This window comes from Streptomyces sp. LE64 (genome assembly GCF_052606915.1).
In genome coordinates, this window is record NZ_CP199708.1 from 3,594,171 (window position 1) to 3,649,671 (window position 55,501).

Consider the following 55,501-nt stretch of genomic DNA (forward strand, 5'->3'; position numbering starts at 1 on the left):
ATCAGGTCGATCACGTGCGTCTCCGAAGGGTGTCTGCGTCTGTGCGGGCCGGGTGGGTCACGGTGCGACCGGTCGCTGGACGTAGCCAGAACAGTCGGGTTCCACCTGGCAGTCGGGGTAGAAGGTCGTCCACTGGCCGGGGACGTCGAAGGTGCCGCGGGCGAACCAGGTGACGTTCCGGCCCCGCTGGTACCGCAGTCCGCCCTGCTCGACGAGCGGGCGGGTCTCCAGGAGGCGGGCGAGGTCGGCGGCCCGGAAGCCGTACTCCCGGCGCCACATGTCGACGATCTCCGCCGAGGAGCAGCCCGCGCACGGAGCGGTGGTGAAGCCGCCCGGGTCGCCCTCGAACTGGACGTGGCGGGCCAGCCGGCGGTAGTCGCCGGTGCAGGCGGCTTCGTGGATCGGGGCGACCGCCTTCCGCCAGGCGGCCCGGACGGTGGGGGCGAGGCCGTTGAGGTTGGGCCCGGCGCAGCGCGGGGGGAGTTCCAGGGGCGGTCGGGGTGCGGAAGGGGCGGAAGGGGAGGGCTTCGCCCGGGGCGGGGTGGTGTGCTGGTCGGAGGGCAGCAGGAGCACCGTCGCGGTGCCGGCGGTCAGGAGGGCGACGGCGAGCCAGCCCAGCGGCGCGCGGCGGTCGGTCACGCCTCGCACCTCGGGGTGGCGGGGAGGCTCTGGCAGAGGGAGAAGTCCCCCTGGAGGGAGAAGACGCGGGGGTAGTCGGCCGTGCCCTGTTCCTGGTCGCCCTTGAAGGCGGTCAGCCGGAAGGGGCGACCCAGATCGTCGACGGTCGTGGTCTTCCGCTGTCCGCCCAGCATGTAGGTGACCTTGAGCCGGAAGGCCACGTAGTGGCGGTCGGCCGTGGCGCGCACGAAGACGACCTGCTGTTTGGTGTCCCGCAGGGTGATGGTCCGCTGGGCGAAGAAGGGTTTTCCGCCGACCAACTCATTCGTCTTGTCGTCGAATGCGGCGTCACGGGCGACGGGGAGCGGACGGTCCATGTCGAAGATCATGTTCATGGTGGGGCTGCCGGCCTCAGAGGGCACGCTGAAGAGCGTGCCGGACCACGGTGCGCTGCGCTCCACGATTTCGGGGGTGATGTCGATGACGTTCACCTGTTGGTTCCGGTGCGCGGTGAGGACGAGCCGGAGCGTGAGTTTGTCGACGTGGACCGCTTCCGCCTCCTGCATGGCGTTCTCGAATTCCGGTGAGGCCGCCATGCCCGGTCGGCCGAGTGCGTCCAGCATCCGTCGGTTCGGACGGTACTCGGTCCGGGTGGCCTTGGTCCGACCCTCGTCGTCGAGGTAGACGGGCATCACGGCCGACGACACGTCCGGGCCGCTGCGCAACTCGTCCCTCAGCGCCGGCACGTTGACGAAGTCACCGGGGAGCTTGGTGCCCACGATGGTGAGGAACGCTCCGAGGGCCACGCCCAGCGCCCCCGTCAGCCAGGTGTGGTCGCGGAAGGTGCGTCGGAGGAGGCCGGCGGGTGGTTCGGGTTCGGCGGGCTTGCGCAACTGTTGGGCACGCGCCACCCGTTCGGTCTCCCGGCCGCGTTGTCGCAGCCGGGAGATGCGCTTTCCCGGGCCCGTTCTCCTGGGCACTGTCCGTCGCCCTCCCCCGCCGTTCGCGTTCCGTGCTTCCGCCTCCGCGCGGACCGCGCCCGAGCCGCGCGGAGGCGGATCGGCGGCCCCGGGCGGGGCAGTCTAGGCGCGGAGCGGCGGGCGGGGGAGGGGTGGCGGACGATGCCTGCCGGGTGTCCACCGTGACTAGTCGGGCGCGGACGGTCGGTGCTAGGCGGCCTTCAACGCCGCTATCTCTCCGGTTCGTTGGGTGAGCGCGGTGACCGGGCGGGCCCCCGCGTGGCGGCGCAGGACGCCGCGCAGGGTGCGGAAGTGGTCGTCGGCGCGGGCGCTGCTGACGTGTTCGTAGTCGTCGAGGAACCGGCCCCAACTGTGGCAGGCCGCGTCCACGTGGCCCAGGGCGAGTTGGCGGCCGGCGAGCACCGCGTAGGCATGGGCGCGGCCCTGGCGTTCCTGGGTGGGCTGGTGCTTGATCGACTGTTGGAGCACCCGGACGCTGCCCTGGAGGTCCCGTTCCTCGTGCAGGACGTGGGCCATGTGGAACAGCCAGGCCGTGCGGTCGTAGCCGCCGACCGCCTCGCGTCGGTCGTCCGCCCGGGACAGGGCGTTCTCCGCCTCCCGGAGCCGGTCGTGCGCCTGTCGACGGTCACCCACCATCGCCGCGGCGTGGGCCTGCTGGCCGCGGAGGAACGCGACCAGCCGGGGGGCCGCGGAGGGAGCGGCCTCGGCCGCCGAGTCGGCGAGTTCCAGCGCCTTGCGTCCGTGCCCGAGGTGGGACGCCTGGAGGGACATGCCGCGGAGCGTCCGACAGTAGGTGACCTGGTCCTCCGCCTCCCGGGCGAGGCTCAGGGCCTGTACGTAGTACTGCTGACCCATGCCGTGGGCCTTCTCGTACATGGCCATCCACCCGGTGAGGTAGGCCAGGTCGGCCGCCGCGGCGAGCATGTCCTTGCGGACCGGCTCGTCAGCCCGGGCCTTGAGCCAGGGGCCAACGGTGTTGACGAGGAACGCGGAGGCCATCGGCATGGCGTGGGCGGCGCCCAATTCGTCGAGGATGTCCGCGATCCGGGTGGTCATCGTCCGCACCGACCAGACCTGCGAGGCCCCGATGCGCACGGTGCGCTGCCCGGGTCGCCAGGTGGCGGTGGGGCGGGGAGCGGCGTGCGCGGGGGCGGCGAACGCGGGCAGGGTGAGCGCGGCGGAGAACACCGAGGCCGCGAGGACGCCCCGGCGGGACGGGTCCATGGTGGCCCGGCCCAGTTCGATCAGTTCCTCCACCGAGTCCCCGGTGGAGCCCGGCTCGCCGGTCGGCGAGGTGCGTGCGGCCGGTGCCAGGCCCGCCTCGGCGTGGGTCACCGGGCGTCCCAGGCGGGCGGACAACGCTTCCACGATCAGTGCTCTGACCTGCGGCCTCGGTGAGGTACCGGCGATCCAGTGCGCGACCGCGGTGCGGTCGTAGGTCAGACGTAAACCGGCCTGCGGCCCGAGCCGGTTCACTTGCTGTGCGAGTTGCGTCCGCGTCCATCCGGCCTCGTCGAGTAGCCGGGCGAGGTTCGGGTTAGGAGTGCGTTTTCTCGTGGCCATGACCTCAACTCCCCGTGCCGATCTGGGTTGTTCACGGTATTCACGGTCCCACTGGTCTCCAAAGGTACCGGTGAACACCACCCAGACGGTTATCTCTTGCACGGACATTGAAGGCCATCCAGAGCCATCCAGCAGCATCCATTGACAACCAGCGACATCCATCGACACAGAGCGAACCAGTCCATCGGGAGAATTCAGGGTGAGCGGCACCAGAACGATCGACCTCAGGAACGAATGTGCGACAGGGGGCGCGGGCGGGGGTCCGAGGGCGACGGGTGCGGCGGCTCAGGCGGGTTGTGCCGTGAGTTACCTGCGCGCCTCGCCCCCCGGCACCCTCACCGAACGGGACCGGGCCCGCCCCGGGCAGGTCCGCCGCATCGTCCGGGCGCAACTGCGCCACTGGGGGCTGGAGGACCTCGTCGAGCCGGCCCAACTGGTGGTCAGCGAACTGGTCACCAACGCCTTCCAGCACGCCCGCGGCGACGAGGTCGGCATCCGGTTGGGCCGTAGCGGGCGCACGGTGCGCATAGAGGTGCGCACCGGGCCGGTGCACGAGGTCGCCCCGTACGCCCGACCCGGTTCCCGGCCCGGCCCGGAGGCGCGGGGAGTCCCGTCCGGTACGGCGGCGCACGCCCCCCGCGCCGGCGCCCGGCCCGTGCCGCGTCCTGGCCCTCGCGCCGCGCACGCCCCGCGTGACGGCTTCGACCGGAGCATGCCGGGGGGACGGAGCTCCGTGCCCCCGGAGCCGATACCGCAGGACCCGCTGTCGGAGCGGGGACGCGGTCTGGACCTGGTGGAGGCGCTCGTCGACGACTGGGGGGTCCAGGCCGGGGGAGCGGTGGTCTGGTGCACCCTGTCCTCCCCCTCCCCCTCCCCCTCCCCCTCGCCCTCGCCCTCTCCCTCGTAGTCGTCTCCGTCCCGCCCCGGGGGCGCCGGATGGCGGGGCTGAGCCCGTGCGGTGACCCGGGCACGGCGCGCGTCCGCCGTGCCCGTCACCGTGCGTGGCCCGCCGCGTACCCTGGGGGTCCCCGCCTCCGTCCACGATCCGGCGAGGCGTGCACTCCGCCGAATTCAGGCGAAAACCTGTCGGAACGTGAGTGCATTGGCCAGACTGGTGGGTCGGAGCACCGGACGGCCGGGCGGGGAAAGGTTCGGGGCCGTGCGGTGGTGGCGCGCAGGAGAGTTAGGGGACGGGCTCGGTGGGGCGGCGTTCGGGTGGGCTGATCGGGGCGTGGGCCGAGGCTCAGCGGCAGCAGCAGCGGCAGTACGAGGAGGCCCGGCGGCAGGAGGCCAGACGACAACGGGAGTACGAGCGGGACCAGCGGGCCCGGGAACGCGACCTGGCGCGGATGCACCGGGAACAGCAGGCCGCGTACCGCAGGCAGCGGGAGGCGGACGCACTGCGCCGCACCGAGGAGATCGAGGCCCGGGTCGCGGAGTTGTCCGGGCTGTTGGCCGCCGGTTGCGGGGCACCGGCGTTCCGGGTGGCGGCGCTGCGGCGCGAGGCCGCGGTGGCGGAGTTCGCGCCGGGGCCGCTGGCCGTCCCGGTGCCGGTGCCGGACCCGCGGGCCTACGTCGCCCACGGCGGGGGCTGGGGGCCGGGGGCGCGGGCGCGGGCCCAGCAGGAGGCGCAGGACCGGTACCGGCAGGACTGGGAGACGGCCCGGCTCGCCGAGGAGCGCCGGCTGCGCGAACTCGCGGACTACCGGCACCGCTACGAGCAGTGGGCCGCCGGCCAGTTGGCCGAGGTGCGCGCCCACAACGAGGGCGTGGGGACGATGGCCGTCGCCCTGCGCGCCGGGGATCCCGACACGGTGGTGGAGTACTTCTCCGCCGCCCTGTACGCCAATTCGGTCTGGCCGGAGGGCTTTCCGCGGCAGGTGACGGCGGCCTTCGACCCGGGGCCCCGGCAACTCGTGCTGAGCTGGGAACTGCCCGCGCTGGAGGTCGTTCCGGAGAGCAGGTCCGCCCGGTACATGATCAACGCGGACCAGGTGAAGGAGAGTCCGCGTCCGGTCACCCAGCGACGCTCCCTGTACCGGGAGGTGCTCGCGCAGAGCGTGCTGCTGGCCCTGCGGGACGTGTTCGCCGCCGATGAGTACCAGGTGTTGGAATCCGTCGCGCTCAACGGCTTCGTGGACGACTACGACCCGGCGACCGGCCGGCGGGCCGAGATCGTGGTGGCCTCCGTGGTCGCGGAGCGGGCCGTGTTCGGCGGGCTGCGGCTGGAGCTGGTGAACGCCGTGGACTGCCTGGGCGACGCCCTGGGCGGCACCCTGTCGACCAAGCCGGACCAGCGGGCCGCGGTGCGGCCGGTGCGGACCCCGGAGCAGGTGGGCGTGGACGTGGTCAGCCACGGCGGGGGCGCCGAACCGGACCTGTTGGAGATGGACCCGCTGGAGTTCGAGGACCTGGTGGCGGAACTGTTCCGGGCCCGGGGCATGCAGGCCGTCACCACCCAGCGCTCGGGCGACGGCGGGGTGGACGTGGACGCCGTCGACCCCGACCCGATCAGCGGCGGCAAGATCGTCGTCCAGGTCAAGCGCTACCGCAACACCGTCCCGCCGAGCGCGGTGCGGGACCTGTACGGCACGGTGCAGGACCAGGGGGCCAACAAGGGCGTCCTGGTGACCACCTCGGGCTTCGGCCCCGGTTCGTACACCTTCGCCAACGGCAAGCCGCTGACCCTGGTGTCCGGCCCCGAACTCGTCGACCTGCTGCACATGCACGGACTGCTGGGGCGCCTCGGCGGCGGCCCCGCCCCGAGCACCGTCCCGGCGGCGCCCGCCTCGGCGGCGACCCTGGTGCTGCCGGTGGACCCGCCCGCCGGCGCCCCAGCCGAGGGGGCGGCGGGCGAGGAGTACAACGTGCTCGGCATGGACTGGTCGGGTGCGGTCGCCCTGGACGTGTGCGCCCTGGTCTGCCGGGGCGGCCGGGTGCTGGGCGACGACTGGTTCGTGTTCTTCAACAACCCCGGCACCCCGGACGGTGCGGTGCGGATGCTCGGCGGCTTCGCCGGCGACCGGGCCGCGGTGCGGGTCGCCTTCGACGCGCTGCCCGCCGGGGCCGACCGACTGGTGCTGGTGGCCGCCGTGGACCCGGAGGTCAACCCGGACGCCGACCTGGCCGGGTTCACCGGTGCCGGCATCCGGCTGCGGGACGCCGACGGCGCCGAACTCGACCGGTTGGAGGTCTCCGACGGCCGTCCCGCCGAGACGGCCCTGGTCCTCGGCTCGTTCCGGCGCCGGGCGGGCGGCGACTGGGACTTCGTGGTCGGCGGCAAGGGGTACGAGGGCGGGCTGGAGGAGCTGGTGGGGGACTTCGGCATCGACGTGGAGTGAGCCGCGGCGGCCCGGGCGCCCGGTACCCGCCGAACGGAGGGCACCGCCCGAAATTCGGGGGCGCCCCGCGCGGGACGCTCCCTAGGATCGGCCGGATGACCGAGAAGGCCCAGCCGCGTCCCCCGTTCGAGATCCCCGCAGAACTGATCGCCAGCCAGCACCGGTACAAGCGGGAGGCGGGTCGGGCGTTCATCGCCGACCTGCCCCGGCGCGCCGCCGAGTTCGTCGAGCGCTGGGAGCTGAGCATCACCGGCCCGGCCATGCACGGGATGGCGTCCCTGGTGCTGCCGGTGGACCGGGCCGACGGGACGCCCGCGGTGCTGAAGATGCAGGTGGCGGACGAGGAGAGCGAGCACCAGGGGCTCGCCCTGCGGCTGTGGGACGGCCGGGGGTGCGTCCGGCTCCTCGAAGAGGACGGGCGGACCACCACCCAACTGCTGGAGCGCGCCGACGGGGGGCGTTCGCTGGACGACGTGGCGGACTCCCGGGCCGCGGTCGCGGTGATCGGTGACCTGCTGGCCCGGCTGACCGCGGTCCCCGGCCCGGCGGGGATGCGCCACCTCGCGGACATCGCCGCGGACATGCTCGCGGCGCTGCCCGCCGCCCTGGAGGGGATCGACGACCCCGGGGCCCGGCGGGTGCTGGACGCCTGCGGGGAGGCGGTGCGGGAAGTGCTGCCCGAGCCGGGGGACCGGCTGCTCCACTGGGACCTGCACTTCGACAACGTCCTCGCCGCCACGCGGGAGCCCTGGCTCGCCATCGACCCGAACCCGCTGGTCGGGGACCCGGGCTTCGACCTGATGCCGGCCCTCGACAACCGCTACGAGGACGGCGAGACGCTGTGGCGCTTCGACCACCTCACCGAACGGCTGGGCCTGGACCGGGCCCGTGCGGCCCGCTGGACGCTGGCCCGGGTGCTCCAGAACTCGCTCTGGGACGTCGAGGACGGCGAGCCCCTCCAGGACGTCCAGCTGCGGATCGCCGAGCGGCTGCTCTCCCACCGGCTCGGCTGAGCGCCGGATCGTCCCGCCCTTCGGGAGCACTGGACCGCTGTCCGATACACGGGGTTTACTGCCGGCATGATTCGTACCGCCGCCCCCGACGACGTGCCCGCCGTCCACGCCATGGTCCGCGAGCTGGCCGACTACGAGAAGGCGCTGCACGAGGTGCGGGCCACCGAGGAGCAACTGCACGAGGCGCTGTTCGGGGAGCGGCCCGCCGCGTACGCGCACCTGGCCGTGGACGACGCGAGCGGGGAACCGGTGGGTTTCGCCCTGTGGTTCCTGAACTTCTCCACCTGGCGCGGGGTGCACGGCATCTACCTGGAGGACCTGTACGTCCGCCCCGAGCGGCGCGGCGGCGGCCACGGCAAGGCCCTGCTGACCGAACTCGCCCGGATCTGCGTGGCCCGCGGCTACGAGCGACTCGAATGGTCCGTCCTCGACTGGAACCGGCCCTCGATCGACTTCTACCGTGCGCTGGGCGCCCGCCCCCAGGACGAGTGGACCGTGTACCGACTGACGGACGAGGCGCTGGCCGCGTTGGGCGCGCCGGTCCCGGCCCCCTAGCCCGCGCGCCCGGGCCCGGCCGTGGGCCCGACCCCTGGGGAAGGCCGCCGTGGGTACGGGCCCCTCGCCCTCAGTCCGTCGTCCGCCGGTAGGTGCTGGTGACCACGCCCTTGGGGGTGGTGGCGGTGCCGGCGAGGGCCAGGGTGCGCAGGCCGCCGTCGGCGGGGAAGATGCTCTTGCCGCCGCCGAGCAGCACCGGCATCGTCATCAGCCGGAGTTCGTCGACGAGGTCCTCCGCGAGCAGGGTGCGCACCAGGGCGGGGCTGCCCATCACCAGCAGGTCGCCGCCCTCGACACCGGCCAGGGCGCGCAGTCGGGACACGGCCTCGTCGCCGGGGACCAGGGTGGTGTTCCAGGTGAGGTCCTCGGTGGTCAGGGTGCGGGAGACCACGTACTTGGGCAGGGCGTTCATCCGGTCGGAGAAGGGGTCGCCGGACCGCTCGGGCCAGGCACCGGCCATCACCTTCCAGGTGCGGCGCCCGAAGAGCAGCGCCTCGGCGGAGGACAGGGCGCCGTCGATGAAGCCGCCGAGGACCTCCGGGTCGAAGAAGGGGGCGGTCCAACCGCCGTGCGTGAAGCCGCCGTCGGTGTCCTCGTCCGGGCCGCCGGGCGCCTGGACGACTCCGTCGAGGCTGATGAACTCGCTGATCACGATGCGCACGGGACTCGCTCCTCTTCGATCACTTGATGTTGGCGACAGGACAGACCGCGGCGCGGCCCAGAACTCATCGCCCCGTGCCGTAGGAAATCACGAGGCCCACCGCGGTCAGGTGGCGGTCTCGCCCAGGGGCTGCCCGGCCGGGGTCGGTTGGCGCTGCGGACGTCCCGTCACCATCGTCCCGGCGATCACCGCGGCCAGCAGCATGATGCCCACGGCCCACCAGATGGCGACCGTGTAGCCGTGCACCACGCCCACGTTGGTGAGCCGGGCCACCGCCGCCGGGTCCCGGGCCTCCGCCGGGGTCAGCCGGGAGGCCACGTACGCGGTCGCGGAGCTGGTGGCGATGGTGTTGAGCAGTGCCGTCCCGATGGAGCCGCCCACCTGCTGGGAGGTGTTCACGGTGGCCGAGGTGACCCCGGCGTCCCGCGGGGCGACGCCCTGCGTGGCGGTGGCCATCACCGGCATGAACGTGGTGCCCATGCCCAGCCCGAGCAGCAGTTCCGCGGGGAGCACGTGCGTCGCGTACTCGGCGTGCACGGTCAGTTGGGTCAGGATCGTCAACCCGGCCGCCGCGACGATCAGCCCCGGCACCATCAGGGTCCGCGGGGGCACGTGCTGCATCAGCCGCGCCGAGACCTGGGTCGAGCCGATGATGATGGCCGCGGTCATCGGCAGGAACGCCAGCCCGGCCTTCAGCGGCGAGTACCCGAGCACGGTCTGGAGGTAGTAGGTGAGGAACAGGAAGGTGCCGAACAGCCCGATGGTGACCAGTGCCATGGTCAGGAAGCAGCCGGCCCGGTTCCGCTCCCGGATCACGTGCAGCGGCAGCAGGGGGTGCGGGGCGCGGCCCTGCCACCACACGAAGACGGCGAGCAGGGCGACCCCGCCCAGCAGCAGCCCCAGCACCAGCGGATCGCCCCAGCCGCGCGGCTCGGCCTCGTTGAACCCGTAGACGATCGCCACCAGCCCGCCGCAGCCCAGCACCACCCCGGGCACGTCGAGGCGGGAGTCCCGGTGTCCGGGGCGGTCGTGCAGCAGCAACAGGGCCCCGAGCACGGCGATCGCGGCGATGGGCACGTTCACGTACAGGCACCAGCGCCAGGACAGGAACTCGGTGAGCACCCCGCCCATGATCAGCCCGATCGCGGCCCCGCCGCCGGCGATCGCCCCGTACACCCCGAACGCCCGGGCCCGTTCCTTCGGGTCGATGAACGAGGTGGTCAAGAGGGAGAGCGCGGAGGGCGCGAGCAAGGCGGCGAACACGCCCTGGAGCGCCCGCGCCCCGAACAGCATGCCCGAACTTGCGGCGGCCCCGCCGAGCCCGGAGGCCGCGGCGAAGCCGATCAGGCCGATGACGAAGGTGCGCTTGCGCCCCACCCGGTCGGCGACCCGCCCGCCCAGCAGCAGCAGACCGCCGAAGGCCAGGGTGTACGCGGTGATCACCCACTGCCGGTCCGCGTTGGAGATGTCGAGGTCGCGCTGGGCGGACGGCAGGGCGATGTTCACGATCGTCGCGTCGAGGACCACCATGAGTTGGGCGAGCGCGATGACGACCAGCCCCCACCACCGGTGCCGGTCCGGGGCGCCCTCCGTCGCCGGTTCGCCTGCCGGGGCACCGCTCGGGGACGTACTCACCCTGTCAGAACACCACGGAACCCCCCGACCCGCATCCGCGGACTCCGGGCCCCGGCCGGTCCGGGGTCAGGGTTCCAGGACGACCTTGCCGACGGTGAGCCGGCCCTCCAGCTCCCGGTGGGCGCGGGCCGCCTCGGCGAGCGGGTACCGGGTCACGGCCGGTACCAGCGACCCCCGGGCGGCCAGCGACAGGGACCGCAGCTCCAGGGTGCGCAGCGGGTTCTCGCCGCCCGCCCGCTCCAGCATCACCGGCCCGAGCACCTCCCGGGAGCTGATCCCCCGCTCCTTCAGATACGTCTCGTGCGGCCGGTGGGGCCCCGCGTCGAGGGGGTCGGCGTGGCCGAACCAACCGAAGACGACATGGGTGCCCCCCGGGGCGAGCAGGTGCACGGCGGCCCGTGCGGTGTCCCCGCCGACCCCGTCGTAGACGATCGTCGCCCCGCGCGGGGTGCCGGGGCGCCCGGCGCCGGCGTCCAGGAACGCCCGCACGGTCCCCGCCCAGCTCGGTTCGCGGTAGTCGACGGCGAGGTCGGCGCCCGCCGCCCGGACCCGGGCGACCTTGGCCGCCCCGCCGGCCAGCCCCACGACCACCGCGCCCGCGTTCCTGGCGTGCTGCACGAGCAGGGTGCCCAGCCCGCCGGCCGCCGCGGGGACGACCACCACGTCGTCCGGGCCGGGCTCGGCGAACTGGACGATGCCCATCGCGGTGCGGCCGGTGCCGATCATGGCGACCGCGGCGGCGGCGTCCAAGCCCTCGGGCACCTCGTGCAACCGCTCGGCGGGCACCGCGATCCGCTCGGCGTACCCGCCCGGGTTCATCCCGATGTGGGCCACCACCCGTCGCCCCGCCCAGACGGGGTCGGCGCCGGGGCCCACCGCGCTGACGGTGCCCGCGACCTCGCGCCCCGGGACGGTGGGCAGCACGGCCGGCCCCGGCCCGGGGCCGGCGACGCCCTGCCGCAACACCGTGTCCAAGACGTGCACCCCGGCGGCGGCGACCTCGATCAGGACCTCGCCGGCCGCCGGAACGGGGTCCGGGACCTCCTCGAACAGCAGGTTCTCGGCGGGACCGAAGGCGTGCAGACGGATGGCGCGCATGGCGGACGACTCCTCGTGACCGGGGACGCGCCCCCGGGGGCCCGGGAGCGACGGTACGGCCCCACCCTGCGACCTCGACCAATCTTGAGGTCAAGGGGTGCCGACGTCGGCGGGCCGGTGCGCCAGGAAGCTGGCGATCCGCCAGGCCGACCCCGCCGGCGGTTCCTGGAGCAGCCGGGCGCCGACCACGAACCCGGCCCCCTCCAGCAACTCCCCGAGCCGGTCGGCGGGGGGCCGGTGGGAGTCGTACGACACCGGGCGGTCGCCGTAGGCGCGGGTCGGCCGCAGCCGTTCACCGGCGCCCACGTGGCCGGCCAGGTGCGCCGTCACCTCGCCCGGACCGCAGCCCAGGTCCGCGACCGGCCCCCGGTCGCCGACCCGCACCAGCTCCGCGAACGCGGCGAGCACCGCACGCGAGAGGGGTCCAGGGCGGTCGGGTCGGGGACGCGCTCGGCGTCGGCGGCGGCCACGGTGTCGTACGGTTCCCGCACCGCTGTCAGATGGGAGGGCTCGGCCATGCGAGGACCCTACGGACGCCGCCCGCGGCCCGCCCCCACCGCACGGCGGGTCCTACGCCCCGGGTAGCCCCGGAGCCGTCGACTCCGGTCCGTGGCCGGCGAGGTGGAGCAGGAGGGCGCACTCGTCCTCGGCCACCACGAACACCTGCTGCCCCCAGTGGGCGCCGAGCCGCTGCGCGACCTCGACCAGTCGACGGCGTTCCGGCGGCGAGTACGCGGGGAACCGGACCCGGCCCCGCTCGGCGATCACGTTGCCGAGCTCGTGGAACAACACCGCCCGCGTGCGCTGCTCCTCCTCCTCGGTCAGGGGTGTCGGGCCCCCTTCCACCGGTCGCAACCGGACGTTGTACAGGTCCCGTACCACTGCGCCGCCCACCGTTCGTCGAGTCCGTGCCGGAGGGACCATCCAAGCAGCGAACGGCCGCTGCCGCAGGGTGTTCGACCGCCCGCGACGGGTGCCGGCACCCGTCGCGGGCGGCGTCGATGTCAGTGGCGGGGTGCACGATGGACGGCATGACGCGCGACGCGGTGGTGAAGCCGGCCCGACGACCCCGGCTCGGGCAACCGGTGCTGGTGCCGTTCACCGGCACGGAGTGGGAACCGGACGGCGACTACGACGGGGTGGAGTTCACCGACCTCGACTGCACCCGCTGGGACGCCGGCGGGGCGCAGTTCCTCGAATGCCGGCTCGGGGGCCTCGTCCTGGACGAGACCCGGCTGCACCGGGCCCGGTTGATCGATTCGGTGCTCACCGCTCCCCGCGGCGTCGGCACCGACCTGGCCGGGGCCACCCTGCGGGACACCGAGGTGGTGGACGCCCGGCTCGGCGGGGTGCAGTTGTACGGGGCGGGCCTGGAGCGGGTGGTGATCCGCGGCGGCAAGATCGACTACCTGAACCTGCGCCAGGCCCGGCTGCGGGACGTGGTCTTCGAGTCGGTGGTGCTGGTCGAGCCGGACTTCGCGGGCGCGGTCTGGGAGCGGGTGGAGTTCCATGACTGCACGGTCAGGGAGGCCGACTTCCAGGCGGCCCGGATGATCGACGTGGACCTGCGGGGCGCCAGTGGGCTGGAGGACGCGCGCGGCATCGGCGGACTCCGCGGCGCCGTCATCAGTCCCGCCCAACTCCTCGACCTCTCCTGGCGGTTCGCCGCCGAGTTGGGGGTGCGGGTGACGGGGTGAGCGGGGTGCCGGTGCGGCCTGGCGGGTTCTCGTCCACGGTCACCCGTCCGGGTGCATATTCGGTGGACAGGCCGCCGGGTCGGCGGTGAGCGTGGACGGCATGCAGACGGAACGGACGACGCACCTGTGGGACGCTGACGCGGCACGCGACTACGACACCCCCGGAACCGGGATGTTCGCACCGGAGGTCCTCGGGCCGACCGTGGCACGCCTGGCCGGGCTCGCGGGGGAGGGGGCGGCACTCGAATTCGCCGTCGGCACCGGGCGGGTGGCCGTCCCGCTCGCCGAGCGCGGGGTGCCCGTCCACGGCATCGAGTCGTCCCCGGCGATGGTGGAGCGACTGCGCGCCAAGGTCGACGCGGCGACCGTCCCGGTGGCCGTCGGCGACATGGCGACCACCGTGGTGCCCGGCGAGTTCACCCTGGTCTACCTCGTCTACAACACGATCTCCAACCTGCTCACCCAGGCCGAACAGGTCGAGTGCTTCCGCAACGCCGCCCGCCACCTGCGGCCCGGCGGCCGGTTCGTGGTCGAGCTCGGCGTGCCCGAACTGCGACGGCTGCCCCCGGGCCGGGACGCCACGGTCTGGGGGGTCGAGCCCGGCTACCTCGGCCTGGACACCTACGACACCGTCCACCAACTGCTCGTGTCCCACCACTTCCGCTTCGACGAGACCCGGCGGGCACGACTGTTCCGCACCCCCCACCGCTACGTCTGGCCCGCCGAGCTCGACCTCATGGCCCAACTGGCCGGCTTCGCGCTGGAGGACCGGCACGCTGACTGGGCCGGCGCCGAGTTCACCGCCGACTCCCCCTCCCACGTCTCCGTCTACCGGCTCCCGCCCACCCCGTGACCGGACGCCCGGCCGCCCCTGGCGGCCGGGCGATGCCGTCCTCCTTGCCGGGGCCACCGGGGCGCGACGGTGCCGGTCGCACGGGCTAGCGGTCGGCCCCGGAGCCGAGGGCCCCCACGATCAGCCCGGTCAACGCCGTGACCGCTTCGCCGTCGGTCGTCCGCGCCCGGTTCAGCTCGTCGGCGATCGCCTCGGCCGCCCCCAGCAGGCCGACGCACCGGAGCCGGAGGGCTCGGGGTGCGAGGTCGGAGTACGGCGACAGCGCGGTGGCCATCAGGTCCGCGTAGCCGTCGCTCGACTCGTGCTGGACCGACCCCAGTTCCGGGCTTCCCTTCAGCGCGGCGGAAACGGCGATGAGTTCCGGCATGTCGGTGGCGCAGGCGAAGTAGGCGGTGCTGATGACCCGGGCGACCGCGCCGGCGCCGGGCGCGGCGTCCCGCAGTGCCCGTGTGATCGCGGCCCGGTGGCGTTCGTCGAGTCGGCGGTGGAGCGCGAGCAGCAGGCCGGGGCGGGTGGCGAAGTGGTCGTAGGCGATCGGCCGGCTCACCCCGGCCTCCTCCGCGAGGGTGACCAGCGTCAGGCCGTCGGCACCCCGGGCGCGCACGATCGCCACGGCGGCGTCGAGCAGTTGCTCCCGCCTGGCCGGCTTGGACAGGCGGGTCGGTGTGGTGGCCATGGTCCTCCCTTGCGTTCTCGTCCCACGTTAAGCTACAAAACGTAGGCTACAAAATGTAGCTTCATGTGGATGCGAGGGGGACCCGCAGTGGGACGGCCGGAATCGGTACTGATCTTGGGTGGTACGGGCCAGGCGGGCACGGGGGCCGCCGCCCTCCTGCGGCAGTGGCACCCGGACCTGCCGCTGACGATCGCGGGTCGCGACGTCGAGCGCGCACAGGAGGTGGCCGATGCCCTCGGCGCCGCGACGGCCACGGGCATCGATCTGCGGCGCGGCGATCTCGGCCTCCCGGCCGACCGCCCCCACTCGGCGGTGGTCGCCGCGCTCTGGGACGACCAGTTGCACGGGCTGCGCTACGCGCAGCGCCGCGGGCTGCCGTACCTCAGCATCTCCAGCGGCCTGACGGACATCGCGCCGGAGGTCGTAGCGGGCGCCCAACGGGCCCACGCCGCGCCGATCCTGGTGGCCAGCCACTACTGCGCCGGTGCGGTCGTCCTCGCGGCACTGCACTCGGCCCGGCGGTTCGACCGGATCGACACCGTCCGCATCGGCACCGTACTGGACGAACTGGACACCGGCGGGCCCGCGGGGACGGCGGATCTAGCGCGGTGGTCCACCGCCACCACGGCGGGCCTGGTGCGCCGGGACGGCGTCTTCACCTGGGTCTCCGACCCCGACGCACGGACGCACGTGCGCAGCACCGACGGCGTCGACCTGCCCGGCCGGCACATCGCCGTCCTCGACGTACCGAGCCTCGCCCTCGCGACGGACGCGCTCCACGTCCGCTTCGCCTTCGCGGTCGGCGAATCCGCAGGCCGACGCCGCGGCGGCCCCGCGTCCTTCGAGGCCCGGATCGACCTCGAAGGAACGGACCGGGCGGGCGCACCGATCAGCACGAGCCGCTACCTGGTCCACCCGGCAGGGCAGCGCCCGCTGACCGCGACCGGCATCGCCCTCGGCGTCGAGCGGTTGCTCGGGCTGCGCGGCGAAGCCGTCGCACCGGGCCTCCACACCCCCGAAGCACTGATCGACCCGGCCTACGCGGTCGAGCGGATGGCGGAGACCGGCGCCGTCCTCGTCGGCCCGCCCGGCGACGACTGAGCCCCGCCCCGGAGGAACCGCACCCCTTGCGTTCCCCCTGCCGGCGGAGCGCTCAGGGCAGTCGCGGGAAACGGGACTGGAGGGTCCACACCGCCGGGTTGTCGGCCAGGTCCTCGTGCAGGTCGACCAGGTCGGCCACCAGGTCGTGGAGGAAGTCCCGCGCCTCCCGGCGCAACTCGGAGTGCGCGAAGGACAGCGGCTTCTCGCCCACCGGGCGCCACTCGGCCTCGATCTCCACCCACCCGAAGCGCCGCTCGAACAACAGCCGGTCCGTCGACTCCGTGAAGTCCAGCTCCGCGTACTGCGGCTGCGCCGACCGGGACCCCAGCGGGTCCCGGTCCAGGCGCTCGACGATGTCGCACAGCGCCCAGGCGAAGTCCAGCACCGGCACCCACCCCCAGGCGGTGGCCAGCTCCCGGTCCTCCTCGGTGTCCGCGAGGTACACGTCCCCGCAGAACAGGTCGTACCGCAGCGCCCGCACGTCCGCCCGCCGGTAGTCGGTCTGCGGGGGGTCGGGGAAGCGGGGGGAGAGGGCGTAGCCGATGTCGAGCACCCCTCATGGTCCCACGGCCGCCACCGCTGCCCGGCCCGGGCCGGCGGCCCTCAGGGGCGGCGGCGCACCACCGGGCCGGTGCCCCCGAGTGCCCGGCAGCCCGTACGCCGATCCGAGCCAGGGGCCCAGCTCGCCCGCGGCCCGCACGGGGTCGGCGCCCGGCAGCGCCGCCCGGCGGCCGTGCCCACCCCGCCCGGTCCCGTGCCGACAGGGGAAGCGTCCCCGCGCCCGTCGTCCGTCCCCCTCGCCGTCGACTGCCGCGGTGGTCCCTCGGCCCCGGGCGAGGGTCAACGGCCGGCGGCGGCTCCGCTCCTCCGGTCCGCGGGGGAGGGCCGGTGCCGCCGGGGGAGCCCTACGCCAGCAGCCGCCGCTCGGTGGCGACCGCCACCGCGCCGGCCCGGGTGTCGACCCCCAACTTGTCGTAGATGCGGCCCAGATGGGTCTTCACGGTGGCCTCGCTGATGAACAGGGCCCGGGCGATCTCCCGGTTGCCCAGGCCGCGCGCCAACTGGCCGAGGATGTCCCGTTCGCGGTCCGTCAGCGAGGGGCGCGGGCTGCGCATCCGCTCCATGACCCGGCTGGCGACCGGCGCCGACAGCGCGGTGCGGCCCTGCGCGGCGGCCCGGATCGCGGCGAACAGCTCCTCGGGGCGCTCCGCCTTGAGCAGGTAGCCGGTGGCCCCCGCCTCGATCGCCCGGGTGATGTCCGCGTCGGTGTCGTACGTGGTGAGGACGAGCACCCGGCCGCCGGCCGCGGAGATCCGGCGGGTGGCCTCCACCCCGTCGATGCCCTCGCCGAGTTGGAGGTCCATGAGGACCAGGTCCGGGGCCAGCTTCGCCGCCATCGTCACCGCCTCGTCCCCGCCGCCGGCCTCGCCGACCACGTCGAAGTCGGGCTCGCTGCCGAGCAGGGCGAGCAACCCGGCCCGGACCACCGCGTGGTCGTCGCAGAGCAGCAGCCGCACCGGGCCGGTGCCGGCTTCGACGCCGGGGGCCCCGGGCGGTGCCGAGGGCTCGGGCGGTGCGGAACGGGCACGGTTGCGGGGGGTCATCGGGGCTCCGGTGCGACGGGGGCGGGCAGGGGGATCGACACGGTCAGGACCGTGCCCTCGGACGGGGCCGACTCGATGCTGAGGGTGCCGCCCAGCGCACGCGCCCGGGCCCGGATGGCGGGCAGTCCGTGCCCGCGCACCCCCGTGCCGGCCGCGGGCACCTCCTCGGGGACGAAGCCCCGCCCGTCGTCCGCGACGTCCAGCACGATCTCGTCGTCCAGGCAGGTCAGGGTGAGCGCCGCGGCCGTGGCTCCGGCGTGCTCGCGGACGTTGGCCAGCGCGCCCTGGGCGATGCGCAGCAGCGCCGCCTCGGTGCGTTCGGGCAGGGCGGTCGGAGTGCCCTCCACGTGGAACCGGACCGGGAGTTCGGCGCGCGACTCGCGGGCCGCGACCCGGCGCAGCGCCGCCACCAGCCCGCCGCCCTCGGCGAGGTCGGCGGGGGCGAGGTCGTGGACGAAGCGGCGGGCGTCGGCCAGGCTGCGTTCGGCGATGGCTGCGGCGGTGCGCACATGGGCCCGCGCCTTCGCCGGGTCGCCGTCCCACACCCGGTCGGCGGCCTGGAGCAGCATCCGTTGGCTGGACAGGCCCTGGGCCAGGCTGTCGTGGATCTCCAAGGCGAGCCGCTGCCGCTCGGCCAGGGTGCCCTCGCGGCGTTCGGTGGCGGCGAGTTCGCGACGGGTGCGGATCAGGTCGTCGATCAGGTCGCGCTGCCGGGCCGCCTGGCGCTGCATGTGCACGAACCCGGCGGTGGCGATGGCCGCCACCGCCGGCGGGGCGAGCAGCAGGTTCGGGTCGAAGCTGTCCGCGAGCCGCCACTGCGCGGCGACGACGAACGCGGTGAGCACGGCGATCAGCACCAGCGCGGGGCGGGCCGGCAGGGTGCGCAGCCCGGTGTAGAAGAGGGGCACCGCGCACCAGGCGAAGCTCGGCGCGAGCACCACCAGGACCACCCACACGGTGACGACCAGCCCGAGCCACGGCACCACCGAGGTGCGCGCCCGCCCGCCGGTCCCGCGCGCGGCACCGGCGGGGGAGGCGCTGCCGAGGGCCGGGCCGAGGACGTACAGCAGGGCGAGCGCGACGGACAGGGCGATGATCCACGGGGTGCGGGGCTCGCCGGGGTGGCGCAGCAGGAACCGGGCCAGGGAGGCGCCCAGCAGCAGGAAGAAGGCCGTGTGCATCACGGCGGCCAGCCAGCGGGCGTCCGGATCGGCGACCGCGGCGGCCGGGGGCGGGGTGGCCCCCGGGCGCGGTGCGCCCCGGTGGACCGGTTCGGTTTCCGGCATACCTCCCATTGTGACCCGGTGCCCCGGCGCCGGGGTCATCCGATCGGTCGACCCCGGGGTCGACCGTCCCGCGCCGTCGAGGTGTCCGGTACGCCGACGGGAACGGCCCCGGTCCGGCCCCAGGATCGAAGCAGAGCCGGTCGCCACCGCACCGGCCGGCCCGACCCGGACCACCGGAACCGGTCGCCCCCGCCGAAGGACAGGACCCGTCACCATGAACCACCCGCTCGACACCCCCGAGACCACCACCGACGCCGCCGCCCCGCGCCACCGGGCCAAGGGCCGCCTCTCGCGCCGGGCCGGGATCGGCGCCGGGGTCGTGGCCCTGGCCGCGCTGGGCGCCGGCACCTTCGGCGCCGTGTCGGCGAGCGCCGAGTCCCCGGCCGCGTCCAGCCGCTCCACCGTCACCTCGGACGCCTCCAACCGGCACCTCCAGCAGACCACGCACCTCACCGTGGACGCCGCGACCCGCGCCGCCCAGGCCGCCCTGGACGCCGCCGAGCGGGAGAACCAGCGGGTGACCGTCGCCGTGGTGGACCGCAACGGCAACACCCTCGTCACCCTGCGCGGCAACGGCGCCGGCCCGCAGTCGTACGAGTCGGCGGAGAAGAAGGCGTACACCGCCGTCTCCTGGAACGCGCCCACCTCCGAGCTGGTCAAGCGGCTGGCGCAGACCCCGAACCTGAAGGACATCCCCGGCACCCTGTTCCTCGGCGGCGGCGCGCCGGTCACCGTGAAGGGCGCCCCGGTCGCGGGCATCGGCGTCGCGGGCGCCCCGTCCGGCGACCTGGACGAGAAGTTCGCCAAGGCCGGCGTGGCCGCGCTGAACCGCTGACCGCCGCCCGCCCGGACACCCCGGCCCCCCTTCCGTCCCCCTCGGCGGGACCGGGGGCCGGGGCCTCGGCACGACGGGCGGGGCGGCCGCGCGGTGCCTAGGATCGCCCCGTGGACCCCGCCCGCCGGAACCGGCCCGGCCGCCCCCGCCCGGGCCCCCTCGCCACCTGCTGCTGCGCGCTCCTGCTGCTGGCCGGCTGCACCCTCCCCGCAACGGGGTCGGCGACCCGCCCCGATGCCCGGGACACCGGGGCCGCGGGGGCGGGCGACCCGTACTTCCCGCTGCTCGGCAACGGCGGCTACGACGTCGCCCACTACGACCTCGACCTCACCTACCGGCCCGAGGACCGGCACCTCACCGGCACCGCCACCGTCACCGCCCGGGCCACCCGGGACCTCGCCGCCTTCCACCTGGACCTGCTGGGCATGACGGTCGAAGCGGTCACCGTCGACGGCGAGCCCGCCGCCGTCCGGCGGGAGGGCCAGGAGTTGACCGTCCGGCCGCGCACCGCCCTGGTCCGCGGCGAGGAGTTCCGCACCACGGTGCGCTACGCGGGTCGGCCCCGGAGCGTCACCGACCCGGACGGTTCCCGGGAGGGCTGGCTGCCCACCGCGGACGGGGCGATCGCGTTGGGCCAGCCCACCGGGTCCATGACCTGGTTCCCCGGCAACCACACCCCCGCCGACAAGGCCGCCTACGACATCGTCGTCACCGTCCCCGAGGACCTGACCGCGGTGAGCGTCGGGGCACTGCGCTCCACCCGGACCGCGGACGGCCGCACCACCTTCCACTGGCACAGCCCGGAGCCGCTCGCCAGCTACACCGCGACCGTGGGCGTGGGCCGCTACGAGGTCACCGAGTCCGTGCTGCGCGCCCAGCCGCGCACCGAGGCGGACGGCGCCGGCGGGGCCCGCCGGACCCTGCCCCTGCACACGGCCGTCGACCCGCGGGAGGCGGCGGCGGCCCGCGGGGTGCTCGCCCGGGTGCCCGAGGTCATCGCCTGGGGCGAGCGCACCTTCGGCCCGTACCCGTTCTCCGCCGCGGGCTCGATCGTGGAGCGCGGCGGCGACGCCGGCTACGCCCTGGAGACCCACACCCGCCCGGTCTACCCGGGGGCGCCGGACGTCCTCCTCGTCGTCCACGAACTGGCCCACCAGTGGTACGGCAACTCGGTGACCCCGCGCACCTGGCGGGACATGTGGCTGAACGAGGGCTTCGCCACCTACGCCGAGTGGCTGTGGGACGAGGAGCACGGCGGGCGGAGCGCGCAGAGCGTCGCCGAGGCCCTGTACCGGGGCGACTACTACGACGAGGGGGTCGAGCCGGGCGCGAACGAGGCGGTGTGGGCCTTCCCGCCCGCCGACCCGCCGGGTGCCGCGGACATCTCGCAGGCGCCGGTGTACCAGCGGGGCGCGCTGGTGCTGCACCGGGTGCGCCGCACCATCGGCGACGACGCCTTCCGCGCGCTGTTGCGCGACTGGCCCGCCCGCCACCGGCACGGCAACGCGGACACCGCCGCCTTCACCGCCCACGTCGAACGCGCCGCCCCCGAGCACCGCGCGGCCCTGCGCCGGGTGTGGGACGGATGGCTGTACGGCGAGGGCAAGCCGCCGCGGCCCTGACCGGCCGGAGGCCCGCCCCGGCCGGCGGCGGCCGGGGACCGTCCCGGGCGGCCGGGACCCGCGGACGCACGACGGCCGGGCCCCGCAACCGGTGGCTGCGGGGCCCGGCCGTCGTACGGCTGCTCAGACGTTGACGCCGAAGTCCTGGGCGATGCCCACCAGACCGGAGGCGTAGCCCTGGCCCACCGCGCGGAACTTCCACTCGGCGCCGTGGCGGTACAGCTCGCCGAAGACCATGGCGGTCTCGGTGGCGGCGTCCTCGCTGAGGTCGTAGCGGGCGATCTCGGTGCCGCCGGCCTGGTTGACGATGCGGATGTAGGCGTTCCGCACCTGGCCGAAGTTCTGGCTGCGGGACTCGGCGTCGTAGATCGAGACCGGGAAGACGATCTTGTCGATGTCGGCCGGCAGCGCGGCCAGGTTGACGTTGATCGCCTCGTCGTCGCCGGCGCCCTCACCGGTGCGGTTGTCACCGGTGTGGACGATGGTCTGGTCCGGGGTCTGCTTGTTGTTGAAGAAGACGAAGTGCGCGTCCGAGTAGACCCGACCCTGGTTGTTCACGGCGATGGCCGAGGCGTCGAGGTCGAAGTCGGTGCCGGTGGTCGTGCGGACGTCCCAGCCGAGGCCCACCGTGACGGCGGTCAGGCCCGGTGCCTCCTTGGTGAGCGAGACGTTGCCGCCCTTGGACAGGCTTACAGCCATGGGGATGTCCCTTTCCTCGTGAAGTGTCGGGTTTCGTACTCTGGACGAAACTACCGTCATCCCTAGCAACGCCGCGCGGGTGCCCCCGGGTTCCTGACACCCCTCCTTATCTTCTCCGCGCCTTGCGCCCCGACGGTCTCACCGGCCGCCCGGGACACCCGTGCCTCCACCGGAACGGACGCACCGGCCGGGGGAGTGGGCGGGACGGGCGCCCGGCAGCGGGAAACGGGGGTGACGGCCGGCCGTCCGGGCGGGACCATGGACGGCATGTCCGGTCCTCATGTCATCCGCGGTTCGGTCCTCCTGCCGGAGGCCGAGCTGATGTGGCGGTTCTCCAGGTCCTCCGGGCCCGGCGGCCAGCACGTCAACACCACCGACTCACAGGTGGAGCTGCGCTTCGACCTGGCGCGGACCACCGCCCTGCCCCCGGTGTGGAAGGAACGCGCCCTGGCCCGGTTGGCCGACCGCCTGGTCGACGGGGTCGTCACCGTACGGGCCTCCGAGCACCGTTCCCAGTGGCGCAACCGCGAGACGGCGGCGGTCCGGTTGGCCGGGCTGCTGGCCGAGGCGACCGCCCCGCCGCCCAAGCCGCGCAAGGCCACCCGGATCCCACGGGGCATCAACGAGCGGAGGCTGCGGGAGAAGAAGGCCCGCGCCGAGACGAAGCGGGGCCGCTCGGGCCGCGACTGGGGCTGAGCCGGGCGGTGGCGGGGCCGAGCTTCCGGCACGGGCGCCCGGGTCCCCTCAGCGGCGGTCCTGGTCGAGGTACTCCTCGACCTCCTCGGGGAGGCCGCCGCCGTCGCGGACGGTGAGCAGCCGGGGTCCCTCCTCGGGGCCCTCGACGGCCAGGGCCGCCTCGGGGTCCAAGCCCTCGACCGCGTGCAGGGTCCAGGCGCCCGGGTCCTCGGTGCCGGTGCCGCGGCCGGTGTCCTCGCAGGGGGCCGAGGACCCGGTTCCCACCACGGGGCCCACCCCGGCCCGCAGCGGCCCCGCGTCCTCGTAGACGCGCGCATCGAACCGCACCCGCAGCGGGCACGCGGGGGCGGGCAGATGGGCGGTCCCGGACGGTTCCGCCCGCTGCGCGTCGGAAGTCGACGCACTCCCGCTGCATCCGGCGGACAATGCGGTGAGGGTGATCGCCCCTAATGCCGTGCCGATGTGCGCCCTGTTCTTCCGTGCCGGCCGACCGGCTGTCGAGGAATTGTCCATACGGATATCGAAGGCCATTCGGGCGACCCGCGCCAGAGCCTCGCGAAAGAAATTCCCGACGGTCGACGTCCTTATCCGTTCGGGTGTGCGCGATACGGAGGGGCCGTCTTTCGGGGGGCGGTCAGAGGCCCGCCGGCCGGGGCGAGTTCGACCCCAACAAGGCTGTGGAGCAAGGCTGTTCGTCCCGTTCCGGGAGCCCGGCGCCGGCCCGGCCGTCGACCTCGAAGGCTCGCGGGACGACCTCGCGGGCGGGCAGCGGCGGGTATGTCGCCCGTGTTTCACGTCCGGCGCGGAGGCCGAGAGCCGGCATGACGTGCATTTCTCTTCCCCGGCGCCCGGTGCGGAAGGCCCGCTGGCTGGAATTCAGACTTTCGCGCAGGGAAAACTGCAAGATCCGGCCATGTGCGGAAGAGTGGGACGCTTTCGCGGAATGCCGTATTCCATCCGTTTCCGCCGGTCGAGGGCCCCGTCCCGGCTCAGCCCAGTCGGCGGTAGCGGCCCCGGAAGTAGGCCAGGGGCTCCCCGTTCGGGCTCGGGAGGTCGGCGGTGAGGACGCGGCCGATGACGAGGGTGTGGTCGCCGGCGGTGACGCGCTGCTCCGTCCTGCACTCCAGGGTCACCAGCGCGCCCCCGACCAGGGGAGCCCCGGACGCCTCGCCCCGCACGTAGGGGATGTCCTCGAAGAGCAGTCGGTCGCTGATGCGGCCCCGCATGGCGAACCTGCCCGCTATGTGCCGCTGGCTCTCCGCCAGCAGGGACACCGCCCAGTTCGGCTGCTCGGCGAGCAGGTCGTCCATGCGGGAGCCCTCGCGCAGGCTGATGAGCACCAGCGGCGGTTCGAGCGACACCGAGAGGAACGCGGTCGCGGTCATGCCGACGTCCTCGCCGCGGGGGCCCTCGGGCGAGAGCGGCGGCTCGTGCGCGGTCACCAGGACGACCCCCGCGGCCAGCCGGGACAGTGCGGCGCGGAACTCGTCGTGGGTCACTCCCCCAGGATGCCCGGCCGGGGCGGTGGCGGGGGAGGACGGCGCGGTGGAGGAGGTGTTCAGCACCCCGCCACGCTAGCCGTATGGCGCATTTCGGCACATCGGCCCAGCGATCGACGATGGTCCTAGGTCCTTCGGACGGGTTTCGTCGCTGCGCGGGCGGCCAGCGGGGTACCGTCTGCGTACCCCACGAAGGGAAGCGGATGTGTATACCCAATGCCGTATGTATCCAAAACCCTTATCTGCGATTTCCGGGAGCATATTCGGAAGTGCCGAGTGCGCCCCCTCCCCCTCCGAACGGCTCCCCCGGGCTCCCCACGAAACGCCCGTCAAATGGGGCCTCTACGGCCTCGCGCTTTGCCCTCAGCAAACGAAGCGCGCGCTTGTCTATGCGCGTCAATCGGCATATTCGGCTGATGTGATATGAGTCACACGGCCGATTATTTGCTGACCCTGTGTACCGGGCGGACAGCTCACTGTGATTCAGTGACGGGGACGCCGTGCTCAGGTGTACTCGGGTGCACCCGGCCGAAGAGAGAACCTGGAGTAGCCGCAGACGTCTCGGGGAGGGCGAGCATGGACACCGAGTCGGAGCCGTACGTCCGCCTGGCGACCCTGCGACAGCTGCACCAGGTCATGGCCGACATGAACACGGCCCGCAGCCTCGCCGACACCGTCCAGACCGTCGCCAACGGCGTCGTCACCGGACTGAACTACGAGCTGGCCGCGGTGAACCTGGTCCGCCCGGACGGCGACCTCGTGGTGGCCGCCTTCGCCGGCAACGCCGACGCCGAAGCCATGATCACCGGTCGGGTCGGCTCCCGCGCCGCCTGGGACCGCCGGCTCGGCATGGGCGAGCGCTGGGGCAGCCTCATCTTCATCCCGCACAACGAGGGCTGGGTGCTCGACGAGGACGACGTCCCGCAGTGGTACACCGACGGCCCCGAGCCCCGCTTCGAGGACGAGTGGCACCCCGCCGACCGCCTCCTCGCCCCCCTCTACGCCAACGGCGGCCTCCCCGGCGAACTGATCGGCGTGCTCTCCGTGGACCGTCCGCGCAACGGGCGGCTACCCGGCGCATGGGGGCGCGAGGCGCTCCAGATGTACGCCTTCCAGGCCGCCATTGCGATAAGCAACGCCCGACTGCGAGCAAACATGCAGCGCGCGCTCGTCCGGCTCGAACGCGAGCAGCAGGCGCTGCGCGCCAGCGAGGAGTCCTTCCGCCAGGCGTTCGAGTACGCGCCCAGCGGCATGGCCATCGCCGAGATGGGCGGCGACCAGCACGGCCGCATCCTGCGCACCAACGACGCGCTGTGCCGGTTGCTCGGCCGGCCGGCCGCCGCGATGCGCCGCTACTCCTTCTCCGACCTGGTGCACCCCGAGGACATCGGGACGCTGCTGCGGACCTCCGCCGAGGGCGGCCGCGCCGAGCTGCGGCTCGCCCGCCGCGACGGCACCTACCTCTGGGTCTCCCTGCGCAACTCCGTCGTCGCGGACGCCGCGGACGGCCCGCGCTTCCTGCTCACGCACGTGGAGGACATCGAGGAACGCAAGCGCCGCGAGCTGCAACTCGCGCACCGGGCCAGCCACGACGCCCTCACCGGGCTGCCCAACGCCGCGGAGCTGCGGTCCCGGCTGTCCTCCCGGCTCTGCCGCCGCCCCCAGGGCAGCGCCAGTTCCCGGGCCGCGGCCGGGGAGTCCGTGGACGCGGCGTACGGCGGTCCCGGAGTGCAGGACTTCGACCAGGCGGAGGCGCTCGCCGAGCGGGCCGCCCGCGCCGCCGAACGGTTCGAGACCCCGGCCGGCGAACCCGTGGTGGGCTACGACCACGTGCACGTCGTCGCCCCCGAGGGCGGCCGGGACGACGGGACCAAGGGCCTCGCCGTCCTCTTCTGCGACCTCGACGGCTTCAAGTCGATCAACGACCGGTTCGGCCACCACACCGGCGACGCCGTCCTCATCGAGGTGGCCCGCCGGCTCACCAGCGGGGTCCGCGACGGCGACACCGTGGCCCGCCTCGGCGGCGACGAGTTCGTCGTCCTCGCGGACGGCCTCGGCAGCGCGGACGCCCAGGACCTCGCGGTGCGGCTGCGCAACGCGATCATCCCGCCCATCCGCGTGGACGGGCGGGGCGTACGGGTCGGCGCCAGCTTCGGCATCGGCTGGGCGCGCTGCGGGATGACCGCGGAAGAGGTGCTGAAGTCCGCGGACCAACTGATGTACGTGGAGAAGCGGGCCCGGGCGAAGCAACAACGCCGCGCGGGCTGACACGGGTCTCCCCGGGTGCGTGCGTTCCGTCCGGCCAGGACGCACGCCCCGCGGGGGCGGCCTGGCGAAACCATTCTGCGCGCGTAGGCGTCGGTGCGGGTATGACACGACGACTGTTCCCGGCGGTCCGGCTCCGGCTCCCCGACCCCGTCGGTCTGCGCGCCCTGGCGCGCTCCCGGCGCGCCCAGCGGTGGCTGGTGCAGGCGGCCATGGTCGCCTCGGTCGTCGGCCTGGCACCGGTCACCTGGATGCACCTGGCCGCCGAGGACGCGGTCACCACGGTCGCCGAGGTGCCGCGGCAGGAGGTGGCGGTGGTGTTCGGGGCCGGGCTGCGGGAGGGCGAGCCGTCGCCGTACCTGGCGCACCGGCTGGACGCGGCGGCGGAGCTGTACCACGCGGGCAAGGTCCGGGTGGTCCTGGTGACCGGGGACAACGGGCGGGTGGAGTACGACGAGCCCGACGCCATGCGGACGTACCTGACCGGGCGCGGGGTGCCCGACGGGCACGTCGTCAGCGACTACGCCGGCTTCGACACCTGGGACTCCTGCGTCCGGGCGAAGAAGGTGTTCGGCGTGGACCGGGCGGTGCTGGTGACCCAGGACTTCCACATCCGCCGGGCGGTGACGCTCTGCCGTTCCGCGGGGGTCGAGTCGCACGGCATCGGGGTGAGCGAGCCGCTCGACGCCAGTTGGTACGGGGGCAAGGCCCGGGAGGTCCTCGCCGCGGGCAAGGGCGCGCTGGACGTGCTGCTCGACCCGGCCCCGCGCTTCCTGGGGGCGCAGGAGGAGGGCGTCCGGGAAGCGCTGGTCACGGCCGTTCCGTGAGTCGGGCCGCGGCTCAGTCGAGGACGCGTCCGCCGTGGTAGTGGAGTTCGTAGGCGCGCACGCCGTCGGCGGTGCGGATGTGTTCGACGCCGCGGAAGCGGGTCACCGTGCCGGTGGTCTCGTCGACGTAGGTGTAGGGGCCGGTGGTGTGGGTGTGTCCGCCGAGGAAGCGGCCCTCGGCGTAGAGGGCGGACAGCGCGGCGGTGATGACCTCCCCGGCCGCCGCGGCGTCGATGTCCTCGGTGAGTACGGTGCCGTAGTAGTTCATGCCCCAGACCGCGCGTCCGGCGAGGTGCACGGTCTCCTGCCCCAGGAAGTCGGTGCCGCCGAAGTAGCTGTCCCGGTAGACCAGGTCGCCCTCGCGGTACTCCAGGTCGTGGGATCCGGCCCGGGACGGGTCGGTGCGCCCGCCGCCCGTGACGTAGGTGGCGGCCTTGGCCCGGACGACGAACGCTTCGAGTGCGGCCGGGTCGAGCGGTGCGGTAGTGGTGTCCATGGCAGTGGTGTAACACGCGGGTCCGACAGTGCCCGGAGGGTGCCACGGGCCGTGGAACGGGGGGTATGCCTGCTTCGTCACCCTTTACCATGGAAGTTTCCGGTGCGGTGCGGAGGTGGGGGGAACCGTCACTCAATGGGATGAGTCGGAACGGGTAGGCTCGCCCGCATCACGCGTGCACTGGACCATGCTGAGGAGTGACCCAGGGATGACCGCCGGAGACAACGGCAGCAAGCCCGCGGACGACGACCCGTTCGGCTATCTGTACGCCGACGGGCAGGCGGCCGGGGCCACCCCGCCCAGTGGTGGCGGAGGCTACGGCTACCCGGGCCCCCGCTCCTCGTACCACCAGGTGCGTCCGGTGGGCGAGCGCCAGTACAAGGGACCGCAGCAGCAGTACGCCCAGCAGCCCCCCGCCCACGGCCAGGTCCCGCCGCAGCAACCGCCGTACGGTCAGCCGCCGTACGGCCAGCAGCAGGTGCCGCCCGGCCCGCCGGCGGCACACGGGGGTCCGGGGGGCGGCCGGGGGCGCGGGCCGAACACCCGGGGCATCCTCATCGGCGCGATCGCGGTCCTGGCGGCCGTGGTGGTCGGCATCGGCGTGGTCGTGCTGAACGGCAAGGACGACGACAAGACCCCGGCCAGTGCGGACAGCACCCCCTCGGCGCCCGCCCAGGGCGGTGACGAGGGCGAGGAGGACAAGGCCCCGAAGGGCGACGGCGACGAGAAGACGCCGGAGCCCGGCGAGCTCCCCCGGCTCGACGCCAAGGCGCTGAAGCAGGAGGGGGGCGTCACCACCTCCAGCGACGTGTCGGGGGCGAAGGCCGCCGGCGGGGTGTACGTCACCGGCTTCAACCAGGTCGGCGCGGCGGTCACCTGGACCCTGGACGACATCGCGGAGCCCGGCAAGTACACCGTGTTCGTGGGCTACACGGTGCCCGGCAAGGACGCGAACGCCACCATCACCGTCAACGGCACCGCCCAGAGCAGGCCGTTCAGCCTGAAGAACTACGCGAACGCCGCCGAGGGCGACCGGGCGAAGGGCTGGACCGAGTCCTACGGCTACGTGGAGCTCAACAAGGGCACCAACACCGTCAAGTTGTCCTGCGAGGAGGGCAACCAGTGCGACGCCGACCTGGACCGGGTCTGGCTCGCCAAGGGGTGGGTCACCAGGGGCTGAACCCCGACCCGTGCGCGCCGGCGGCGATCCGTCGCCCGCCCCCGCGGTGGCGGGCGCGTTCCGCGGAAGGGTCGGCCCGGGGTGCTTGTCGGGAATGTCGGTGCCGGTGAACGGAACGGCCGTCCGTGACTACGGGTTCGACGTAGAAGGATCGTCTGTTCGACGGATAGTCTGGCGTGAATCAGTGCTGCCCGCAGCCGCCCGGCACCGGGTGGGGCGGCCATCGGATCGGCGCGGCCGGCGTCCGTGCGAGGGCGGGGAGTCCGGGCGTCAACGGAGGATTCACACGACCGTGGACACGCAAGGCCGTGACAGGGCGGACGGCATCGACCCCGCGGACCAGTGGGTGAAGAACCCGCGGACCGGTGAGTACGAACTGCGCCTGCCCTCGGACCCCGCACCGCCGGACGATGCCTCCGGCGGCGCCTCCCCGGCCGGGGGAAGGGCCCGTCCGCGGCCCCGCAGGGAGGGTCGTCCGGTGCCCGCCCAACGCAGCCGACGGACCGTCAGTTCCCCTGCCGGGAAGCGAGTTGACGACACCTCGCGGGCGGGTCGGCGCAAGCGGAAGAACGCCGGGGGCAGGAATTCGGGCACCCGGAAGGCCCTGTTGTGGACGGGCGGCGTCACGGCCTTCGTAGTGGTCGTCGCGGGCGTCGGCGGCTATCTCGTCTACGAGCGGCTCAACGGCAACATCGACGCGCTGGACGTCGGGGACGCCGCCGAGGGCGGCAGTTTGAAGGACGGCCCGCTCAACATCCTGCTGTTGGGCACCGACAAGCGCAGCGGCAAGGGGAACACGGGGTACGGGGACCGGAAGAACTCCTCCGGCCATGCCGACACCACCCTCTTGCTCCATGTGTCCGAGGACCGCAGCAATGCCACGGCGGTGAGCATTCCGCGGGATTTGAAGGTCGACATTCCGGACTGTCCGACGAAGCAGTCGGACGGGACCGAGAAGGTGATTCCCGGGGTCCTCGACCGGAGGTTCAACGAGAGCTTCGGAGTGGCCGGCCGCGATCCGGGGTGCACCATGCGCACCGTCAAGGAGATCGCCGGAGTGCCGATCCACCACTTCATGATGGCGGACTTCAACGCGGTGAAGGAGTTGACCCGGGCGATCGGCGGCGTGGACGTCTGCCTGGCGAAGCCCATCAAGGACGACGAGTCGAAGCTGGACCTGTCCACGGGGCCGCACACCGTCCAGGGCGAGCAGGCGCTCGCCTTCGTCCGCAACCGGCACGGCCTCGGCAACGAGAGCGACCTCGACCGCATCAAGATGCAGCAGCAGTTCGTCGCCTCGATGATCCGCAAGATGAAGGACGAGGTCCTCGGCGACGCCAAGCGGATGTTCGACCTGGCGGACGCGGCGACCAAGGCCCTCACCGTGAACAAGGAGATCGGCGACGTCCCGAAGCTGACCGAACTGGCCCGGGAGATCGGCAAGATCAACGTCAAGAACATCACCTTCACCACGGTCCCGGTGCGGGACAACCCCGCCGAGATCGTCAAGGCGACCGTCGTCCTCGACGAGACCAGGGCGCCCCAGATGTTCAGCATGCTCCAGAACGACGTCTCCTTCACCGAGGTGAAGCGGAAGAAGAAGGCGGCCAAGAGCAAGCAGGACGCCCTCCTCAAGGGCCCCCGGGCGCCCGCCGACCAGGTCCGGGTGGACGTGTTCAACGGCAGCGACACCCGGGGCGCCGCCCAGCGCACCCTCGACTGGTTGCAGAACACCAAGGGCGTCGCGAAGTCGACGAACCGGAGCAACGCCCCGCAGAAGCAGCCGAAGACCACCCTGGCCTTCGGGGCGAACCAGCTGGAGCAGGCCAGGACCCTCGCCGACTACATGGGCCTGCCCGCCGCGGGGCTGCGGCCCGGCACCGCGGACGCCGACCCGATGGAGCCCATGGCCCTGGTGCTGGGCGCCGACTTCAAGGGCGCGGGCGTGCCGATCACCGGGCCGACGAAGGCCCCCGAGGGCGTGCAGCGGGTGGAGGCCGACAAGAAGGTCTGCGCCCGGTGAGCCCCGGGCCGGTGCTCAGACCGGCTCGGCGGTGACCCGGACCCGGTCCAGGTACGCGGTGTAGGCGGCGGCGTCGAACTCGCCCGCGACCGGGGCCCGTACCGTCGCCGCCGACAGGGCGACCGCACGGGTCAGCCGGACCGGCCAGGGGACGCCGTCGACCAGGGCCGAGAGCAGCCCGGCGACCGCCGAGTCGCCGGCCCCGGTCGGGTTGCCCTTCACCAGACCCGGCGGCACCGCCCGCCAGCGGCCCTCCGGGGTGACCGCCAGCAGCCCCTGCGGGCCGAGCGAGGCGATCACCGCCCGGGCACCCCGGCGGCGGACCTCCCGCACGGCCTGCTCCGGGTCGTGGGAGCCGGTCAGTTCGGCGAGTTCCTCGGCGTTCGGCTTCACCAGGTCCGGGCGGGCGGCCACCCCGCGGCGCAGCGGTTCCCCGCTGGTGTCCAGCAGCACCGGTACGCCCGCGGAGCGGGCGGTGCGCACCAGTCGGGCGTAGGCGCCGACCGGCACGCCGGGCGGCAGGCTGCCACAGAGCGCCACCGCCGCGGCCCCGGGCACCAGCGCGTCGTAGCGGTCGAGGAGGGCGTTCCACTCGGCGGCGGAGACCAGCGGCCCGGGTTCGTTGAGCTGGGTGGTGTCGCCGGTCACGGCGTCGACGACGGCGATGGTGCGGCGGGTGGCCCCGGCGGTCGGCACCAGGGCGTCGGTGATCAGTCCGCCCTCGTCCAGGGCGACCAGCCCGGCGCGCATCGCCCGGCCGGTCTCGCCGCCGGTGAACCCGGTCACCGTCACCCGGTGGCCGAGCGCGGCCAGCACCCGGGCCACGTTCAGGCCCTTGCCGCCGGGCCGCTCGATGACCTCGCGCACCCGGTGCGAGGCGTGCGGGCGCAGGGACGGCACCCGGTACGTCAGGTCGAGCGCGGTGTTCAGCGTGACCGTCAGGATCACCGTGGGCCTCCCCCGGAAGGCGGGTGCCCGAGGTCCCCCGGGCCGGGGCCGGTCGGACGGTCCGACCGGGTACAGACCTGATCATGCCAAACGGGCGGCGGCCGGCACAGACCGCTCCGCCGACCGCCGCCCCGCTCTCCCGCGCCCGCGGGGGAGGTCAGCCCAGGGCCGGCTCCACGATCCACTCGCCGCGGCGCATCACGCCCTTGAGGGCGAACTCCTCGTCGAGGACGACCAGGTCGGCGTACTTGCCGGGCTCCAGGGAGCCCACCTCGTGGTCGACGCCCAGCAGCACGGCCGGGTTGGCGGAGATCGCCCGGACCACGTCCTCCACGGGCAAGCCGTCGACGGTCACCGCACGCTGGAAGGCCCGGTCCAGGGTGAGCGTGGAGCCGGCGATGGAGCCGCCCTCCACCAGACGGGCCACCCCGTCCTTCACCTCCACGGCCAGCGGGCCGAGCCGGTACTCGCCGTCGCCGAACCCGGCCGCGTCCATCGCGTCGGTGATGAACGCCACCCGGGCGGCGCCCGCGTGGTGGAACGCCAGCTCCAGCGCCGCCGGGTGCAGGTGCGTGCCGTCGTTGATCAGCTCGACGGTGACCCGGGGGTCGGCGAGCAGCGCGGCGATCGGCCCGGGGGCCCGGTGCCCGAGCCCCGGCATCGCGTTGAACAGGTGGGTCGCGACGGTCGCCCCCGCGTCGATCGCCTCCACGGTCTGCTCGAAGGTGGCGTCGGTGTGGCCGATCGCGGCGATCACCCCGTGCTCCACCAGCAGCCGCACCGAGTCGAGGCCGCCGGGCAGTTCGGTGGCGAGGGTGACCATCTTGGCCCGCCCGCGCGCCGCGTCCAGCAGCTTGCGGACCTCCGCCGGGTCCGGGTCGCGCAGCAGGTCCTCGGCGTGGGCGCCCTTGCGGCAGGGCGAGATGAACGGGCCCTCGAAGTGGACGCCCGCGATCTCGCCCTGCTCGGCGAGTTCGGAGAGCAGTCCCGCCTGCTGGGCGAGGGCGTCCATGTCGCCGGTCACGGTGGAGGCCACGAGGGTGGTGGTGCCGTGCAGCCGGTGGGTGTGCACGGCGTGCAGGATCTCGTCCGCGGTGCCGTTGGCGAACGAGGTGCCGCCGCCGCCGTGGTTGTGCATGTCCACGAACCCGGGGACCACCCAGTGGCCGGTCAGGTCGAGGGCGGGCGCGGGGGCGGCGCCGGGGCGCGCGGGGACGATCCGGTCACCGTCGACGGTCACCTCACCGCCGTCCACGATCCCGGTGGGCAGCACCACCCGGGCGCCGGCGAGCACGTTGCTGGGGGCCATCAGGCGGGAACCTCCGAGGAGTCAGCGGTTCCGGATCCTCGTGATCCGGAACGGGATGCCTTGCCTTTCTTCGTGACCGCCTTGCCGCCCTTGCCGGTGCCCTCGCCCTTGCCGCTGGCCTTGCCCTCGCCCTTGCCCGCCGCGCCGCTCTTGCCGGGCCGGCCCTCCGCCTTGGTGGGCTTGGCGGCCCGGGCCCCGGTGCCCCGGCGCGCCGGGGCGGTCGGGGCGGTCGCAGGAGCGCCGCCGCCGGCGATGACGAGGTCCCAGGCGAGCAGCCCGGCCCCCAGGCACCCGGCGCTGTCGCCGAGGGCCGCGGGGACGATCCCGGGCATGCGTTGGAAGGTCACGCGCTGCGCGACCGCCGCCCGCAGGGGCGTGAAGAGGGTCTCCCCGGCTTCGGCGAGTCCGCCGCCGATGATCAGCATCCGCGGGTCCAGCAGGGTGAGCGCGGTGACCAGCCCGTCCGCGAGCGCGTCCACCGCCTCCTGCCAGATCGCGACGGCCCGCGGGTCGCCCGACTCGACGGCCTTGGCGCAGTCCGCCGCGTCCGCCGTCGGGTCGTCCGCGGCCTTCGCCCAGGCGCGGCTCACCGCGCCGGCCGAGGCCAGCCGTTCCAGGCAGCCGCGCTGGCCGCAGCCGCACTCGGGTCCGCCGGGGCGGACCACGATGTGCCCGATCTCACCCGCGTAGCCGTGGGCTCCGGGTTCGATCCGCCCGTCGATGCCGATGGCGCCGGCGATGCCGGTGCCGAGCGGGACGAAGAGGAACCGGTCGGCGCCCTGGCCCGCGCCGATCCGTCCCTCCGCGAGTCCGCCGGTGCGCACGTCGTGGCCCAGGGCCACCGGTACGCCGTCGAGCCGTGCGCTGAGCAGCTCCCGCATGGGGACGTCACGCCAGCCGAGGTTGGAGGCGTAGACGGCGACGCCGGCCTCGGCGTCGACGATGCCGGGTACCGCGACACCCGCGGCGGAAGCAGTGACGCCGAAGTTCTCGACGCCGTACGCGCGCAGGTCCGCGGCGAAGTCGAGGATGCCCTCGACGACGGCCTCGGCGCCGCGTTCCCGCCGGGTGGCCCGGCGGCACGTGTAGAGGAGCGTTCCGTCCTTCGCCACGAGGGCGGCTTTCATCCCGGTCCCGCCCACATCCAGGGCGATGACGTGTTCTCCGGCCGGGGGTCCGGGGGGTGTCTCCCGGGTCGTTGCAGTCACGGAGGACAGTGTCGCGTGTAGACGCCCAAGAGGTCTAGTCCAGTTGCGGTACATCACCATGGTCACCGAACGTTGTCGAAGTGATACGGCACGGAGCTAGACCCCTTCCGAGGCACGGCACCAGACTCGCCGCCAATTGATCCACAGGACCCGTCGTCGGGGGCGACGACGGGTGCTTGAGCGTGGGAGCACAACGTGCTAGATCGGAAAAGGACTCTGATCGCGGCGGGGGCCGTGCTGATGATGTCGACGACGGTACTGACAGGATGCGGAGGGGGCGGCGAGCCGGGCAACACCACACTGACGCTCATCGCGGCGGACTACGGGAACTCGGTGCAGAACAGCACCACCACCTACTGGGACGAGGTCGTCGCCGACTACGAGATGGACCACCCCGACACCGAGATCGAGGTGACGGTCCTGCCCTGGACCGAGGTCGACGCCGAGGTCAAGAAGCGGGTGGCGGAGGGCAAGGCCCCCGACATGGCCCAGATCGGCGCGTACTCGGACTACGCGGCGGACGGCAAGCTCTACGACGCGGACGAGCTGCTCTCGCTCAGCGTCCGGGGGGACTTCCTCCCCACCCTCAGCGCCGCCGGGCGCATCGTCCGCACCCAGTACGGGATGCCCTTCGCGTCCTCCACCCGACTGCTCTTCTACAACAAGGAGCTGTTCGCGGAGGCCGGCATCACCAGCCCGCCCCGCACCTGGGAGGAGCTGAAGGACGCGGCCGTCCTCCTCAAGGGGAAGGGCGTGCGCTACCCGTACGCCCTGCCGTTGGGCCCCGAGGAGGCCCAGGGCGAGACGCTGATGTGGCTGCTGAGCGGCGGTGACGGCTACACCGGCGACACCGGGGACTACGTCCTCGACTCCGCCACCAACGTCCGCACCCTCACCTGGCTGAAGGACGAGCTCGTCGGACCCGGGCTGGTGGGACCCACGGCACCCGCCGAGTTCGACCGGGCCGAAGCCTTCGAGGCGTTCACCCGCGGCGAGGTCGGCATGCTCAACGGCCACCCCACGCTCATGCGGATGAGCAAGGGCAGCAACGTCGACTACGGCATGGTCCCGATGCCCGGCCGCACCGGCCGGAGCACCACGGGGCTCGGCGTCTCCGACTGGATGCTGGCCTTCAAGCAGAACGGCCAGGGCGAAGAGATAGGGAAGTTCCTCGACTTCGTGTACGCGAAGGAGAACGTCCTCGACTTCTCCCGACGCTACGACCTGCTGCCGGTGACCAACTCGGCGATCAACGACATGGCCGAGAGCAAGGGGGACGCCGACCTGCTCAACTTCGTCGACGGGCTGCGGGACGCCCAGCTGTACCCGGTGGGCAAGACGTCGTGGCCGCAGGTCAGCGCCGACATCAAGAAGAACGTCGGGGCGGCGCTCGCCCCCGACGGGGACCCCGCACAGGTCCTCGGCGGCATCCAGCAGCGCGCCGTGAAGGCCGAACGCGCCGAGAAGTGAGGCCGGCGGCACCGTGACCGCGACGCCCCCCGCGCCGCTGTGAGGTGCGGGGGGTGTCGCACCTCCCGGTGGGTTGTCGCACCTCCCCGGTAGGTTGGGGACGTGGACGAAGGGGCGGCGGAGGAGTTGGGCGAGCGCGAGCGCGACGTGCTCGCCCTCGAACGGCAGAGCTGGTCCGGCCCGGGCGCCAAGGAACGCGCCATCCGGGAGCGGCTCGGCATGGCCCCCGTCCGCTACTACCAGCTGTTGAACGCCCTCCTGGACGACGCCCGCGCCCTGCGCCACGACCCGGTCACCATCAACCGGCTGCGCCGCCTGCGCGACACCCGCCGCGCCGACCGCTGACGCCCCGGGAGGGGCGCCGTGCCCCGGCCCGGCGCCCGCGCGACCGGACGTTGGGCCTCCGCACCCGGCCGCCTGCATAGTGGGTGACCCGGTGCCCGCGGCACCAGCGGCCCCGAGCGGGCCGACCGCGCGCACCAGCCGACGAAGGGCGAAGGCCATGGCGTTACCCCCGATCGACACCAGCCGACCGCATCCCGCCCGGATGTACGACTACTACCTGGGCGGCAAGGACCACTACGAGGTCGACGAGGAGGCCGCCGAGCGGGTGGTGTCCGTGGTCCCGGACGCCAAGCGGCTCGCCCGGGCGAACCGGCGGTTCATGCACCGGGCCGTCCGTCACCTGGCGCAGCAGGGCATCCGCCAGTTCCTCGACATCGGCACCGGCATTCCGACGGAGCCCAACCTGCACCAGGTGGTCCAGGGGGTCAGACCCGACGCCAGGGTGGTGTACGTCGACAACGACCCCGTCGTCCTCCGCCATGCGGAGGCGCTGCTGCGTAGCACGCCGGAGGGGCGGACCTCGTACGTGCAGGCGGACGTGCGGGATCCGGAGCGCATCGTGGCGGAGGCCCGGGAGGTGCTGGACCTCGCCCGGCCGGTCGCCCTCTCCCTGGTGGCGCTGCTGCACTTCGTCCCGGACGAGTTCGACGCCTACGGACTGGTCGACGCCCTGACGGCGCCGCTGGCACCCGGCAGCAGCCTGGTCCTCACCCACGGCACCCTCGACGGGGGCGACCCCGAGGAGGTCGCCGCGGTGGTCGAGGTCTACCGGAAGGGAGGCATCCCGTTCCGGCTGCGGACCCGGGAGGAGTTCGTCCGCTTCTTCCGGGGGTGGGGGCTCGTCGAGCCCGGGGTGGGGGCACCCGACGCATGGCGCCCGGACCCCGGGGACCCCGTCCCCGGGGCGGGCGATCCACCCGGGTTCTACGTCGGCGTAGCCCGCAAGTGACTGCCGGGGCCGTCCGGCGCCGTCCGCCGGGAGGGCCGGCGTCGGACGCAGGGGCGGTCAGGGGGTGTCGGGCAGGGGAGGTGGCGGGGGGAGGACGGCAGGGGTTGCCATGCCGTTGTCGTCCAGGGCCATCTCGTCCAACTCGACGCTACGGACGAGCACTCCGGGGAAGTGCTCGAACCGTCCCAGCGCTTCGGCGATGGCGTCCGTGAGGTGCTCGGCGTCGAACGAGCACCAGAACTCGGCCGAGTTCGGCCCCGTGACCAGGTTGATCAGCCCGTCGCTGAAGACTTCCAGGCCGTCCAGGGTGTCGGACTGCTCCGGAGTGAGCGGTCCCTGAAGGTGCAGAGTGAAGCGCCAATTACGCACAGTTCGCATGCTTTCGAGTGAATTGTTCAATGTCCCTCGCCTCGTTGCCGGCGTTCTTGGGTGTGCAGTACACGATGAAGCTCGCGTTGCAGGGGCAGCAGAGCACCCACCCCCACCGGTGCCGGTTCTTGTCGTGCGTCACCTTGAGCCCGGCCCGCTCCGCGCGCTTCAGCGTCGCCTCGATGTCCTTCTTCTGGCGCCTGTCTCCCAGAGCCACGGACCAGGGGTACCGCCGCACGGGCGCGCGCCGGGCGGGAGTGCGGGCGCGTTCACCCGCACGTGGGTCGAGTGCCGTCGGTATTGACGGACGTGCGAGGTCCACGGGGAAATCCCACCCCGGCCCCGACGGCCCGCTGCCGCGTCGCCCCGGCCGGGCTCAGTCGACCGTCTTGACCACCCGGGCCGGCACCCCCGCGACCACGGTGCCGGCGGGAACGTCCCGGGTGACCACCGCGCCGGCGGCGACCACCGCGCCGGCGCCGATGGTCACCCCCTGCGTGACCACGGCGGCGGTCCCGATCCAGACCTCGTCCTTGATGACGATCGGGGCGAAGGAGAGGTGCTCGCGGCGCTCGGCCAGGGGCAGCGGATGGCCTCCGGTGACGAGGCTGACCTTCGGGGCGATCATCACGCCGTTGCCGATGCGAATGCCGCCCCGGTCCATGAAGGTGCACCCCTGGTTGACGAAGACGTCCTTCCCGAACGTCGTGTTGAGCCCGTGCTCGGTGAAGAACGGCGGGTAGATCGTCACCGACTCCGGCAGCGGAGCACCGAACACAACGGAAAGGAGTTCCGCGCGAGCCTCGGTGTCGCTGAACGGAAGCATGTTCAACCGGGACGTCGCCTCGGTCACCTCCACGATGCGCTCCACATGACGCGTGAACTCCGCTGTCTGGACGTACATGACCTGCTCGGTGCGGGTAGACATGCGCCTCATCCCACCACCGCACGGAACGCTCGATCAAACAACCAGGACCACCGCAGACACCACCGCTGGTTGTGCACCTAGGGTGGGGGCGTGGATGTTGAAGCACTGCGGACGTTTGTGGCCGTCGCCGAGACCGGCCTCTTCCAGGCAGCCGCCGACGAACTGGGGGTCAGCCAGCAGGCGGTCTCCAAGCGGATCGCGGCACTGGAGGGGCAGACCGGGGTCACCCTCCTCGTGCGGACCTCCCGCGGCTCCCGGCTGAGCCTGGACGGGCAGGTCCTCCTGCCGCACGCCAGGAAGGTGCTGGCCGCCCTCGAACAGGCCGAGCGGGCGGTGCGCCCCGGTAGCCGTCCCCTGCGCGTCGACGTCCTCCACCGGCGCATCGCCCCCGCTCAGGCCGTCCACCGGTTCTACCGCTCCCGCCCCGGGACGGAGCTGGACGTGCTCACGCTGGGCGAGGAGAACGCCGCCGAGGCCGCCCGGGCGGTGCTCGAAGGGACCGTCGACGCGTCCTTCCGCGCCCTGCCGGCGGACGGGGTGCCGGCCGGGATCAGCACCGAGCGGCTCCTGGACGCACCCCTGGAACTGTTGGTCGGCCCCGGCCACCCGCTGGCCGACGCGCCCCGGGTCCGCCCCGCGGACCTGGCCGGCCACCGGATCTGGGTCCCCGGGATCAGGCCGGACACCGAGTGGGCGGCGTTCTACCGCTCGTTCTCCGAGGACTTCGGCCTCGGCATCGACGCGCTCGGCCCCCACTTCGGTGACGAGGCCCTGATGGACGCGCTGGCCGACTCGGCCTCGCTGGCCACCCTCGTCGGCAGCGGAGACCGGTACCTGTGGCCCCTCGCCCACGACCTGCGGCGCATCCCGTTGCACGACCCGACCCCGGTCTACCCGCACCTGCTGCTGTTCCGCAGCGGGGACCGGCACCCGGTGCTGACCGCGCTCCGCGAGCACCTGCGCGCCGTGAGCCCGAGCACCCCGCCCGACGCGTGGGTGCCGGACTGGGCATGAGAGCGCGGGGTGAGACCTCTCCCCGCTTCCTCGGCGTTCGCCTCTCAGCGGGCTGCCGGCTCGTGCGGGCGGGCGGCGACGGCACCATGGCGCTGAAGGCGGTTGATTCCGTGTCCGCTACTCACCGGGGGACCGCATCCCCCTGGTGCGGGCGATGCTCGCCCCGGCGTCGGAACCGAGGAGTTCGAGGGCCTCGCGGGCACGGTCCGGCTGGGTGGAGGAGGCCAGTACGCCCCCGCTGAACGTCGTACGGATCGCGGAACCACCCGGGAGGGGGCCGACGACCACGACGCCGGGAAGGCCCATCAGTTCGCTGTGTTGCTGGAAGGCCAGGTCGGCCTCGCCGGAAGCCAGGAGGCTGCCGGCGGGGACGCCCGGCGCCGCCTGGACGAGCCGGTCCCGGAGCGTGTCGATGAGCCCCGTCCGGGCGACCAAGTCGACGAGGGCCGTGCCGCTCGGACCGGTGGAGTAGGCGATCCGCCGTGCGGACAGGAGGGTGTTCCGCAGGTCGGCCTCCGTCTCCAGGGCCGGGAGCGGAACTCCCTGCGGTACCGCGGCGACGACCTCCGAGAGCCACAGGGGGCGAGCCGTGCCCGGCAGGACGTGGCCTTCCCCCTCCAGTGCCGCCAGGGCTCCGGCGGCGAGGACGAGCAGGTCGGCCCCGGCGCCCTCGCGGACGCGCCGAGCGGTCTGGACCCCGCCGGCGGCCTCGAAACGCACCGGGATGCCGTGGACGGTCCGGATGTGCTCGGAGAGCTCGGCCAGGACCGGTCGGGTCGCCATCGAGGACAGTCCGGAGATCTCGCGGCTCACTGGGGCTCCTTGGTTTGCGGACGGGCGGCGGGCGCACACGGTCCGGCTGCTCGGCCGGTCTGTGAGACTGGCGGCATGAGCACGACCCAGACCACGGCGGCGGGAAAGGTCCTCAAGGTCCTCGCGGCCTTCGACCGCGAGCATCCCTCGCAGACCCTGTCGGAGATGGCCCAGCGTACGGGGCTCGCACTGAGCACCACGCATCGAGTGGTGGCCGAGCTGGCGGGCTGGGGGGTGCTGGAACGGGCCGAGGACGGGTCGTGGCACGTGGGCCTGCGGCTCTGGGAGATCGCCTCGGGGTGCCCCCGCACGCAGATCCTGCGGGACGTGGCGCTGCCGTTCATGCAGGACCTGTACGAGGCGACCCACGAGAACGTGCAGCTGGCGGTGCGGGAGGGCACCGAGCTCGTGTTCGTCGAGCGGATCGCCGGGCACCGGTCGGTGGAGCTCCTCACGACGGTCGGCAAACGGTTCCCGGTCGCCTCCACCGGAATGGGGCGGGTGCTCCTCGCCCACGCGCCGCGGGAGATCCAGGAGGAGGTCCTCGACTCGCCGCTGCGTGCGTGGACCCCGCACACGATCGTCGATCCGAAGGCGCTGCGGGCGCAGTTGGACCGGATCCGCCGTGAGCACGTCTTCGTCAGCGACCGGCAGCTCTCGGAGAGCACGGTGGCGGTGACCGCACCGGTGCGCATCGGCCGGGCCGGGCCGGTGAGCGCCGCGCTGGGCATCGTGTTCGCGGCGCCGGACGCCGGGCGCTCGCGCGGGCTGCGCGAAGCGTTGCTGCGGGCCGCCCACGGGATCTCCGACGAGCTCGGCCGACGTGCCCGTACGGCCTCCTGAAGGGCGCGGACCGGGGCAGGTTTCCGCCTGACGGAAACGATGGCGACTGGACGGCGGATCGGCTGCCAACGTGCGTGGTGGCCACCACGTTCCCCGCCGCTCAGGAGTCGCCATGACCGATGCCCCTGTCGACACCGTCGCCTCGGTCCCCGTGGCCGTCGTCGGCGCCGGCCCCGCCGGTCTGATGCTGGCGCACCGGCTCGGGCGCGCGGGGGTCGGGACGATCGTCCTCGACACCCGTACCCGGCACGAGATCGAGACGACGCAGCGGGCGGGCATCCTGGAGGCCGACGTGGCCCGGGACCTGATCGAGACGGGTGTCTCCGACCGGATCCTGCGGGACGGCCACGAACACGAGGGCACCGAGCTCCGCTTCGGCGGCCGGGCGCACCGGATCCACTTCAAGGAGCTGGTGGGCGAGTCGGTGTGGCTCTACCCGCAGACCGACGTGTTCACCGATCTCGCCGACGCCCGGGAACGCGACGGCGGCACGGTCCACTTCGGTGTCGGCGACACCGAAGTCCTCGACGTCACCACGGACGCCCCGCGGGTGCGCTACACCACGGCCGACGGCTCCCGGCACGAGATCCGCGCGCGGTACGTGGTCGGCGCGGACGGGTCGCGGAGCATGTGCCGCGACCTGGTGCCCGAGGAGCGGCGGGTGCGGTACGGCAAGGACTACCCCTTCGCGTGGTTCGGCATCCTGGCCGCGGCGCCGACGAGTGCGCCCGAGCTGGTCTACGCCCACTCCGAGCACGGCTTCGCGCTGATCAGCCAGCGCACCGAGTCGGTGCAGCGGATGTACTTCCAGTGCTCGCCGGACGAGTCCGTCGACGCCTGGTCCGACGACCGGATCTGGGCGACGCTCCAGGCGCGGGTGGCCGGCGAGGACGGCTTCCGCCTGAAGGAGGGCCCGGTCCTGGAGAAGACGGTGCTGAGGTTCCGCTCCTTCGTGCAGGAGCCGATGCGCTGGGGTTCGCTGCTGCTCGCCGGGGACGCGGCGCACACCGTGCCGCCGACCGGCGCCCGCGGGCTCAACCTGGCGCTGCACGACGTGAAGGTCCTCGCCGACGTGCTGGTGCGGGCCCTCGGCGGCGGCGGGGAGAGCGTCCTGGAGGAGTACCAGCAGCGCGCGCTCCAGCGGGTGTGGCGGGCGCAGAACTTCTCGTACTGGATGACGCGGCTGCTCCACACCGCGCCCGGCGCCTCCGCCTTCGACCTGCGGCGCCAACTCGGTGAGCTCGACAACGTGGTGGGCACGCACGCCGGACGCGCCTACCTCTCGGAGCAGTACACCGGCTGGCCCGTCAGCACCCGGGGCTGACGTCTCCGCCCGCCGGGCGTCCTCCGTCCGCAGTTCCCCCGCCGCCCACCCCGGCCCGCCCGGTCCGTCCGGCGCCACTCCTCCAGGAGCACACCCATGATCATCGACTGTCACGGTCACTTCACCACCGCCCCGCCGCAACTGGCGCAGTGGCGCGAGCGGCAGATCGCGGCGGCCGACGGGCACGGCCCCGTCCCGGACCCCGACGAGCTGGTCATCACCGACGACGACCTGCGCGCGGCGATCGAGGGCAACCAGTTGCGGCTCATGGACGAGCGCGGCATCGACCTCACCGTCTTCTCGCCGCGCGCCAGCTTCATGGCCCACCACATCGGTGACTTCGCGGTCTCCTCGGCGTGGGCACGGATCTGCAACGACCTGGTCCACCGCGTCAGCCTCCGCTACCCCGACCGCTTCGCGCCGGGCGCGATGCTGCCGCAGTCGCCGGGCGTCGACCCCGCGACCTGCCTGCCCGAACTGACCCGTGCGGTCGAGGAGCTCGGCGCGGTCACCGTCAACCTCAACCCCGACCCCTCGGGCGGGCGTTGGACCGCGCCGCCGCTGACCGACCGCAGTTGGTACCCGCTGTACGAGGCGATGACGGCGTACGACGTCCCCGCGATGATCCACGTCAGCACCTCCTGCAACCCGGCCTTCCACACCACCGGCGCGCACTACCTCAACGCCGACACCACGGCCTTCATGCAGCTGGTCCAGGGCGACCTCTTCGCCGACTTCCCCACACTGCGGTTCGTGATCCCGCACGGCGGCGGCGCCGTCCCGTACCACTGGGGCCGGTTCCGGGGCCTGGCCATGGCGCTGGGCAGGCCGGACCCTCAGGCGCTGCTCGACAACGTCCTCTTCGACACCTGCGTCTACCACCAGCCCGGCGTCGACCTGCTGACCCGGGTGATGCCCAGCCGGTCCGTCCTCTTCGCCAGCGAGATGATCGGCGCCGTCCGCGACGTCGACCCGCTCACCGGCCACCACTTCGACGACACCAAGCGGTACGTCGACGCCACCGCGCACCTGTCGGACGAGGAGCGCGCCGCCGTGTACTCCGGCAACGCCCTGCGCGTCTACCCCCGTCTCGCCGCCCGTCTCGCCGCGGCCGGCCGCTGACCCCGTCCCTCCAGGAGGACCCATGGAACACACCGAGATCGGCGTGGTGCACACCGCAGTCGACCGGGCCGCCCCCGACGCCGTCGCCGCCCTCTCGGCGTTCGGTGTCGCGACCGTCCACGAGGCGATGGGTCGGGTCGGCCTGATGCGCCCCTACCTGCGGCCCGTCTACCCCGGGGCCCGGATGTGCGGCACGGCCGTCACCGTGCTCCTCCAGCCCGGCGACAACTGGATGCTGCACGTGGCAGCCGAGCAGATCCAGGACGGGGACGTCGTGGTCGCGGCCTGCACGACGGAGAGCGAGGACGGCTTCTTCGGCGAACTGCTCGCCACCTCGTTCCGGGCCCGCGGCTGCCGGGGCCTGGTCATCGACGGCGGCGTCCGGGACGTCACCGACCTGGAGGGAATGGACTTCCCCGTCTTCTCCCGCGCGGTCAACGCCAAGGGCACGGTCAAGGCCACCCTCGGCTCCGTGAACACGCCCGTGGTCTGCGCGAACGCCCTGGTGCGCCCCGGTGACGTGATCGTCGCCGACGCCGACGGAGTCGTGGTGGTGCCGCGCGAGCGCGCCGCCGAGGTGGCCGCCGCCTCCGCCGCCCGCGAGGCGAACGAGGAGGGCAAGCGCGCGCAGTTCCGCGCGGGCCGTCTCGGCCTGGACCTGTACGGCATGCGCGGCCCGCTGGCCGAGCTCGGACTGCGCTACGAGGACTGAGGGCCGACGATGACGACGAGCTACGAGAAGACGCCCGGCTGGCTGGACTGGTACGCCGGTCCGAGCCGACCCGGGTTCCAGGTGCCCGAGGGCGCCGTGGACGCGCACTGCCACGTCTTCGGCCCGCACGAGGAGTTCCCGTACGCGCCCGAGCGCAAGTACACGCCGTGCGACGCGTCCAAGGAGCAGTTGTTCGCGCTCCGCGACCACCTCGGCTTCACCCGCAACGTCGTGGTGCAGGCGACCTGCCACGGCGCCGACAACACCGCCATGGTCGACGCCCTGCGGGCCTCCGGCGGCCTCGCCCGGGGGGTGGCGACGCTGCGTCCCGACGTCACCGACGCCGAGGTGCGGGAACTGCACGAGGCGGGCGTGCGCGGCGTCCGGTTCAACTTCGTCAAGCGGCTGGTGGACGCGGCCCCGGAGCAGGACCTGCGGGACATCGCCGAGAGGATCTCCGCGTACGGGTGGCACGTCGTCGTCTACTTCGAGGCGGCCGACCTGCCCGAGCTGCGGGACTTCTTCCTGTCGATACCGGTGCCGCTGGTCGTGGACCACATGGGTCGCCCGGACACGTCGAAGGACCCCGAAGGGCCCGAGTTCGAGGGGTTCCTGGACTTCATGCGGGCCAGACCCGACATCTGGTGCAAGGTCACCTGCCCGGAGCGGCTGACGGTGAGCGGCCCGCCGGCCCTCGACGGGGAGCGGGCCGCCTACCGCGACGTCGTCCCCTTCGCCCGGCGGGTGGTCGAGGAGTTCCCCGACCGGGTGCTGTGGGGGACCGACTGGCCGCACCCCAACCTCACCGACCACATGCCCGACGACGGACTGCTCGTCGACTTCGTCCCGCACATCGCGCCGACGCCCGAGCTCCGCCACCAGCTCCTCATCGACAACCCGACGCGCCTGTACTGGCCCGAAGCCGACTGAACCCGCCCGGACGATCGGAAGCACGCCATGTCACTGGAGAAGACCTACAAGCTGGTGCCGGGGACGACCGTCTTCGACGCCGAACAGTCCGCCAAGGGCTATCACCTCAACCAGTTCTGCATGTCCCTGATGACGGCGGAGAACCGCGCGGCCTACCTCGCCGACGAGCGTGCCTACCTGGACGCGTGGCCGCTGCGGGAGGAGCAGAAGCGGGCCCTGCTCGACCGCGACCTCAACGCGGCGATGCGCGAGGGCGGCAACATCTACTTCCTCGCCAAGTGGGGCGCCACACTGGGCTTCTCCTTCCAGCAGATGGCGGGCTCCATGACCGGCATGACCGAGGAGGAGTACCGCGCCATGATGGTGGGCGGGGGCCGCTCGGTCGAGGGCAACCGCATCGACCACGCGGTCCTGGAGGCCGCACACGCCGACCCGACCCCGCCGGCCGAGCACGCCACGATCACCGGCGCCGTCTTCACCTCGCACGTGCCGGCGATCGGCGCGGCGATGGACCACGGCAAGACCGAGGAGCCGTACTGGCGGCCGGTCTTCGAGGGGTACGAGTACTCCAAGGCGTGGGAACGGGAGAACGTCCCCGACGTGATCTTCCTGGTCTACAACGACCACGCCAGCACCTTCGACCAGTCGCTGATCCCCACCTTCGTCCTCGGCACCGGCGCCGCCTACCCCATCGCCGACGAAGGGTACGGGCCCCGCCCCGTCCCCGGCATCGAGGGCGAACCCGACCTGGCCGCGCACATCGCGCACTCCCTGATCCGGGACGACTTCGACCTCACCCTCGCCAACGAGATGGCCATCGACCACGGGCTGACCGTCCCGCTGTCGCTGATGTTCGGCGACGTCGAGAGATGGCCGTGCAAGGTCATCCCGTTCCACGTCAACGTGGTGCAGTACCCGGTGCCCTCCGGCGCCCGCTGCTTCCGGCTGGGCCAAGCCCTGCGCAGGGCGATCGAGTCGTACGACAGGCCACTGAAGGTGCAGGTCTGGGGCACCGGCGGCATGAGCCACCAGCTCCAGGGCCCGCGCGCCGGCCTGATCAACCGGGAGTGGGACAACGCCTTTCTGGACCGGCTGGTCGAGGACCCGGCCGGGCTGGCCGAGGCCCCCCACCTGGAGTACGTCGAGGAGGCCGGCTCCGAGGGCATCGAGCTGGTCATGTGGCTGATCGCCCGCGGCGCACTCAGCGACGTCGACGGCTCGGGCGGGGTCGAGGTCAAGCACCGCTTCTACCACGTGCCCGCGTCCAACACCGCCGTCGGACACCTGATCATCGAGAACCACCCCCGGGCCGAAGGGCCCGCGGAGAAGGAGTGACATGACTGACGACCGGTCCCTGCGGATCGCCCTGGCCGGTGGCGGTGCCTTCGGCGCCAAGCACGCGGCCGCGCTGAAGCGGATCGACGGCGTGGAGGTGGCCGCCGTCGTGAGCAGCAGCCTCGATCGCGCCCGGAAGTTCGCCGCCGAGCAGGGCGTCGGCCGCGCCGTCGCCTCCCTGGACGAGGTGCTGGCGATGGACGACATCGACGCCGTCGTCCTCGCCACCCCCACCCAGATGCACGCCGCCCAGACGCTGGCCTGCCTGGAGGCCAACAAGCACGTCCAGGTCGAGATCCCGCTCGCCGACTCGCTCGCCGACGCCGAGGCGTGCCTGGCGGCCCAGCAGCTCACCGGGCTCGTCGCGATGGCGGGCCACACCCGCCGCTTCAACCCCAGCCACCAGTGGGTGAAACGGCGGATCGAGGCCGGCGAGTTCGCTGTCCAGCAGATGGACGTGCAGACGTACTTCTTCCGCCGGCAGAACCTCAACGCGCTCGGGGAGCCGCGCTCCTGGACCGATCACCTGCTCTGGCACCACGCCGCGCACACCGTCGACCTGTTCGCCCACCAGACCGGTTCGCCGATCGTGCGGGCCAACGCCCTCCAGGGCCCGATCCACCCCGAGTTGGGCATCGCGATGGACATGTCGATCCAGCTACAGGCGGAGAACGGCGCCCTGTGCACCCTGTCGTTGTCGTTCAACAACGACGGGCCACTGGGAACGTTCTTCCGCTACATCGGCGACACCGGCACCTACCTCGCCCGGTACGACGACCTGTTCACCGGCAAGGACGAGCCGATCGACGTGAGCGGCGTCGACGTGTCGACGGACGGCATCGAGCTCCAGGACCGCGAGTTCGTCGCCGCGATCCGCGAGGGCCGCGAGCCGAACTCCTCCCTCGCCCAGGTGATCGCCTGCTACCGCACGCTGGCCGGCCTGGAGGAGCAGCTGAACGCGGCCAGCGCCCCGTGACCGGGCCGATCCTCGTCGGCGCGGGGCGTGCCCCGCGCCGGATCGGCCCGTTCGAGGTCCCGGCCGTCGGCCTGGGCTGCATGAACCTGAGCCACGCGTACGGCGTCCCGCCGACTCCACAGGCCGCCGAGCGGCTGCTGCTGACCGCCCTCGACGAAGGCGTGACGCACTTCGACACGGCCGCGCTGTACGGCTTCGGCGCCAACGAGGAGCTGGTGGGCCGGGTCCTCGCCCGGCACCGGGACCGGGTCGTGCTGGCCAGCAAGTGCGGGATGACCGGAGTCGACGGGCGGCGGGTGATCGACGGACGCCCGGCGACCATCCGGCGCACCGCCGACGAGGCGCTGACCCGGCTCCGTACCGACGTCATCGACCTCTACTACCTGCACCGGCTCGACCGGACGGTGCCGGTCGAGGAGAGCATCGGCGCGATGGCGGAGCTCGTCACGGCCGGGAAGGTGCGCGCCCTGGGCCTGTCCGAGGTCTCCGCCGCGACCCTGCGGCGGGCCCACGCCGTGCACCCGATCGCCGCACTACAGAACGAGTACAGCCTCTGGACGCGCAACCCCGAGCGGGGCACGCTCGCGGCGACCCGCGAACTCGGCGTCACCCTGGTGGCCTTCAGCCCCCTGGCGCGGGGCTTCCTCACCTCGATGCCGCCGAACTTCGGCACCCTTCCCGCGGGCGACATCCGCCGGGGCATGCCCCGCTTCGACGCCCACCACTACCCGAACAACCTGAGGCTGCGGAGCGAGGTCGCGGGGATCGCCGACGGTGCCGGGCTGACCCCGGCGCAGCTCGCCCTGGCCTGGGTCCTCTCCCAGGGACCTCACGTCGTCGCCGTTCCGGGTACCCGCTCGGTACGCCACCTGCGGGAGAACCTGTCCGTCCTCGACCTGGACCCGCCCGGTGAGGCCCTCGCCGCGGCGGGACGGGTGCTGAACGACAGGACCGTCCACGGGGCCCGTTACCCCGGGGCCACGCTCGCCGAGATCGACACCGAGCGCTGCGGCCGAGCGGGCTGAGGGCGGGACCGGTGCCCCCCGTGTTCGGCACCGGTCCCGCCCCGTCCTCGGGTGGCTGCGCCCTCGGCCTTCCGATGCGGTGGTACCGGGCCGGCCGCGGTCGGCCGGCCCGGAACCGTTCAGACCTGGAGGGCCTTCCACGCGTTGTAGCCGTAGACCCAGTCGGCGTCCTCACCGGACTTCAGCCAGGTGTTTCCGCGCGATCCGAGTTGGACCCGGCTGGTCCGCCCGATCCGAGCGGTTTCGTAGGTCTCCAGGGCCGCGGTGAGGTCGCCGGGCTGTTCGGCGACGGCGCAGGCGAGGACGACGGCGTCCTCGATCGCCATGCCGGCGCCCTGGGCCATGAACGGCATCATGGGGTGGGCGGCGTCACCGAGCAGGGTCGCGCGGCCGACGGACCAACGGGGCAGGGGGTCCCGGACGTAGAGCGCCGACTTGAGGACCGAGTCGCAGGCGTCCAGGAGGGCGCGCGCCTCGGGGTGGAAGTGCTCGTACGTGGAGCGCAGTTCGACGACGTCGCCCGGCGAGGTCCAGGACTCCTCGGTCCAGCTGTCCTGGTGGGTGGTGGCGAAGACGAAGGTGTCGCGGCCCCGGTTGAGCGGGAAGGTCACGATCTGTGTCTCCGGATCGGGCCCCCACCACTTGGTGAAGGCGCCGAGATCGGGGATGTCCAGCCGGTCGGTGGGGAAGACCGCCCGGTAGGCGACGACCCCGGTGAAGTCGGGGCTCTCCTGCCCGAAGAGGGCGGTCCGCACCACGGAGTGGATGCCGTCGGCTCCCACCACGGCGTCCACCTCGACGGCCGGTTGGTCCGCGAAGGACAGCCGTACGCCCCGGTCTCCCTCCTGTTCCAGTGCGGTGAGCCGGTGCCCCAGGCGGATCACCGCCGGGTCCAGGGCGGATTCCAGCGCGGTGAGCAGGTCCGCGCGGTGGACGGTGAGCTGGGGGGCGCCGTACTTCCGTTCCGCGGTGTCGCTCATCTCCAGCCGTGAGGTCTCCTGACCGGTGTCCCAGGTGCGGCTGATCCGGTGGCTGGGGCGGGCCGCGGTCTCGCGGAGCGCGTCGCCGACGCCGAGTTCGTCCAGTGCCCGGACGGCGTTGGGGGTGAGGTTGATGTCCGCCCCGACCCTGCCGAAGGCAGGTGCCTGCTCGAAGACCGTGGCCCGATGGCCACAGGACCGCAGCGCGATGGCGGCGGCGAGACCTCCGATGCCGCCTCCGACGATACCGATGTGCACACTCATCTCTGGCTTCCCGTTCAGTCGGCCCAGGCGAGCGGGCCGCCGGTGCCGAGGTAGATGCTCTTCTGGCGCTGGTACGCGCGGACGGCGCCGAGGCCCTTCTCGCGTGTGGAGCCGCTGTCCTTGACCCCGCCGAAGGGGGTGGCGACGGAGAGCTGTTTGTAGGTGTTGATCCAGACGGTGCCGGCGTGGATCGCGCGGCCGAGGCGCCAGGCGCGGGGGAAGTCCCGGGTCCAGATCCCGCAGGCGAGTCCGTACGGCGAGTCGTTGGCGGCCGCGACCAGTTCGCCCTCGTCCCGGAACCGCAGTGCCACCAGCACCGGCCCGAAGACCTCCTCGCGCACCACCCGGGCGTCGGGGGCGAGGCCCTCCAGCACGGTGGGGCGGAGGTAGTTGCCGGCGGTCAGCGCGGGGTCGTCGGGGCGGCTTCCGCCGGCCCGCAGGGTTCCTCCCTCGGCCAGCCCCGAGGCGACGTACTCCTCCACCGAGGCGCGGTGCGAGGCGGTGACCAGCGGTCCGAGCTGGGTGTCCTCGGCGCGGGGGTGGCCGACCCGGAGCCGGTCGGCGCGTTCGGCGACGCGGCCGACCACGTCCTCGTACACGTCGTCGTGCACGAACAGGCGGGAGCCGGCGATGCAGGACTGGCCCTGGGAGCTGAAGATCCCGTAGAGGATTCCGTTGACGGCGAGGTCGAGGTCCGCGTCGGGGAGCACGATGGTCGGGGACTTGCCGCCGAGTTCGAGCGAGGTGGTCTTGAGCAGCCCGGCGGCGGTCGCGGCGAGGCGCCGGCCGGTGTCGGTGCCGCCGGTGAAGGAGAGGTGTCCGACGCCGGGGTGCTCGACCAGGCGCTGCCCGACGGTGGCCCCGGGGCCGGGGAGGACGCTGACCAGGCCCGGGGGGAACCCGGCCGCCAGGAGCAGCGCGCCGAGTTCCAGGGAGAGCAGGGGGGTCCACGCGGCGGGCTTGAGGACCACCGCATTGCCGGCCGCGAGGGCGGGAGCGACCTTCTGGGCGTCCGAGGCGATCGGGCTGTTCCAGGGGGTGATCGCGCCCACGACCCCGATCGGTTCGTGGACCGAGAACGCGAGGTGCTCTCCGCGGGACGGCGGGATCGCCCCCTCCTGGGTCTCCAGGAGTGCGGCCACGTACCGGAAGGTGCCGGCGGCGCTCGCCACGAGGGCCCGGGTCTCGGCGATCGGTTTGCCGTTGTCGTGGCTCTGGAGCAGGGCGAGTTGTTCGGCGCGGGACTCGATGAGCTCGGCGGTGCGGGCGAGGTGGCGGGCCCGCTGGTGCGGGAGCAGCTCGCGCCAGGACCGTTCGGCGCGGGCCGCTTCGCCGAGCCGGACTGCCTCGTCGACGTCCTCCGGGGCCGCACCCGTGAAGGTGGCGAGGACGCCGCCGTCGGCGGGGTCGGTGGTGGTGAGTTCTCTGCCGCGGCCCTCGGTCCACTGGCCGCCGACGAGGATGCGGCCGGGCGGGGCGAGCCGTTCCGGGACGGGGGCGGTCGCGTTCAAGACGGTGCTCCCGGTACGTGGACGGGCGGGGTGAAGGGGGCGGGCATCGGCGGGTAGGCCGCCAGGTCGACTTCGACGACGACGGGGCGGCGCAGCCCGACCGCGTCGTCCAGGGCCGAGGTGACGGAGGCGGGGTCGGTGATCCTCGTGTGGGCCAGGCCGAGGGCCCCGCAGACGGCGGCGTAGTCCGGGCTGGTCAGGTCGACGCCGGACCGGGCCCGACCGAGCCCGTCCTGCATGTTGCGCAGGACCCCGTAGCCGCCGTCGTCGAAGACCAGGAGCACCAGCCAGGGGGCTTCCTGGGCCAGGGTCATCAGTTCGCCGAAGTGCACCGCGAGGCCGCCGTCCCCGGCGATGCACACCGTGGGCTCCCCGGGCCGTGCGGCGGCGGCTCCGATGGCCATGCCGAGGCCCTGGCCGATGCCGCCGCCGCGCGGGAAGAGGTTGTCCCGCGGATCGTGGATCTCCAGCAGCCGGTTGCCCCAGGAGCTGGAGGCGATGGTGACGTCCCGGGCGATGACGGCCCGGCGCGGCAGGACCTTGCGGAGCGCGTCGGGGAAGGCCGTGTGGTCACCGAGTGCGGCGCGCTGCTGCTCGCGGACCGCCTCGCGGGCGGCCCGTACGCGTGCGGGCCAGGGGGCGCGCGGTGCCGCGCCGAGCGCGGCGAGTTCGGCGGCGAGCGCCGTCAGGAACGCGTCCGAGTCGGCGACGAGTCCGTGGGTCGCCGGGTACACCCGGCCGACGGCGGCCGGGTCGAGGTCGACCTGGATGTGCGCGGCGGGCACGGCGAGGGTGTAGTCGGCGGTCTCGTTGGAGCGGAAGTGCGTGCCGATGCTGAGCAGGACGTCGGCCTCGGCGAGCAGTGCCCGGCCGCCGGGGGACGTCGCGTAGTTGCCGACGCACAGGGGGTGGTCCTCGGGGACCGCGCCGCGGCCCGAGTTGCTGGTGAGCAGCCCGGCTCCCAGCAGTTCGACGACGGTGCGCAAGGCCGGGCCCGCGTCCGCGACGCCTCCGCCGGCCCAGACGACGGGCCGTTCGGCGGCGGCGAGGAGGCCGGCGGCGGCGGCGAGGGCGTCCGGTTCGGGCGGGGCACCGGGGGCGGGCGTGCTGCCGGCGGGGCCGAGCAACGGATGGGTGGCGTACTGGAGGTCGATGGGCCATTCGACGGAGGAGGGCCCGCCCGGCGCGGCGAGGGCCCGTGCGACGGCCTCCTCCAGGAGGGTTCCGGCGCTCTCCGGGTCCGTGAGGGTGACGGCGTGCCGGGAGACGGCCGTCAGCATCCCGAGCTGGTCCTTGGTCTCGTGGATGAAGCCGCGCCCCGAGCCCAGGTACGGGGTGTCCACCTGGCCGGTGACGTGGAGGACGGAGGTTCCGGCACTGAGCGACTCCACGAGGGAGCCGGCCGCGTTGCCGGCTCCGGTGCCGGTGCTGGTGAGGGCGCAGCCGAGGCCGCCCCGGGCGCGGGCGTAGCCGTCGGCGGCGTTGACCGCGGTCGCCTCGTGTCGGACGGGTACGAAGCGCAGCTCCCGGTCGACTGCCTCGACCAGGGGCAGGTTGTGCACGCTCACGATCCCGAAGACGGTGTCCACGCCATGGCGCCGGAGCACCTCGACGAGCAGGTCACCGCCCGTGTGCCCTGTTGGTGTTGCCATGGGTCATTGCTCCTTGTCTGGCCGAACGGAGGACGGCTCTCAGAAGAGTCCGCGCGAGACGCCGCCGCACACGTCGAGGGCCGCTCCGGTGATGTACGAGGACCTGGGCGAAAGCAGGAAGGCGATGGCCGCGGCGACCTCGTCGGCGGTGCCGAACCGGCCGAGGGCGATGCCCCGGTCCTCGGCGAGGGCGCGCTCCCACTCGGGGAAGGGGGTTCCGCTCCCGGCTTCGGCGTGGCGGCGGCGCCACTGCCCGGTGTCGATCAGTCCGAGGCACACCGAGTTGACCCGGATGCCCCGGGGGGCGTACTCGATCGCCATCGACTTGGACAGGTTGAGCAGTCCGGCGCGCGCCGCCGAGGTGGTCACCAGCCGGGGTTCGGGCTGTTTGGCGAGCACCGCGTTCACGTTGACCACCGAGGCCGCGGGCGATCTCTCCAGCCAGGGCCGGGTGGCGGCGAGGACGTGCAGCACGCTGCTGAACTTCAGGTCCAGTTCGTCCCGGAACTCGGCCGGTCCGGCGGTGTCGAGGCCGGCCATCCGGGACTGACCGGCGTTGTTGACCACGCCGTCGAGGCCGCCGAAGCGTTCGGTGGCGGCCTCGACGAGCTCCGCGACGGCCTCGGCGTCGCGCACGTCGCAGGGCAGGGCCAGAAGCTTCTCGCGGGGTGCCCCGGCCTGTTCGGCGATCCGGTCCGCGGCGTCGGCGAGGGCGTCGGCGCGGCGCCCGCAGGTGACCACCCTGGCGCCGGAGGCCAGGAGCAGGCGCGCGGTGGCCGCGCCGACGCCGGAGCTGCCGCCGGTGACGAGACAGGTACGGTCCTTCAGCAGCAGGTCCATCGCGGGTCAGTCCCGGGAGACGCCGTGCATGGCGGAGGTCTCGGGGTAGGTGGGGATCTGCGGCTTCTGCGCGCCGATGACCACGCAGAAGAGGGCGTTGGTGTCGCCGTTGTTCTTCAGGCTGCGCGGCACTCCGGCGGGGACGACGATCATGTCGCGGTAGCCGAGGGTGCGCTTCTCGACCTTTCCGTCCCGGTGGATGCCGACCTCGACCTCCCCTTCGAGCACGAAGAACGCCTCCTCGGCGTCGTGGTGCGTGTGCTCGGGGCCCTCGGCGCCGGGGGGCAGCAGCATGTTGGAGAACGTGAAGCCGCGGGAGGCGATGGTGCGGCGGTCCGTCTCGTGGTTTCCGGTGGCGCCGGAGCCGACGTACCTGATCTGGGCGCGGGCGAACTGCGCGCCCGCCTTGGCTTGGAATCCGAGGGTGTCCCAGTCCTCGTGGCGGGTGGCCCTGGTGAGGATGAGGGAGTCGGTGAACGCGTCGAGGTCGGCGTCCTCGTAGTGCAGGGTCATGGCGTTTCCTTTCCTTGGGGCGACGGGTGTCGCGGGTGTGGCGTCAGGGGTGTACCGGGCGGGGTGGTGGCGGGTGGCCGGGGCGCGGCGGCGAGGGCCGTCCGGCGCAGCCAGTCGTTGACCCGGTCCGGCTGTTCCTGGTTGGCCAGATGGCCGGCGCCGGGGATGGTGGCCAGGACGGCTCCGCGGATGCCGGCGGCGATCTCGCGGGCCCGTTCCGGGCCGGTGACGGTGTCGTGCTCGCCGGCGAGCACGAGGGTCGGTGCGCTGATCCGGGGCAGGTCGGCGGTGAGGTCGGCGGACGCCATGGACTCGGCGGCCTCCCCGTAGCCCGGCAGCCGGATCGCCTCGGCCATCGTGCGGGTGGCGGTCTCGACCAGTTCGGCCGGGGCGTCGGGTGCGAGGAGGCGGGGCGCGCGGGCGCGGGCGAACGCCTGCGGGCCCAGTCGTCGCAGTTCGGCGGTCCGGGAGCGCATCTGCCGGGCGCGCGCGGGGTCGGTGCCCGAGCCGAGGCTGGCGCCGATCACGGTCAGGGACCGCACCAGTTCCGGGTGGGTGGCGGCGAGCCGGAGCGCGATCACCCCGCCCCAGGAGACGCCGACGAGGTGGAACGGGTCCGGGCCCAGTGCGGCACGGGCGACGGCCCCCGCGGCGGTGACGTACCCGTCCAGCGTGACCGGCTCCGCCGGGTCCGGTGAGGCGGCGTAGCCGGGAGCGTCCCAGGCGACCAGGGTGAACTCCTCGGCAAGTGAGTCCAGTTGGTGCGCGAAGGAGGCCGACGAGGAGCCGATGCCGTGCAGCAGGAGCATTCCCGGGCCGGCGCCGGCCGTGCGGTGGGCGGGGACCATCAGATCACCCCCCTGGGCTGCCCGACCAGGACGCCGAGCGAGCGGAGGACCGCGTGCGGGACCACGCCGCTGGTGCGCGGGTTCTGTGCGGAGGGCAGGTTGGCGATCTCGAACCGGTAGCTGCCGCAGGGGCCCTCGGCCTCGATGACGTGGCGGGTCAGGGCGGCTTCCGGGTCGCCGAGGAGCCGCACCTCGACCAGGCCGATGTCGCCGACGCCCCAGCCGACGGTCGCCGCGACGTTGAGCGAGCGGGGGAAGAGACGGGTGGCCTCGGCCGCATTGCCCCGGAAGATCTCGACGGGCTCGGCAGTGCGGCGCAGCCGGTCGGCGGCGGCCTCGTCCATCCAGGGCTGGACGAGGGTCTCGGGCAGTTTGACGGTGGTGACGCTGACCCTGTCGAACGGTGCCTGGGCGGCGGCAGCCGTGAGGATGTCCAGTCCGCCGACGGCG

The 55,501-nt window shown here is 73.4% G+C and carries 54 protein-coding genes and 2 pseudogenes (1 of these 56 running past the window's edge); 26 read left to right on the forward strand and 30 right to left on the reverse strand.

Annotated features, from left to right (window positions below; translation table 11 throughout):
* Positions 1–57: 57 nt before the first annotated feature.
* From ACSMX9_RS16320 to ACSMX9_RS16330, 3 genes are all read right to left on the reverse strand, one after another.
* Positions 58–639, reverse strand: a complete 582-nt coding sequence (locus ACSMX9_RS16320; RefSeq protein ID WP_445394840.1) for a hypothetical protein — start codon at positions 637–639, stop codon at positions 58–60.
* On the reverse strand, positions 636–1,598 hold the full coding sequence (locus tag ACSMX9_RS16325; protein ID WP_445394841.1) for a hypothetical protein: 963 nt from the start codon (positions 1,596–1,598) through the stop codon (positions 636–638). The genes ACSMX9_RS16320 and ACSMX9_RS16325 overlap by 4 nt, the downstream gene beginning before the upstream one ends.
* A gap of 189 nt (positions 1,599–1,787) precedes the next feature.
* A complete protein-coding gene (locus ACSMX9_RS16330; protein WP_445394842.1) occupies positions 1,788–3,161 on the reverse strand; it encodes a hypothetical protein in 1,374 nt (457 codons plus the stop codon).
* A gap of 301 nt (positions 3,162–3,462) precedes the next feature.
* Here ACSMX9_RS16330 and ACSMX9_RS16335 point away from each other — a divergent pair, with 301 nt between their 5' ends.
* The 4 genes from ACSMX9_RS16335 (at position 3,463) to ACSMX9_RS16350 (ending at position 8,070) form a co-directional block, all read left to right on the forward strand.
* Complete coding sequence (locus ACSMX9_RS16335) at positions 3,463–4,068, forward strand: ATP-binding protein (protein ID WP_445394843.1); 606 nt, start codon at positions 3,463–3,465, stop codon at positions 4,066–4,068.
* Between the two features lie 292 nt (positions 4,069–4,360).
* Positions 4,361–6,502 carry a restriction endonuclease gene (locus ACSMX9_RS16340; protein WP_445394844.1) on the forward strand — a complete coding sequence of 714 codons (2,142 nt, stop codon included), beginning with the start codon at positions 4,361–4,363 and terminating at the stop codon, positions 6,500–6,502.
* Between the two features lie 95 nt (positions 6,503–6,597).
* Entirely contained in the window at positions 6,598–7,515 is a 918-nt protein-coding gene (locus ACSMX9_RS16345; protein WP_445394845.1) for an aminoglycoside phosphotransferase family protein, read from the forward strand.
* 66 nt (positions 7,516–7,581) lie between these two features.
* On the forward strand, positions 7,582–8,070 hold the full coding sequence (locus ACSMX9_RS16350) for a GNAT family N-acetyltransferase (RefSeq protein ID WP_445394846.1): 489 nt from the start codon (positions 7,582–7,584) through the stop codon (positions 8,068–8,070).
* Positions 8,071–8,140: 70 nt separating this feature from the next.
* Here ACSMX9_RS16350 and ACSMX9_RS16355 read toward each other — a convergent pair whose 3' ends face one another.
* The 5 genes and pseudogenes from ACSMX9_RS16355 to ACSMX9_RS16375 form a co-directional block, all read right to left on the reverse strand.
* The gene (locus tag ACSMX9_RS16355; RefSeq protein ID WP_445394847.1) at positions 8,141–8,731 is read right to left on the reverse strand and encodes a dihydrofolate reductase family protein; all 591 of its coding nucleotides are present in this window, start codon (positions 8,729–8,731) and stop codon (positions 8,141–8,143) included.
* Between the two features lie 105 nt (positions 8,732–8,836).
* Complete coding sequence (locus ACSMX9_RS16360; RefSeq protein ID WP_445403006.1) at positions 8,837–10,261, reverse strand: MFS transporter; 1,425 nt, start codon at positions 10,259–10,261, stop codon at positions 8,837–8,839.
* A 171-nt stretch (positions 10,262–10,432) separates the two neighbouring features.
* A complete protein-coding gene (locus ACSMX9_RS16365; protein WP_445394848.1) occupies positions 10,433–11,464 on the reverse strand; it encodes a zinc-binding dehydrogenase in 1,032 nt (343 codons plus the stop codon).
* 90 nt (positions 11,465–11,554) lie between these two features.
* Positions 11,555–11,982, reverse strand: a pseudogene (locus ACSMX9_RS16370) (hypothetical protein).
* A 52-nt stretch (positions 11,983–12,034) separates the two neighbouring features.
* Positions 12,035–12,358 carry a hypothetical protein gene (locus ACSMX9_RS16375; RefSeq protein WP_445394849.1) on the reverse strand — a complete coding sequence of 108 codons (324 nt, stop codon included), beginning with the start codon at positions 12,356–12,358 and terminating at the stop codon, positions 12,035–12,037.
* A gap of 137 nt (positions 12,359–12,495) precedes the next feature.
* Between ACSMX9_RS16375 and ACSMX9_RS16380 the strand changes: the two genes are divergently transcribed.
* Positions 12,496–13,161, forward strand: a complete 666-nt coding sequence (locus ACSMX9_RS16380) for a pentapeptide repeat-containing protein (RefSeq protein WP_445394850.1) — start codon at positions 12,496–12,498, stop codon at positions 13,159–13,161.
* Positions 13,162–13,261: 100 nt separating this feature from the next.
* Positions 13,262–14,014 (forward strand): class I SAM-dependent DNA methyltransferase, encoded by a 753-nt coding sequence (locus ACSMX9_RS16385; RefSeq protein WP_445394851.1) that lies wholly within the window; start codon positions 13,262–13,264, stop codon positions 14,012–14,014.
* 85 nt (positions 14,015–14,099) lie between these two features.
* Here the strand turns inward: ACSMX9_RS16385 and ACSMX9_RS16390 are convergent, their stop codons facing one another.
* A complete protein-coding gene (locus ACSMX9_RS16390; RefSeq protein ID WP_445394852.1) occupies positions 14,100–14,690 on the reverse strand; it encodes a TetR/AcrR family transcriptional regulator in 591 nt (196 codons plus the stop codon).
* Between the two features lie 114 nt (positions 14,691–14,804).
* On the opposite strand from ACSMX9_RS16390, the gene ACSMX9_RS16395 reads away from it, so the two are divergent.
* A complete protein-coding gene (locus tag ACSMX9_RS16395) occupies positions 14,805–15,791 on the forward strand; it encodes a saccharopine dehydrogenase (RefSeq protein ID WP_445394853.1) in 987 nt (328 codons plus the stop codon).
* A 52-nt stretch (positions 15,792–15,843) separates the two neighbouring features.
* Here ACSMX9_RS16395 and ACSMX9_RS16400 read toward each other — a convergent pair whose 3' ends face one another.
* The 3 genes from ACSMX9_RS16400 to ACSMX9_RS16410 form a co-directional block, all read right to left on the reverse strand.
* A complete protein-coding gene (locus ACSMX9_RS16400) occupies positions 15,844–16,344 on the reverse strand; it encodes a hypothetical protein (RefSeq protein WP_445394854.1) in 501 nt (166 codons plus the stop codon).
* 352 nt (positions 16,345–16,696) lie between these two features.
* Positions 16,697–17,395 carry a response regulator gene (locus ACSMX9_RS16405; protein ID WP_445394855.1) on the reverse strand — a complete coding sequence of 233 codons (699 nt, stop codon included), beginning with the start codon at positions 17,393–17,395 and terminating at the stop codon, positions 16,697–16,699.
* Positions 17,392–18,681, reverse strand: a complete 1,290-nt coding sequence (locus ACSMX9_RS16410; RefSeq protein ID WP_445394856.1) for a sensor histidine kinase — start codon at positions 18,679–18,681, stop codon at positions 17,392–17,394. The genes ACSMX9_RS16405 and ACSMX9_RS16410 overlap by 4 nt, the downstream gene beginning before the upstream one ends.
* 214 nt (positions 18,682–18,895) lie before the next feature.
* Here ACSMX9_RS16410 and ACSMX9_RS16415 point away from each other — a divergent pair, with 214 nt between their 5' ends.
* Both ACSMX9_RS16415 and ACSMX9_RS16420 read left to right on the forward strand, forming a co-directional pair.
* Positions 18,896–19,516, forward strand: a complete 621-nt coding sequence (locus ACSMX9_RS16415; protein ID WP_351243439.1) for a GlcG/HbpS family heme-binding protein — start codon at positions 18,896–18,898, stop codon at positions 19,514–19,516.
* 110 nt (positions 19,517–19,626) lie between these two features.
* Complete coding sequence (locus tag ACSMX9_RS16420; protein ID WP_445394857.1) at positions 19,627–21,138, forward strand: M1 family metallopeptidase; 1,512 nt, start codon at positions 19,627–19,629, stop codon at positions 21,136–21,138.
* A gap of 123 nt (positions 21,139–21,261) precedes the next feature.
* Here ACSMX9_RS16420 and ACSMX9_RS16425 read toward each other — a convergent pair whose 3' ends face one another.
* Complete coding sequence (locus ACSMX9_RS16425) at positions 21,262–21,837, reverse strand: TerD family protein (protein WP_351243441.1); 576 nt, start codon at positions 21,835–21,837, stop codon at positions 21,262–21,264.
* Between the two features lie 267 nt (positions 21,838–22,104).
* On the opposite strand from ACSMX9_RS16425, the gene arfB reads away from it, so the two are divergent.
* Positions 22,105–22,533, forward strand: coding sequence for an alternative ribosome rescue aminoacyl-tRNA hydrolase ArfB (gene arfB, locus ACSMX9_RS16430; protein ID WP_351243443.1), 429 nt, complete (start codon positions 22,105–22,107; stop codon positions 22,531–22,533).
* Positions 22,534–22,581: 48 nt separating this feature from the next.
* Here arfB and ACSMX9_RS16435 read toward each other — a convergent pair whose 3' ends face one another.
* Both ACSMX9_RS16435 and ACSMX9_RS16440 read right to left on the reverse strand, forming a co-directional pair.
* On the reverse strand, positions 22,582–23,064 hold the full coding sequence (locus ACSMX9_RS16435; RefSeq protein WP_445394858.1) for a DUF6281 family protein: 483 nt from the start codon (positions 23,062–23,064) through the stop codon (positions 22,582–22,584).
* 458 nt (positions 23,065–23,522) lie between these two features.
* Positions 23,523–24,098 carry a flavin reductase family protein gene (locus tag ACSMX9_RS16440; protein ID WP_445394859.1) on the reverse strand — a complete coding sequence of 192 codons (576 nt, stop codon included), beginning with the start codon at positions 24,096–24,098 and terminating at the stop codon, positions 23,523–23,525.
* 510 nt (positions 24,099–24,608) lie between these two features.
* Between ACSMX9_RS16440 and cdgB the strand changes: the two genes are divergently transcribed.
* On the forward strand, positions 24,609–26,300 hold the full coding sequence (gene cdgB / locus ACSMX9_RS16445; protein ID WP_445394860.1) for a diguanylate cyclase CdgB: 1,692 nt from the start codon (positions 24,609–24,611) through the stop codon (positions 26,298–26,300).
* Between the two features lie 101 nt (positions 26,301–26,401).
* Positions 26,402–27,124, forward strand: coding sequence for a SanA/YdcF family protein (locus ACSMX9_RS16450; RefSeq protein ID WP_445394861.1), 723 nt, complete (start codon positions 26,402–26,404; stop codon positions 27,122–27,124).
* A 13-nt stretch (positions 27,125–27,137) separates the two neighbouring features.
* Here ACSMX9_RS16450 and ACSMX9_RS16455 read toward each other — a convergent pair whose 3' ends face one another.
* Positions 27,138–27,620: a DUF5680 domain-containing protein gene (locus tag ACSMX9_RS16455; protein ID WP_445394862.1), complete on the reverse strand. Its 483-nt coding sequence runs from the start codon at positions 27,618–27,620 to the stop codon at positions 27,138–27,140.
* Between the two features lie 208 nt (positions 27,621–27,828).
* Here ACSMX9_RS16455 and ACSMX9_RS16460 point away from each other — a divergent pair, with 208 nt between their 5' ends.
* Together ACSMX9_RS16460 and ACSMX9_RS16465 are read left to right on the forward strand one after the other, a co-directional pair.
* The gene (locus tag ACSMX9_RS16460) at positions 27,829–28,800 is read left to right on the forward strand and encodes a carbohydrate-binding protein (protein WP_445394863.1); all 972 of its coding nucleotides are present in this window, start codon (positions 27,829–27,831) and stop codon (positions 28,798–28,800) included.
* Positions 28,801–29,092: 292 nt separating this feature from the next.
* Positions 29,093–30,823 (forward strand): LCP family protein, encoded by a 1,731-nt coding sequence (locus ACSMX9_RS16465; RefSeq protein WP_445394864.1) that lies wholly within the window; start codon positions 29,093–29,095, stop codon positions 30,821–30,823.
* 15 nt (positions 30,824–30,838) lie between these two features.
* Here ACSMX9_RS16465 and ACSMX9_RS16470 read toward each other — a convergent pair whose 3' ends face one another.
* The 3 genes and pseudogenes from ACSMX9_RS16470 to ACSMX9_RS16480 all read right to left on the reverse strand — a co-directional run.
* Positions 30,839–31,771, reverse strand: coding sequence for a 1-phosphofructokinase family hexose kinase (locus ACSMX9_RS16470; RefSeq protein WP_445394865.1), 933 nt, complete (start codon positions 31,769–31,771; stop codon positions 30,839–30,841).
* Positions 31,772–31,928: 157 nt separating this feature from the next.
* On the reverse strand, positions 31,929–33,080 hold the full coding sequence (nagA, locus tag ACSMX9_RS16475) for an N-acetylglucosamine-6-phosphate deacetylase (RefSeq protein WP_445394866.1): 1,152 nt from the start codon (positions 33,078–33,080) through the stop codon (positions 31,929–31,931).
* 254 nt (positions 33,081–33,334) lie between these two features.
* Positions 33,335–34,222: pseudogene (locus tag ACSMX9_RS16480) on the reverse strand (ROK family protein); the annotation flags it as partial.
* A 261-nt stretch (positions 34,223–34,483) separates the two neighbouring features.
* Between ACSMX9_RS16480 and ACSMX9_RS16485 the strand changes: the two are divergent.
* The 3 genes from ACSMX9_RS16485 to ACSMX9_RS16495 all read left to right on the forward strand — a co-directional run bounded on the left by ACSMX9_RS16485 (position 34,484) and on the right by ACSMX9_RS16495 (position 37,052).
* The gene (locus ACSMX9_RS16485; RefSeq protein WP_445394867.1) at positions 34,484–35,758 is read left to right on the forward strand and encodes an extracellular solute-binding protein; all 1,275 of its coding nucleotides are present in this window, start codon (positions 34,484–34,486) and stop codon (positions 35,756–35,758) included.
* 102 nt (positions 35,759–35,860) lie between these two features.
* Positions 35,861–36,103 (forward strand): DUF3263 domain-containing protein, encoded by a 243-nt coding sequence (locus tag ACSMX9_RS16490; RefSeq protein WP_445394868.1) that lies wholly within the window; start codon positions 35,861–35,863, stop codon positions 36,101–36,103.
* 157 nt (positions 36,104–36,260) lie between these two features.
* Positions 36,261–37,052 (forward strand): SAM-dependent methyltransferase, encoded by a 792-nt coding sequence (locus ACSMX9_RS16495; protein WP_445394869.1) that lies wholly within the window; start codon positions 36,261–36,263, stop codon positions 37,050–37,052.
* A 57-nt stretch (positions 37,053–37,109) separates the two neighbouring features.
* Here ACSMX9_RS16495 and ACSMX9_RS16500 read toward each other — a convergent pair whose 3' ends face one another.
* From ACSMX9_RS16500 to ACSMX9_RS16510, 3 genes are all read right to left on the reverse strand, one after another.
* Entirely contained in the window at positions 37,110–37,421 is a 312-nt protein-coding gene (locus ACSMX9_RS16500) for a hypothetical protein (RefSeq protein WP_445403007.1), read from the reverse strand.
* A complete protein-coding gene (locus ACSMX9_RS16505; protein ID WP_445394870.1) occupies positions 37,414–37,638 on the reverse strand; it encodes a hypothetical protein in 225 nt (74 codons plus the stop codon). The genes ACSMX9_RS16500 and ACSMX9_RS16505 overlap by 8 nt, the downstream gene beginning before the upstream one ends.
* 159 nt (positions 37,639–37,797) lie before the next feature.
* Positions 37,798–38,325: a DapH/DapD/GlmU-related protein gene (locus ACSMX9_RS16510; protein WP_445403008.1), complete on the reverse strand. Its 528-nt coding sequence runs from the start codon at positions 38,323–38,325 to the stop codon at positions 37,798–37,800.
* Positions 38,326–38,439: 114 nt separating this feature from the next.
* Here ACSMX9_RS16510 and ACSMX9_RS16515 point away from each other — a divergent pair, with 114 nt between their 5' ends.
* Positions 38,440–39,363, forward strand: coding sequence for a LysR family transcriptional regulator (locus ACSMX9_RS16515; RefSeq protein ID WP_445394871.1), 924 nt, complete (start codon positions 38,440–38,442; stop codon positions 39,361–39,363).
* 117 nt (positions 39,364–39,480) lie between these two features.
* Here the strand turns inward: ACSMX9_RS16515 and ACSMX9_RS16520 are convergent, their stop codons facing one another.
* The gene (locus ACSMX9_RS16520) at positions 39,481–40,176 is read right to left on the reverse strand and encodes a substrate-binding domain-containing protein (RefSeq protein WP_445394872.1); all 696 of its coding nucleotides are present in this window, start codon (positions 40,174–40,176) and stop codon (positions 39,481–39,483) included.
* A gap of 75 nt (positions 40,177–40,251) precedes the next feature.
* Between ACSMX9_RS16520 and ACSMX9_RS16525 the strand changes: the two genes are divergently transcribed.
* The 8 genes from ACSMX9_RS16525 to ACSMX9_RS16560 all read left to right on the forward strand — a co-directional run bounded on the left by ACSMX9_RS16525 (position 40,252) and on the right by ACSMX9_RS16560 (position 48,443).
* Positions 40,252–41,019, forward strand: a complete 768-nt coding sequence (locus tag ACSMX9_RS16525; RefSeq protein WP_351243473.1) for an IclR family transcriptional regulator — start codon at positions 40,252–40,254, stop codon at positions 41,017–41,019.
* A 112-nt stretch (positions 41,020–41,131) separates the two neighbouring features.
* Entirely contained in the window at positions 41,132–42,343 is a 1,212-nt protein-coding gene (locus ACSMX9_RS16530; protein ID WP_445394873.1) for a 4-hydroxybenzoate 3-monooxygenase, read from the forward strand.
* A gap of 96 nt (positions 42,344–42,439) precedes the next feature.
* On the forward strand, positions 42,440–43,465 hold the full coding sequence (locus tag ACSMX9_RS16535) for an amidohydrolase family protein (protein ID WP_445394874.1): 1,026 nt from the start codon (positions 42,440–42,442) through the stop codon (positions 43,463–43,465).
* A gap of 22 nt (positions 43,466–43,487) precedes the next feature.
* Entirely contained in the window at positions 43,488–44,177 is a 690-nt protein-coding gene (ligK, locus tag ACSMX9_RS16540; RefSeq protein ID WP_445394875.1) for a 4-carboxy-4-hydroxy-2-oxoadipate aldolase/oxaloacetate decarboxylase, read from the forward strand.
* A gap of 9 nt (positions 44,178–44,186) precedes the next feature.
* Positions 44,187–45,107 carry an amidohydrolase family protein gene (locus tag ACSMX9_RS16545; RefSeq protein WP_445394876.1) on the forward strand — a complete coding sequence of 307 codons (921 nt, stop codon included), beginning with the start codon at positions 44,187–44,189 and terminating at the stop codon, positions 45,105–45,107.
* Positions 45,108–45,134: 27 nt separating this feature from the next.
* Positions 45,135–46,442, forward strand: a complete 1,308-nt coding sequence (gene ligA / locus ACSMX9_RS16550) for a protocatechuate 4,5-dioxygenase subunit alpha (protein WP_351243483.1) — start codon at positions 45,135–45,137, stop codon at positions 46,440–46,442.
* Between the two features lies 1 nt (position 46,443).
* Complete coding sequence (locus ACSMX9_RS16555; RefSeq protein ID WP_445394877.1) at positions 46,444–47,418, forward strand: Gfo/Idh/MocA family oxidoreductase; 975 nt, start codon at positions 46,444–46,446, stop codon at positions 47,416–47,418.
* Complete coding sequence (locus ACSMX9_RS16560; protein WP_445394878.1) at positions 47,415–48,443, forward strand: aldo/keto reductase; 1,029 nt, start codon at positions 47,415–47,417, stop codon at positions 48,441–48,443. Before ACSMX9_RS16555 ends, ACSMX9_RS16560 begins: the two co-directional genes overlap by 4 nt.
* Positions 48,444–48,562: 119 nt before the next feature.
* Here ACSMX9_RS16560 and ACSMX9_RS16565 read toward each other — a convergent pair whose 3' ends face one another.
* The 7 genes in view from ACSMX9_RS16565 to ACSMX9_RS16595 are tightly spaced (at most 39 nt apart) and all read right to left on the reverse strand, a layout consistent with a single transcriptional unit that may run on beyond the window.
* Positions 48,563–49,687 carry an FAD-dependent monooxygenase gene (locus tag ACSMX9_RS16565; RefSeq protein ID WP_445394879.1) on the reverse strand — a complete coding sequence of 375 codons (1,125 nt, stop codon included), beginning with the start codon at positions 49,685–49,687 and terminating at the stop codon, positions 48,563–48,565.
* Between the two features lie 14 nt (positions 49,688–49,701).
* Positions 49,702–51,198: an aldehyde dehydrogenase gene (locus ACSMX9_RS16570; protein ID WP_445394880.1), complete on the reverse strand. Its 1,497-nt coding sequence runs from the start codon at positions 51,196–51,198 to the stop codon at positions 49,702–49,704.
* Positions 51,195–52,850, reverse strand: coding sequence for a thiamine pyrophosphate-binding protein (locus ACSMX9_RS16575; RefSeq protein ID WP_445394881.1), 1,656 nt, complete (start codon positions 52,848–52,850; stop codon positions 51,195–51,197). Before ACSMX9_RS16575 ends, ACSMX9_RS16570 begins: the two co-directional genes overlap by 4 nt.
* 39 nt (positions 52,851–52,889) lie before the next feature.
* Positions 52,890–53,690: an SDR family oxidoreductase gene (locus ACSMX9_RS16580; RefSeq protein WP_445394882.1), complete on the reverse strand. Its 801-nt coding sequence runs from the start codon at positions 53,688–53,690 to the stop codon at positions 52,890–52,892.
* Positions 53,691–53,696: 6 nt separating this feature from the next.
* Positions 53,697–54,203, reverse strand: a complete 507-nt coding sequence (locus ACSMX9_RS16585) for a cupin domain-containing protein (RefSeq protein WP_351243497.1) — start codon at positions 54,201–54,203, stop codon at positions 53,697–53,699.
* A complete protein-coding gene (locus ACSMX9_RS16590) occupies positions 54,200–55,051 on the reverse strand; it encodes an alpha/beta fold hydrolase (protein WP_445394883.1) in 852 nt (283 codons plus the stop codon). The genes ACSMX9_RS16585 and ACSMX9_RS16590 overlap by 4 nt, the downstream gene beginning before the upstream one ends.
* A protein-coding gene (locus ACSMX9_RS16595) for an aspartate dehydrogenase domain-containing protein (RefSeq protein WP_445394884.1) crosses the window boundary here: on the reverse strand, positions 55,051–55,501 show its 3' portion. Its footprint extends 356 nt past the window's final position; 451 of the gene's 807 nt are visible here — the last part of the coding sequence; the start codon falls outside the window, past its right edge; the stop codon is at positions 55,051–55,053. The genes ACSMX9_RS16590 and ACSMX9_RS16595 overlap by 1 nt, the downstream gene beginning before the upstream one ends.

What these genes read in the sequence shown, in the direction of transcription:
- ACSMX9_RS16345 (WP_445394845.1), top strand. Translation starts at nt 6,598, where the DNA reads ATGACCGAGAAGGCCCAGCCGCGTCCCCCGTTCGAGATCCCCGCAGAA.
- ACSMX9_RS16385 (WP_445394851.1), top strand. Translation starts at nt 13,262, where the DNA reads ATGCAGACGGAACGGACGACGCACCTGTGGGACGCTGACGCGGCACGC.
- ligA (WP_351243483.1), top strand. Translation starts at nt 45,135, where the DNA reads ATGTCACTGGAGAAGACCTACAAGCTGGTGCCGGGGACGACCGTCTTC.
- ACSMX9_RS16555 (WP_445394877.1), top strand. Translation starts at nt 46,444, where the DNA reads ATGACTGACGACCGGTCCCTGCGGATCGCCCTGGCCGGTGGCGGTGCC.
- ACSMX9_RS16435 (WP_445394858.1), bottom strand. Translation starts at nt 23,064, where the DNA reads ATGGCCTTCGATATCCGTATGGACAATTCCTCGACAGCCGGTCGGCCG.
- ACSMX9_RS16380 (WP_445394850.1), top strand. Translation starts at nt 12,496, where the DNA reads ATGACGCGCGACGCGGTGGTGAAGCCGGCCCGACGACCCCGGCTCGGG.
- ligK (WP_445394875.1), top strand. Translation starts at nt 43,488, where the DNA reads ATGGAACACACCGAGATCGGCGTGGTGCACACCGCAGTCGACCGGGCC.
- ACSMX9_RS16525 (WP_351243473.1), top strand. Translation starts at nt 40,252, where the DNA reads ATGAGCACGACCCAGACCACGGCGGCGGGAAAGGTCCTCAAGGTCCTC.
- ACSMX9_RS16580 (WP_445394882.1), bottom strand. Translation starts at nt 53,690, where the DNA reads ATGGACCTGCTGCTGAAGGACCGTACCTGTCTCGTCACCGGCGGCAGC.
- ACSMX9_RS16545 (WP_445394876.1), top strand. Translation starts at nt 44,187, where the DNA reads ATGACGACGAGCTACGAGAAGACGCCCGGCTGGCTGGACTGGTACGCC.
- ACSMX9_RS16510 (WP_445403008.1), bottom strand. Translation starts at nt 38,325, where the DNA reads ATGTACGTCCAGACAGCGGAGTTCACGCGTCATGTGGAGCGCATCGTG.
- ACSMX9_RS16585 (WP_351243497.1), bottom strand. Translation starts at nt 54,203, where the DNA reads ATGACCCTGCACTACGAGGACGCCGACCTCGACGCGTTCACCGACTCC.
- ACSMX9_RS16495 (WP_445394869.1), top strand. Translation starts at nt 36,261, where the DNA reads ATGGCGTTACCCCCGATCGACACCAGCCGACCGCATCCCGCCCGGATG.
- arfB (WP_351243443.1), top strand. Translation starts at nt 22,105, where the DNA reads ATGTCCGGTCCTCATGTCATCCGCGGTTCGGTCCTCCTGCCGGAGGCC.
- ACSMX9_RS16460 (WP_445394863.1), top strand. Translation starts at nt 27,829, where the DNA reads ATGACCGCCGGAGACAACGGCAGCAAGCCCGCGGACGACGACCCGTTC.
- ACSMX9_RS16390 (WP_445394852.1), bottom strand. Translation starts at nt 14,690, where the DNA reads ATGGCCACCACACCGACCCGCCTGTCCAAGCCGGCCAGGCGGGAGCAA.
- ACSMX9_RS16425 (WP_351243441.1), bottom strand. Translation starts at nt 21,837, where the DNA reads ATGGCTGTAAGCCTGTCCAAGGGCGGCAACGTCTCGCTCACCAAGGAG.
- ACSMX9_RS16450 (WP_445394861.1), top strand. Translation starts at nt 26,402, where the DNA reads ATGACACGACGACTGTTCCCGGCGGTCCGGCTCCGGCTCCCCGACCCC.
- ACSMX9_RS16360 (WP_445403006.1), bottom strand. Translation starts at nt 10,261, where the DNA reads ATGGTGGTCCTCGACGCGACGATCGTGAACATCGCCCTGCCGTCCGCC.
- ACSMX9_RS16350 (WP_445394846.1), top strand. Translation starts at nt 7,582, where the DNA reads ATGATTCGTACCGCCGCCCCCGACGACGTGCCCGCCGTCCACGCCATG.
- ACSMX9_RS16455 (WP_445394862.1), bottom strand. Translation starts at nt 27,620, where the DNA reads ATGGACACCACTACCGCACCGCTCGACCCGGCCGCACTCGAAGCGTTC.
- ACSMX9_RS16590 (WP_445394883.1), bottom strand. Translation starts at nt 55,051, where the DNA reads ATGGTCCCCGCCCACCGCACGGCCGGCGCCGGCCCGGGAATGCTCCTG.
- ACSMX9_RS16565 (WP_445394879.1), bottom strand. Translation starts at nt 49,687, where the DNA reads ATGAGTGTGCACATCGGTATCGTCGGAGGCGGCATCGGAGGTCTCGCC.
- ACSMX9_RS16530 (WP_445394873.1), top strand. Translation starts at nt 41,132, where the DNA reads ATGACCGATGCCCCTGTCGACACCGTCGCCTCGGTCCCCGTGGCCGTC.
- nagA (WP_445394866.1), bottom strand. Translation starts at nt 33,080, where the DNA reads ATGGCCCCCAGCAACGTGCTCGCCGGCGCCCGGGTGGTGCTGCCCACC.
- ACSMX9_RS16415 (WP_351243439.1), top strand. Translation starts at nt 18,896, where the DNA reads ATGAACCACCCGCTCGACACCCCCGAGACCACCACCGACGCCGCCGCC.
- ACSMX9_RS16575 (WP_445394881.1), bottom strand. Translation starts at nt 52,850, where the DNA reads ATGGCAACACCAACAGGGCACACGGGCGGTGACCTGCTCGTCGAGGTG.
- ACSMX9_RS16535 (WP_445394874.1), top strand. Translation starts at nt 42,440, where the DNA reads ATGATCATCGACTGTCACGGTCACTTCACCACCGCCCCGCCGCAACTG.
- ACSMX9_RS16365 (WP_445394848.1), bottom strand. Translation starts at nt 11,464, where the DNA reads ATGCGCGCCATCCGTCTGCACGCCTTCGGTCCCGCCGAGAACCTGCTG.
- ACSMX9_RS16330 (WP_445394842.1), bottom strand. Translation starts at nt 3,161, where the DNA reads ATGGCCACGAGAAAACGCACTCCTAACCCGAACCTCGCCCGGCTACTC.
- ACSMX9_RS16405 (WP_445394855.1), bottom strand. Translation starts at nt 17,395, where the DNA reads ATGACCCCCCGCAACCGTGCCCGTTCCGCACCGCCCGAGCCCTCGGCA.
- cdgB (WP_445394860.1), top strand. Translation starts at nt 24,609, where the DNA reads ATGGACACCGAGTCGGAGCCGTACGTCCGCCTGGCGACCCTGCGACAG.
- ACSMX9_RS16410 (WP_445394856.1), bottom strand. Translation starts at nt 18,681, where the DNA reads ATGCCGGAAACCGAACCGGTCCACCGGGGCGCACCGCGCCCGGGGGCC.